This is a genomic window from Sphingomonas paucimobilis NBRC 13935 (assembly GCF_000739895.2).
Classification (GTDB): Bacteria; Pseudomonadota; Alphaproteobacteria; order Sphingomonadales; family Sphingomonadaceae; genus Sphingomonas; species Sphingomonas paucimobilis.
Genome location: NZ_BBJS01000057.1, coordinates 1 through 54,323 on the forward strand (window position 1 = coordinate 1; position 54,323 = coordinate 54,323).

Here is a 54,323-nt window from a genome sequence, read left to right on the forward strand (position 1 = left end):
GTGTCCCCGGTCGTGAGTAAAGGCTGATCTCGCCAACGGGGACACCCCTCCGTCAGGCCGTGGCCTGACACCTCCCCTTGCAGGGGAGGAATGGAATGACTGCCGATCGGACCTCATCATCCCACCAGCGCGTCGATCGCCTCGGCCATGGCGATATCGCGGGCCGACAGGCCGCCCGCGTCATGGGTGGTCAGCACGATATCCACCCGGTTCCACACATTGGACCATTCGGGATGATGGTCGGCCTTCTCGGCGAGCAGCGCGACGCGCGTCATGAAGCCGAATGCCTCGTTGAAGTCGGCGAAGACGAACCGGCGGCTGATCGCGTCGCGCGCTTCGTCCCAATCCCAGTCGGGCAGATCGTCCAGCGCCTCGTTCCGATCCAGCTCGCTCAGCCGCTCCACCATGTGCGTCCCCTTGCTTATCTTGTTCTTTGGTCGGCCACAGCGGTATGACGACGGGCATGAGCGGGCAAGTCGCGATCGGTGAAGCGCCGGATATCGAAGCGATCGAACGGATCGCGCGGGCGGCGATGGCGCGCCTGCCGGCGGCGTTCGCCGCGCATCTGGGCGACATCGTGCTGATCGTCGAGGACTATGCGGATGACGAGACGCTGGCGGCGCTGGGCATCGAGCATCCGCTTGATCTGACCGGCCTGTATCACGGCCGCCCGGTGGGCGAGAAAAGCAGCATGGATTCAGGGACCCTGCCCGATCGCATCCATCTCTATCGCCGCGCGATCCTGGACGAATGGATCGAGACGGGGGTGCGGCTCGACGATCTGGTCGCGCATGTGATGATCCATGAGATCGGCCATCATTTCGGCCTGTCGGACGACGATATGCACGCGCTCGAAGACGCGGTGGACGGCCCGGCGGCGTGATCCTGTCCCTGACCCAGGTCGCCTGCGCGCGGGGCGGCCGGCTGTTGTTCGCGAGGCTTTCGCTGGATCTCGCGCCCGGTGGCGCGGTGATCGTCACCGGGCCCAATGGCATCGGCAAGTCCAGCCTGTTGCGGCTCGCCGCCGGCTTGCTCGCGCCGTTCGAAGGCGCGGTGATGCGGTCCGCGCCGGCGGCATTGATGACCGAAGATCTGGCGCTGGATGCCGAGCGAACGTTGGCCGACGCGCTGATCTTCTGGGCGCGGATCGATGGACGCGGGGCGGTACGGGACCGGGTGGCGGAGGCGCTCGACACGGTCGGGCTGGCGGCGCTGGCAACGATTCCCGTGCGGCTGTTGTCGACCGGGCAACGCCGCCGTGCGGCGCTGGCACGTGTGTTGGCGTCGCAGGCCCCGCTCTGGCTGCTCGACGAGCCGGGCAATGGGCTGGATCGGGCCGGGCTGGTGATGCTGGAGCAGGTGATCGCGCGGCATCGGGCGGGCGGCGGCGCGGTGTTGCTGACCACGCATCAGCCGCTGGATGTAGCGGAGGCCGGCACCCTTGCGCTCGACCAATGGGTGCCGGCATGAGCATGGCTTGGGCGCTGATCGCGCGCGATGTCCGGCGCGGCTATGCGGGCGGCGGTGCGGCCTTGGTCTGCGGCTTTTTCCTGCTGGCGGTGATTCTGTTTCCCTTTGCGATCGGACCCGATCGGGCCTTGCTCGCGCGGATCGGCGCGGGGGCGATCTGGGTCGCGGCGCTGTTGGCGGCGTTGTTGCCGGTCGATCGGCTGGTCGCGCCCGATTGCGAGTCGGGCTGGTTCGATCAGGTCGTGGTGCGCGGGGTGTCGCTGCCGCTCGTCATGCTGTTGCGGATCGTCGCGCATTGGCTGGCCTTTGCGCCGCCGCTGATGCTGGCGGCGATGGTCGCAGGCGGTTTGTTCGGGCTGGATGGCGCCGCGTTGGTGAGGGTCGAGACCGGATTGCTGCTCGGTACGCCGGGGCTCGCCGCGCTGGCGGTGGCGACGGGGGCGCTGACGGCGGGCTTGCGCGGTGCGGGAGCGGTGGCGGGGTTGCTGCTGTTACCGCTCGCCCTGCCGCTGCTGATCTTCGGGGCTAGCGATGACGGCATGGGCGGGGCCAAGCTGCTCGCCGCCGTGTCGCTGTTGCTGGTCGCGGGTGCGCCCTGGCTGGCGGCGGCGGCGATCCGGTCGGTGCGCGACTGAGCCATGGCCGAAGACAGTCCATCGCGCGCGCGGATCGCGCAGGCCTTTGACGCGGCGGCGGCCTATGACGCCTATGCGGTGGTGCAGCGCCAAGTGGCCGCGTGGCTAGCCGAACGAATCGTCGCGGTCGCCCCGCCGAGGCCCCGCGTGCTGGAGGTCGGGTGCGGCACAGGCTTCCTGACACAGGCGGCATGGCCCCGGCTTGATCGCCCCGAATGGTTGATGACCGATATCGCACCCGAGATGCTGGCCCGGGGCAGGGCGCAGATGCCGGATCTGTGTGCGCGGGTGATGGATGGCGAGCGCCCCGATCTGGCGGGCGAGGCGCCGTTCGACCTGATCGTCAGCAGCCTGGCGGTGCAGTGGTTTTCCGATCTGGAGGGCGGCCTGCAGCGGCTGGCGGCGCTGCTCGCCCCTGGCGGGCGGATGCTGGTGACGACTCTGGCGCAAGGGACATTCGCCGGCTGGCATGCCGCGCATCGGGCGGAGGGATATGAGGCGGGGAGTCACGCCTATCCAACGGTCGAGGCGCTCGCGGCCATGGCGTTGCCGGGGCTTGGGGTCGCCACGCGACGCTTCGAGCAGCGGCACGAGACGGCGGCGGACTTCATGCGCGCACTACGGGCGATCGGGGCGGGGACACCGCGTGTTGGGCACCGCCCGATCCCGCCGGGCGCGATGCGGCGGATCGCGAAGCGCTTTGAGGTAGGCGGGGCGGTGGCGACCTATGAGGTCGCGTTGATGGACATTCCCAACCCCGTTCAGCCTGAGCGAAGTCGAAGGCCACGCGCGACGCGAGAGGCGGGGCGTGTGCTTCGATTTCGCTCAGCACGAACGGAGGTTGGAGGTAAGTAGGCTTGGGTTGGCGTTTATCGGCTCCACCGCGCCCAGATGGCCGTGGGCAGGATCAGCCCGCGTGCTTCCTCGCGCACACCGAGTTCGCCGCATTCGACCTTGCCCGGCAGGTCGCCCATCACTTGGCGGAGCATCTCGCCGATCGCCAGCGCCGACATGCGCACCGCATAGACGGTCAGGAACAGGAAGCGCGAATTCGCGTCGAGCAGCTTGCGGCAATCGGCGATCAGGCCGGGCAGATCCTCTTCCAGCCGCCAGACCTCGCCCTCCGGCCCTCGGCCATATTTGGGCGGGTCGAGCAGGATGCCGTCATAGCGCCGTCCGCGCCGCCCCTCGCGCGCGACGAATTTGGCCGCGTCGTCGATGATCCAGCGCACCGGCGCATCGCCCAGCCCCGACAGCATCGCATTGCCGCGCGCCGCTTCGACCGATTTCTTGGAGGCATCGACATGGACCATCTTCGCGCCCGCGCTTGCCATCGCCAGTGTGCCGACGCCGGTATAGCCGAACAGGTTCATGCATTCGGGCGACTCCAGGTCGGCGACCTGCTCGCGCATCCAGCTCCACACCGGCGCCATGTCGGGGAAGAAGCCCAGATGGCGGAAGGGCGTGTTTTGCGCGGTGAAGCGGACCTCGTTCCATTTCAGCGGCCAGCCGTCGCGCGGCACCGGCTCGTTGAAATTCCAGCGGCCGCCGCCATCCTCGTCCGACCCGGGCACGAACTCCGCCGCCGCGCGCCAGTCGGTGGTGGCGGGCGCCCACATCGCCTGCGGCTCGGGGCGGATGAAGCGGAACCGGCCATAGCGTTCCAGCTTGCGGCCATGGCCTGAGTCCACCAGCCCGTAATCCGCCCAGGGCTCCCCAATCATCGTTTCGAGTGTCATGCGCACCCCGTTAGCGCAAAGACCGCCCGTCGATATAGGCCGTAACCGCTTCGAACGTGGCGGGCAGCGTCTCGAACCGCTCCTCGCGCTCGAACAGGTCGCCGACGCGGCGCGGCAGCGGCGGGCGAACCCCGGTCGCGCGCTCGACCGCATCGGTGAACTTGGCCGGATGCGCGGTGGCCAGCGTCACCACCGGCACATCGGTTTCCGCCGCCCGCGCGGCGGACAGGGCGATGGCGGTGTGGGGGTCGAGGATCTGGCCGGTATGGTCCGCCGCCCAGCGCATCGCACGGCTCATGTCATCGGCGTCGACGCGCGCGCTGGCGAAGAGCGGGGCGATCGCCTGGCTCTGCGCATTGGTCAGCCGCATCGCGCCCGTTCCCTCGAACCCCTTCATCTGCGCCGCCAGCGCCGCGCCGTCGCGGCCATTGGCGTCGAACAACAGCCGCTCGAAATTGGAGCTGACCTGAATGTCCATCGACGGCGTCGCGGTCGCCTGCACCTGCCCCTTGGAGTAATCGCCCGAGGACAAAGCGCGGTGGAGGATGTCGTTGACGTTGGTCGCGACGATCAGCCGCTCGACGGGAAGCCCCATGCGCGCGGCGACATAGCCCGCGAAGACGTCCCCGAAATTGCCGGTCGGGACCGAGAAGGCGACGGCCTTCCCCGGCGCGCCCAGCCGGACGGCGGCGTAGAAATAATAGACGACCTGCGCCATCAACCGCGCCCAGTTGATCGAGTTGACCGCCGACAGGGTATGGCGATCGGCAAAGGCGCGGTCGTTGAACATCGCCTTCACCAGCGCTTGTGCGTCGTCGAAATTCCCCTCGATCGCGATGTTATGGACGTTGGGGGCGAGCACCGTGGTCATCTGGCGGCGCTGGATATCGGTCACGCGGCCGGCCGGGTGCAGCATGAAGATGTCGATATTGGCGCGCCCCGCCACCGCGTCGATCGCCGCCGATCCGGTATCGCCGCTGGTCGCACCGACGATGGTCAGGCGCGTCTCGGTACCGCGCAGGAAGCGTTCGAACAGCAACCCCAGCATCTGCAGCGCCACGTCCTTGAAGGCGAGGGTGGGGCCATGAAACAGCTCCAGCAGCCACTGGTCATGGTCGAGCTGGACGAGCGGCGTGACAGCGGCATGCGAGAAGCGGCCATAGGCGGCGTCGCACAGCTCCTGAAGTTCCTCCGGCGTCAGGCTGTCGCCGACGAAGGGCGTCATGATCTTCGCGGCGGTCTGCGCATAGGACAGGCCCGCCAGCGCTTCGATCTCCTCCGGTGTCAGGCTCGGCCAAGCTTCGGGGACATAGAGCCCGCCATCGCTGGCGAGACCGGCCAGGGTCGCGCCCCGGAAATCGAGGACGGGGGCGGAGCCACGGGTACTGATATAGCGCATGATGCGCCGGGGCTTAACGGCGTGTGTGTTTTACCACAACCATTCGATTGCGCCGAACGACCGCCAAAGCATAGATAATTGCGGCAATGGCGGCGAACAGGAACCATTGGACCGCATAAGCAAGGTGGTTGTTGGGCACCGCGTCGATATCGGGGCTGGGGTTCGCCTCCAGCCCGGCGGCGGGCGTGTCGGCGACCAGCATCATGGCTTGCGGCCGATGATCGAAGGCCGACTGGATCAGCGAGCGGCTGTCCGGCGCATGGGCGACATAGCCGGTCACGCGCCCGCCGGGCCAACGGGTTTCGGCGCGCGGGTCATGCGTAGTGCCCAACTGCACCTGCGTCGATCCCTGCGGTACCGAGCAGGTGGCGATCAGCCGGAACCCCGCTGCCCCTGCGCCCGCGCGTCGGATCGTCACGGGCGGGCGGCAATCGGCCTCCGCGCGGCGGAAGAGCAGGCTCTCGTCGGGAAACAGTGGGAAGGCGATCACCGGCCGTGCAGGGTTGGCTGCCAGTTGCGCCAGATATGCCTCCTTTTGCGGCAACCGGTCGAGCAACTGCCACAGCCCCAGCGCGATCATACCCGCGACCGCCAATAGGACGATCAGGGTCGGGAGGATCGGCACCCGCTTCATGCGTCGCCGTCCTGCTCGGGTTCGGGCTGGGTCACGGCGCCCTCGCGCGCTTCGTTGCGATACTCTGCCGCCATCAGCGCGCCCTTGGCGATGCGCAGGGAATAGACGACCGTGACGGCGGTCAGCGGCAGCCAGATCAGCATATGGAGCCAGAGCGGCGGATGCAGCGTCAATTCGACGACGATCGCCGCGATGGTGATGATCGTACCCAGGATCAGCGTCAGAAACGCCGCCGGACCGTCCCCGACATTGAAGCGGGTAAAGTCCAGCCCGCACGCCGTACAGCGATCGGCGAAGGTCACCACCTGTTTCGAAAAGAGCGGCCCGGCAAACAAATGGGGCTGGCCGCAACGCGGACACAGCCCCTGAAATGCGGCCTCGGCGATGGTCGGAGGCGTCGGCTCAGCCACTATGAACCGGCGCGCCCCAGCCACCCCAGACATAGATGGTAACGAACAGGAACAGCCACACCACGTCGACGAAATGCCAGTACCAGGCGGCGGCCTCGAATCCGAAATGCTGGCGGGGCGTGAAATCGCCGCGATAGGCGCGGATCAGGCAGACGATCAGGAAGATGGTGCCGACGATGACGTGGAAGCCGTGGAACCCGGTCGCCATGAAGAAGGAGGCGCCATAGTTGATCCCCTTAAAGGGGAAGGGCGCATGGATATATTCGTACGCCTGGATCGAGCTGAAGATCAGGCCCAGCACGATGGTGAGCCACAGCCCCTTCAGCACCCCGTCGCGGTCGCCGACGCCCAATGCACCCCATAGCCCGCGCTTCTCGCCGCCGCGCTGGTTGTGGATCAGCGCATGGTGCGCCCAGGTGACGGTGGTGCCGCTGGTCAGCAGGATCAGCGTGTTGAGCAGCGGCAGCTTGAAGGCGTCGATCACCTCCAGCCCCTTGGGCGGCCAGGTCGCGGCGATGGCGGCGGCGCCCTCGGTGGCGCGCTCCACCTGCCCGTCGACAAAGCTCATCGCGGTGGGGAACAGCGCGAAGTCGAAAAAGGCCCAGAACCAGCCGACGAAGAACATCACTTCGGAGGCGATGAACAGGATCATGCCATAACGGAAATGAAGCTGCACGACCGGCGTATGGTCGCCATTATGCGCCTCGCGCACCACGTCCGCCCACCAACTGCCCATGCAGAACAGCACCGCGGCGAGCCCCGCCAGGAAAGCCCAGCCCCCGCCGGGCACGCTGTGCATCCACATGATCGCGCCCGAGGCCATCAGCAGCGCCGACATCGAACTGGCCAGCGGCCAGGGGCTCGGCGGCAGGATGTGATAGTCGTGGTTCTTCGCGCCAGCCATGATCCCGTCCCTATGTCCGTATATTTTGGCGGGAGGCTAACCCGCTTTCTTCCCCGAATCCACCGGGTAAAATGTGTAGGACAGGGTGATGGTCTCGATGTCGCGCGCGTCCGGGTCGTTCAGGATTTTGGGATCGACGAAGAAAATCACCGGCATCCGCACCGTCTCACCGGGTTTGAGCGTCTGCTGGGTGAAGCAGAAACACTGGATCTTGGTGAAATAGCGCCCGGCCTGGTCGGGGGTGACGTTGAAGGTCGCGGTGCCGGTGATCGGCACCTTGGCATTGTTGGTCGCGGTGAAGAACACCATGTCGCGCGCGCCGATATCGACGGTTTCGTGCGGGTTCTCGGGCTTGAAGGTCCAGGCGAGGCGGGAAGAGACATTGGCGTCGAAATCGACGCGGATCTGGCGGTGGACGCTGCCCGGGGCTTCCGACCCGCGCTGCGTCGTCCCCTGATAGCCGGTCACCTGGCAGAACATGCGGTAGAGCGGCACGCTGGCCCAGGCGAGCCCGGTCATGAAGACCACGCCGAACAGCGCGAACACCAGGGTCCGGGTCTGGCGGGTCAGGCGCATCAATGCATTCCCGACCGAATCTTCGACAGGGTGATGAAGAAGATCAGCACCACGAGAAAGCCGAGCAGCAGCGCCATCACCGTGGCGCGGGCGCGCTGTTTGGCGCGAATCCGATTCGAATCGTCAGGCGTCATGCCCAACGATCCACCACCAGCGCGCCAAAGAGAAGGAAAAGATAGAGAATCGAATATTTGAACAGCCGCTTCTCGGGCTTCATCGCGTCATCGGGCTGGGTATGCCGGAACGCGACGATGGCGGCGTAGAGACCGAACAGCGCGGTCCCGGCGGTCGCAATGATGCCATAGATCGGCCCCGTCAGCCCCAGCGGCCAAGGCGCGACGGCAGCAATGGCCATCGGAATGGTGTAGAGCCCGATCTGCGCCCGCGTCACCCGCTCACCCGCGACGACGGGCAACATCGGCACGCCCGCATTGGCGTAATCGGTCTTCACGAACAGCGCGAGCGCCCAGAAATGCGGCGGCGTCCACAGAAAGACCAGGCTGAAGAGCAGGAAGGGCAGTAGCGCGATCTCACCGGTCGCCGCCGCCCAACCGATCAGCGGCGGAAACGCGCCGGCCGCGCCGCCAATGACGATATTCTGCGGCGTCCGGCGCTTCAGCCAGACGGTATAGACCAGCACATAGAAGAGGATCGAGACGGTCAGGATGCCCGCAGCGACATAATTGACCGCCAGCCCCATCAACAGGACCGAGAAACAGGCCAGCCCGACCCCGAAATGCAGCGCCGATTCGCGGCTCATCCGGCCAGCGGGCAAGGGCCGCTTGGCGGTACGGCGCATCAGCGCATCGAGATCCGCCTCATACCATTGGTTGAGCGCGCCGGCCGCCCCTGCACCCAATGCGATGCATAGGATGGCGGTGAAGCCGATCACCGGATCGATCCCGACCGGCGCCGCCAGCATTCCGCATAGCCCGGTGAACACGACCAACGTCATCACGCGTGGTTTGGTGAGGGCGAGGAAGTCGCGCCAATCGGCGGGAACGAACACGGAGGAGGGAATGCTGGACATGGGCACCCCGCATATAGGCCGCGCGGGCAGGGCGGGCAAATCGGGCCGATTGTCCTCCCCCGCAACGGAAACGGTAGAGGGGTGTCACCGCCGATGGGGACACCCCTCCGTCAGACCTTCGGTCTGCCACCTCCCCTCATAGGAGAGGAACGGCCTAGGCTCAGCCCTTCAGCGTCGCCATGTCGATGACGAAGCGATACTTCACATCGCTCTTCTGCATCCGGTCATAGGCGGTGTTGACCTCGTCCATCGCGATCATCTCGATATCGGCGGTCAGGCCATGCTGGTGGCAGAAGTCGAGCATCTCCTGAGTCTCGGCGATACCGCCGATGAGCGAGCCGGCCAGCGCGCGGCGGCGGAAGACGAGGTTGCCGACCGAGGGCGACGGATGGGGCGAGTCGGGCACGCCGACCAGCGTCATCGTCCCGTCGCGCTTCAGCAGCATCAGGAACGCGTCGAGATTGTGCGGCGCGGCCACCGTGTTCAGGATGAAGTCGAAGCTGTTCGCATGTTCCGCCATCTGATCGGCGTCCTTCGACACGATCAAATCCTTGGCGCCCAGCCGCTTGGCATCCTCGGCCTTGTTGGGTGAGGTCGAGAAGACATAGACCTCGGCCCCCATCGCGGCGGCGATCTTCACGCCCATATGGCCGAGGCCACCCAGGCCGACGATGCCGACCTTCTGGCCCGGCCCGACCTTCCAATGGCGCAGCGGCGAATAGGTGGTGATGCCCGCGCACAGCAGCGGCGCGACGGCGGCCAGATCGCCCTCGTCATGGTTGATCTTCAGGACGAAGCCTTCCTTGACCACGATATGGTCGGAATAGCCGCCGAAGGTGTGGCCACCCAGCACGGGGTCGGGGCCGTTATAGGTGCCGACGAAACCGGTCTTCTCGCAATATTGCTCCTCGCCGTCATGGCAGGAGGGGCAGTGGCCGCAGCTGTCGACCATGCAGCCGACGCCGACCAGATCACCGACTTGGTATTTGGTCACGGCATCGCCGACCGCAGTCACGCGCCCGACAATCTCATGGCCGGGAACGCACGGATACAGCGTGCCCTGCCACTCGCCGCGCGCGGTGTGGAGGTCGGAGTGGCAGACGCCGCAATAGAGGATGTCGATCGCAACATCGTCGGCCTGCGGGTCGCGGCGCTCGAACGAATAGGGCGCGAGCGGGGTCTCGGCCGACTGGGCGGCATAGCCCTTGGCGGGAGTGGGCATGGAAGCTCCTCTGGGAAATCGATAACACGACCGAACGATCGCGGCGCCCATATGGGTTCCGAAGAGCCTCATGCCAGACAATAGTCAGGCAAAGTTTTTCCGATCGGCAGTGATCGGAGAATTGCTGAAGAATAATATGTTGTATCGTTACTTAATGCTGATTTACGCAACCCGGGCAAAGCCGTTGCGGGTCTTGCAAAGACCCTCAAAGGGCTGCGCTCGCTCTGCGCAGGAGCGCCGATATTATCCCATGAACCCCTGATTCCAGGTCGAGGAGTCATAATTGCCGATATTGGGGAGTACGGTTCGCAGGCCGCCCGAATCGATGCCGAACCAGCTGGCCAGCGTCGCGGCATATTGGTCGACCGACATGGTGGGGATCAGTCGGCCCGAGCCGACATCGTCGCTGGTGTTGACGCCGACGATCGGCGTCTTGCCATAGAAACGCTGCCCGCGCACCGCGCCGCCGACGACGAAGTGCATGCCGCCCCAGCCATGATCGGCGCCACCGTCATTGGACTGCAGCGTCCGGCCGAAATCGGAGGCGGTGAAGCTGGTCACCTGGTTGGCGACGCCCAGCGCGGCGGTGGTATCGTAAAAGGCCTTCATCGCCGCCGACACCTTGGACAACAGGCCCGGATGCTGCGCGACCAGATTGTCATGCAGGTCGAACCCGCCCATCGAGACGAAGAAGACCTGCCGCTTCAACCCCAAGGTCTGGCTGACCGAGATCATCCGCGCGACCATCTTCAACTGATCGGCCAGATTGTTGTTCGCGGGGAAGAGCGGGAAATTGGCGGCCGGTGCGCCGGCCAGCGCGCCGCTGAGCTGGGCCTGGACCTCGAAGGCGCGCTTGGAGATGCGGGCATGTTCGGTCGCCATCGCAAAGCTCGATTCGGCGGTCATCACCGAGCGCAGCGCGTCGAGCGCGGAGGAGGAGCCGTAGAGCGTCTTGCTGTTGTTCAACAGCGCGACCGGTCCACCGGTCCCCACGGCATATTGGATCGCGGTCCGTCCGCTCAGGTAGATGGCGTTGCCGCTGGTGTTGATGCAGGTCAGTGCGGCGGTGCCGTTGCCGTTCTGGAACACGTCGCCGATTCGCCCGCCCCAGCCGCTGGTCGCGCCTTCGGGGTTGGAGGCCTGGAAGAAGCTCTGCTGGTCGTTGTGGCTGAACAGCTTCGGGGGTAGGCGGACGGTGCGGTTGTTATACTGGGTCTTGGTGGTCGGCTCGACCAGCGTGCCGACGTTCAGCGCCACCGCCATCTTGCCGGCCGCGAAGAGCTGGCTCATCTCCGGCATGGCGGGGGACAGGGCATAGGCGCGGCCGCCGGGCAGCGCCACGGCGGGGTTGAGGACGCTCCCTGCCAGAGCCTCGCGCTGATAGGCGATATTGGGGCGCGCGGTGCGATAGGCGGCGAAGCTGGTCTCGTCATAGGGGACCAGCGTGTTGGCGTAATCATTGCCGCCATAGAGGAACACGCAGACCAGCGCCTTATAGTCCGAGGCGGTGGCGGCCGCCGCCTCGCCGATCGCGGCGAGGCTGGAGACGAAGGGGGTGGCGGTGCCGGCCAAGCCGAGCAGCGCACTGCGCTTGAGGAAGGCGCGCCGGGATTGATCGTGCATCATGCTCATCACCGCAGGTTCAGATAATCGGGGGAGGCCATGGTCAGCAGGATTGCGATGCCGACCCGGTTGATCGGGCCGCCGGTCGCGGTCGCCGACACGCTGTCGACCGCGGTGCGGATCGCGGCTTGGGTCGCGCTGGACAATTGTCCGGCGGCGAGGACCAGGTTGATCTCGTCGACCAGCGCCTTGCTGTCGGCGGCGAGCGTCAGGATGTTGGTATAGTCCGCTTTCACATCGGCGACGCCGTTGGCGATCACACCGTACATGAAGTTCACATAGCCGATCACCGTCTGTTCGTTGGTGATCTGAAACTCAGGCGCGACGAGGCCGCTGGTCGCCAGGCTGGTGCCGGCCGGGGTATAGCCGGGGCGGTAGAAGTTGAAGACCGAGGGGCTGCGTCCCTTGGTCTGGCTGAGCCGGGTGGCGGCATTGGTGTCGCCGATCGCCCAGGCGTTGGACGGCGAGGTGGCGCCAAAGGCACGCGCCCAGCCGGTGAAGCGGATGACCGGTTCGCGCAGCTTGCCCACCGCGCCGCTGGCGGGCAGCGTCCGGGCCTCGCTGTCGAGCAGGATGGCGCGGATCACCGCCTTCATATCGCCGCGCACGCCCTGGCCATTGTCAGCGAATTTGGTGGCGACGCGGTTGATATAGGCGGGCGAGGGGTTGCTGGTCACCAGCCGCTGGATCAACTGCTTCGAGACGAAGGGCGGCACATTGGGGTGCGCGAAGATCGCGTCGAGCGCGGCGTTGATCGCAGCCATGCCGCCGCCGGTGACGGTCGTCCCCAGGAAGCTGGAAGCGCCAGTCTCGTTCATGCCGGCATTGACCACCAGCGGCTGGCGATAGCGCGGCGGCAAATCCTCGGTGCCGGTCAGGACCAGGCCGGTAAAGACCCGCGCCAGCCCCGACACATCGGCCTGGCCATAGGTTTCGATCGGCTGGCCGCCGCTCATCTTCAGCGAGCCGTCCATGTTGAGCTGGTACAGGCCGATGGTGAACAGCTGCATCAGCTCGCGCGCGTAATTCTCGTCGGGTTGGGTGCCGGTCGTCGGGTTCGCCTTGCGGTTCTGGAAATAGGTGAGGAAGCTGGCCATCGCGAAGCTGGTCGTCACCGCGCCCATCAGCTCGCGATAATTGCCGAACGCATTGTCGAGCAGGATGTCGACATAGGCCGCGATCGAGAAGGAGCGCCACGAATTGGTGACGCCATCGATCCCGATGACGAAGATGTCGAGCAGCGCCATGCCGATCCGCTGACGCAACTGATCGGGCTCGACGATGATCTGCCGCCACAAAGTCGGGTCCAGCCCGTCGAGCCGGAAGCGGTTGGCCTCCTGGGTATGGCCCTGGGCGACCAGCCAGTCATAATGGCTGGTGGCGCGCGCCATGGCGAACTGGTCGGTCAGCCAGCCGTCATAGCCGCGCGAGACGACCGCATCGATCATGCTGCGGGTCGCGCCCATCGTGGTCTGCGCCAGGAAACGGCTGGCCTCGGTCGCGGTGGGCGGCGGCGTGACGACCACGACGGGAGTCGAGGGGGTGGTGTTGCCCGCCGGCGTCGCCGTCGACGTACCGCCGCCACCCCCGCCACAGGCCGCCAGTGCCAGCAACGGCAGGACCGCACCGCCCGTGGCCAGGCCTTTGCCTGCTCTGTCGATCGTCTGTCCGTCCGTATCGCCGGACGCCGCCGATAGCGGCTCCGCGACTTGTTCGTCCCACCCCGTCATCGCACGTCCGTTCCGTTACGGCCGCAATCTTTGCAAACCGCCGGTAAAATGCCGCGAGCGTGGCTAATGAAAGATGAAAAGGTTCCTCTGTTCGTCGTGCCAGATCATCATTTGGCCGAATCGGCCATATCATTATCGATCCGTAACAAAAAGGGCTCCGGAGCCATGCTCCGAAGCCCGAAAAATAGAGGTCTGGCGGCGCGATCAGTGGATGCGCGGCAGCGTTTCGAACTGGTGATAGGGCGGCGGGCTGGACAGCGTCCATTCCAGCGTCGTTGCGCCATCCCCCCAGGGATTGTCGCCCGCCGGCTTGCCCGCGACCAGCGACCAGACCAGGTTGACGAAAAAGATCACCATGCCGGCCGCCATGATCTCATAACCATGGGTGGCGACCGCGTTCCAGGTCGCATAGGCGTCCGGATAGTCGGGATAGCGACGCGGCATGCCCTGCAGGCCCAGGAAGTGCATCGGGAAGAACAGCAGGTTCACGCCGACGAAGAACACCCAGAAGTGCAGCTGGCCGAGGAACTCGTTGTACATCTTCCCCGACATCTTGGGGAACCAGTAATAGAAGCCGGCGAACAGCGCGAACACCGCGCCCAGCGACAGGACATAGTGGAAGTGCGCCACGACATAATAGGTGTCGTGCATATAGTCGTCGATGCCGCCGTTCGCGAGCACCACGCCCGTCACGCCGCCGACGGTGAACATGAAGATGAAGCCGATCGCCCAGACCATCGGCGTCTTGAAGCTCATCGAGCCGCCCCACATGGTCGCGATCCACGAGAAGATCTTGATGCCGGTGGGCACCGCGATGATCATCGTCGCGGCGGTGAAGTACATCTTGGTGTTCACGCTCAGGCCGGTGGCGAACATGTGGTGCGCCCACACGACGAAGCCGACCACGCCGATCGCGACCATGGCATAGGCCATGCCCAGATAGCCGAAGACGGGCTTGCGGCTGAAGGTCGCGATGATCTGGCTGACGATGCCGAAGCCCGGCAAGATCATGATGTACACTTCGGGATGGCCGAAGAACCAGAAGAGATGCTGGTACAGGATCGGATCGCCGCCCCCGGCGGGATCGAAGAAGGTCGTGCCGAAATTACGATCGGTCAGCAGCATGGTGATCGCGGCGGCCAGAACCGGCAGCGAGAGCAGCAGCAGGAAAGCGGTGACCAGCACCGACCAGACGAACAGCGGCATCTTGTGCAGCGTCATGCCCGGCGCGCGCATATTGAAGATGGTGGTGATGAAGTTGATCGCCCCCAGGATCGACGACGCACCCGCCAGGTGGAGCGACAGGATCGCCATGTCGACGCTCGGCCCCGGCTCGCCAAAGGTCGATAGCGGGGCATAGGCGGTCCAGCCCACGCCCGCGCCCGACCCGAAAAAGGGTGAGGCGAGTAGCAGCGTGAAGGCCGGGATCAGCAGCCAGAAGGACACGTTGTTCATGCGCGGGAAGGCCATGTCGGGTGCGCCGATCATGATCGGCACGAACCAGTTGCCGAACCCACCGATCATCGCGGGCATAACCATGAAGAACACCATGATCAGCCCGTGCGCGGTGATGAGCACGTTCCACAGGTGCAGCGACTGGTCGAGGCTCTGCGCCCCGCCATGCAGCATCCCCGCCCAGATACCCAGATACTGGATGCCGGGCTCGCGCAGCTCGGCGCGCATCAGGCCGGAGATCGCGCCGCCGATGATCCCCGCGACGATCGCGAAGATCAGATAGAGGGTGCCGATGTCCTTGTGGTTGGTCGACAGGAACCAGCGCGCGAAGAAGCCGGGCTTATGATCGGCGTCATGATGCGCGTGGTGGTGATCCTCATGACCGACGAAAGCCGATCCGGGGTGAAGTGCGGTGTCGGTCATGGCTTATTGTCCAGCGTTGCCGGGGCCGGCCGGATTGCCGGTGGCGCCCTGCGCGGAAGTGGGGGACTGGGCGGGGGTGGCCATATTGTCGGCCGGCCCCGTCACCGCCTCGGCGGCGTTGGCCTGCGCAGCCTCAACGGCCGAACCTTCGGCACCCGGCTGCGGAATGACGGAGGAAGAGGGCGCGGCCGAACCCGGCATCTTGCCGCCCTTGGCCGCGACCCAGGCGGCGAATTGCGCCGGGGGCACCGCCTGTACCGCGATCGGCATGAAGGCATGGCGCGCGCCGCACAGTTCCGAACACTGGCCGAAATAGAGACCCGGCTTGTCGATGGTGAAGCTCGTCTCGTTCAACCGGCCGGGCACCGCGTCCAGCTTCATCCAGAAGGCCGGGATCGCCCAGCTATGGATGACGTCGTTGGAGGTGGTGATGAGGCGGATCGGAACGCCGACGGGCAGGACGATGCGATTGTCCACCGCCAGCAGGCGCGGACCGTCGGCATCGGTGCGCGCGCGCTCACCGGGGGACACCTGATCCTTTTCCTTCAGCATGTTGGCGGTGATCTCGATCCCGCCATGATCCGGATATTGATAGGTCCAATACCATTGGTTGCCGATCGCCTTCAGCGTCACCGCCCCGGCGGGCGCGGGCTTGAACTGCGCCTGGAGCAGCCCGATCGAGGGGATGGCGATCAGAACGAGGACGACCACCGGCCCCAGCGTCCACAGCACCTCGATCAGCGTATTGTGGCTGGTCTTGGACGGCACCGGATTGGCGGCGCGGCGATAGCGGAAGGCGACCCAGGCGAGCAGTACCAGCACGAGAATGCAGATCGCGGTGATGACCGGCAGCAGGACGCCATTGTGCATCCAGTGCGCGAATTCACCGTTCTTCGTCACCTGCGGTTGAAGCCCGATGCGGCCGTCGATCGGCAGGCCGACATTGGGATCGATCGTCGTCGCCGGCGCACCGTCCTGCGCCAGCAGCGGGCTGGTCGGGGCCGCCGTGGCAGGTGCGGCGGCGCTGGTCGGTGCGGTGTTGGAGACGCCGGCCCCTTCGGCGGCGGCTTGCGGTGCGGCGGCGGCCGGGGCAGGGGGCGCGGCCGGAGTCGCGAAGGCGACGCCCGACAGCGCGGCGCATCCCAGACCTGCGGCGATCGCCAGCGCCTTCATGCGTTTGGGCATCCTCATCCTCCGGGGTCCGGACATGCGCTTGACCTCGCTCATCCCGCTCTCGTCTCCCATCTCCCTCGCCTGTCCATCGGTCGTCCGACGGTCCTCATGCGGGGCGTCATGTCGTTTTTGTTAGGCGGACTATAGCACGGGACCGCGCCCCCTCAAGCCATAGCTGTCGCAAGCGCGATTGCGCCGCGCCGAGCGCGATCCTATGAGGCCGGGTCATCCCATATGACCTGCCGGAGTTGCCCCGCATGACCGATGACGACGTCCTCGCCGAGTTCCGCGCCGCCGAGGCGCTGCTCGAAGGGCATTTCATCCTGTCCTCGGGCCTGCGCAGCCCACGCTATCTGCAATGTGCGCGCGTCCTGATGGACCCGGCGCGCGCCGCCCGGCTGTGCGAGGCGGTGGCCGCGAAAATCCCGGCGGAGATCAAGGCACAGATCAGCGCGGTCGTCGCCCCCGCCATGGGCGGCGTGATCGTCGGCCATGAAATGGCGCGTGCGCTGGGCGTGCCGGGCATGTTCCTGGAGCGGCCCGAGGGAACCTTCCACCTGCGCCGCGGCTTCCGCCTTGATGCAGGTCAGAAAGTGCTGATGATGGAAGACGTGGTCACGACCGGCCTGTCCAGCCGCGAGGCGATCGCCGCCATCGCGCGCGAAGGGGGCGAGACGATCGCGGCGGCCTCGCTGGTCGACCGGTCTAACGGCGCCGCCGATCTGGGCGTGCCCTTCTTCCCGCTGATCCGCCTCGACGTGCCGAGCTACAGCCCCGACGATCTGCCCCCCGAACTGGCGGCTACGCCTGCGATCAAGCCGGGGAGCCGCGCGGCGGCATGACCCATCACCTGCGGCTGGGGGTCAATATCGACCATGTCGCGACCGTGCGGAACGCGCGCGGGGCGGGCTATCCCGATCCGGTCAAGGCGGCGCTGGTGGCGGCGGAAGCTGGTGCGGACGGCATCACCGCCCATCTGCGCGAGGATCGGCGGCACATCACCGATGACGACATCGCGCGGCTGTCGGCGGAGCTGACCGTGCCGCTCAACCTGGAGATGGCGGCGACGCAGGAGATGCTGGCCATCGCGCTGAAGCATCGTCCCCATGCCGCCTGCATCGTTCCCGAAAAGCGTGAGGAGCGGACAACCGAAGGCGGCCTCGACGCCGCCGGGCAGCGCCAATGGCTCAGCCCCATGGTGGCCAAACTGGGCGAGGCGGGTATCCGCGTCTCGCTGTTCATCGAACCCGATCCGCGCCAGATCGAGGCGGCGCTGCACCTGGGCGTGCCGGTGGTTGAGCTGCATACCGGCCGTTATGCCGAACTGGATGGCGAAGCACGTACCGAGGAACTGCGCCGCCTGTCCGACGCGGCCGCACTCGCCGCCAAGAACGGGATCGAGGTCCATGCCGGCCACGGCCTGACCTATGACAATGTCGCGCCCATCGCCGCGATCCCGCAGGTGCGAGAGTTGAACATCGGGCATTTCCTGATCGCGGATGCGGTGTTTGTCGGCTTGCCCGAAGTGGTGCGTCGGATGCGCGCTGCGATGGACCTGGCGCGGTGATTCCTCCCGGGCACGGGGGGGGGGTGTGGGAGCTTTGGCTTGCCCCCGGCAAGCCAAGATTGCGCCAGGGGCACAATCTTGCTCCCGCACCGCAGGCTGGTGGAGGGGGAGCACCCCAAATGGCTCGCGTGGTGGAGAGCCCCCTCCACCACCGCTCTGCGGTGCGCAAGCCAAAGCTCACGCCCCCCCTCCCCGTGCCGGGGAGGACCGCATGATCATCGGCCTCGGCTCCGACCTCTGCAATATCGAGCGGATTCAGGCGGCGCTCGACCGGCATGGCGGCCGGTTTGAGGCGCGCTGCTTCACCGATATCGAACGGGCCAAGGCCGCCAAGCGCCCCTTCACCCGCGCCGGCACCTATGCCAAGCGCTTCGCCGCCAAGGAGGCCTTTTCCAAGGCGGTCGGCACCGGCTTCGCGCAGGGCGTGTTCATGCGTGACATCGGCGTCGTCAACAAACCGGGCGGCGCGCCGACCCTGGCGCTGACCGGTGGCGCGCGCGAACGACTTGACGCGATCACCCCGGCGGGCCACGTCGCCCATATCCACTTGACCATGACCGACGATCACCCCTGGGCGCAGGCCTTTGTCGTGATCGAGGCATTACCGGAAGTTTCCGCATGAAGGACGCGGTGTTGGACACGAACCAGGGCTCGCCCGCCAATCCATCGGGAGGCGATCAGCCGGTCAACGCCGCGCCACCGCCCCGGAATCCGACGGCCAAGAAAAAGGGCACCGACTGGTGGGCCGAGGTCAAGGGGCTGTTCTGGCTGTTGCTGATCGTGCTGGGCTTCCATAGCTTCATCGCCAAGCCCTTCTACATCCCGTCGGAATCGATGCTGCCGGGTCTGCGTGTCGGCGACCGGCTGGTCGTGTCCAAATTCGCCTATGGCTGGTCGTTCGTATCGCCGACCATCCCCAATCCGGTGGCGATCTTCAAATCGGTGGTGCTGCGCCAGCCCGAGGATAGCTGGAGCCTGCAACTGCCCTTCATCCATGGCCGGCTGTTCGGCTCGCTGCCCACGCGCGGCGATGTGGTGATCGTCACGCCGCCGGGCACGCATAACGACTATATCAAGCGGGTGATCGGCCTGCCTGGCGACCGGCTGGAAGTGCGCGACGGCACCGTCATCCTGAACGGCAAGCCCGTCCAGCGCGGGCCGCTCCATTATGTCGATATCCCGATCGACACCAACAGCCCCTGCAAGGCGTCCGATTATGGCGAGCAGGCGCGGGTGCGCACGGCCAGCGGGCAATGGGTCTGCCACTTGCCGATCGTGACCGAGACGCTTCCCAACCATCGCCGTTACGACACGGTGGAGCTGGGCTGGAGCCCGGGCGACAATTATGGTCCGATCACCATTCCGGCGAACCATGTCTTCCTGATGGGCGACAATCGCGACCGCTCGGCGGACAGCCGCTTCTCGCTGGCCGAACTGGGGCTGGGTGGCCCGGTGCCCTATGAGAATATCGGCGGGCGGGCCGAGTTCGTGACGTTCAGCCTGGACGGCGATGCCACGCTCAACCCGCTGACCTGGTGGGGATCGCTGCGCTCGGGGCGCGCGGGCACGTCGCTTCACCCTGCGACCGTGAACTGATCCGATGGCCGACCCCGCGCCGCTGACGGACCGTCCCGCCCCCCTGGAGATGCGCGACGGTTTCGCCCGGCGCGAGCTGACCCGTGCGGCGATCTGGCTGGGGCTTGCCGCCGCGATGGCGGTGGCGGTGCTGCTGGTTCAACCCTTGCTGGTCATCTTTGCCGGACTGGTCTTCGCCACCTTGCTCGATGGCGGGGTGCGGCTGCTTGGCCGGGTGCTGCCGATCGGGCGGGGTTGGCGGTTGCTGATCGTGGTGCTGGCGGTGACGGTCTTTCTGCTCGGCACCTTCTACCTGACCGGGGTCGAGGTTACGCAACAGGTGACGCAGCTCCGCTCGACGCTGGAGACCCAGGCGAGTCGGGTGGCCGACTGGCTGGCCGAGCAGGGGCTGATGCCCAAGACCTCGGATATCAACGGGCTGTTGAAACAGTCGATGGGCTCGATCGGCCGGTTGACCTCCTGGGTCGGCACCGCTGTCGGCGCGGTGACCTCTCTATTCATGATCCTGATCATCGGCCTGTTCCTGGCGATGGACCCGGACGGCTATGCGCGCGGGCTGCAATGGATGGTGCCGCGTTCGGCGCGCGACGAATTCGCCGTCACCCAGGAACGGGTCATGACTACCCTGCGCAAGCTGCTCGCCGGGCGTTTGCTGGGCATGGCGTTCGAAGGGGTGCTGACCGGTATTGCACTGATGATCGGCGGCGTGCCGATGGCGCTGCTGCTCGGCATCATCGCCGGTATCCTGGCCTTCATCCCCAATATCGGGGCGATTATCACCGGCGTGCTGATGGTCGCGGTGGGCTTTTCGGCGGGCACCGATGCGGGCTTCTGGGCGATCGGCACCTATCTGGTTGTGCAGACCTTTGACGGTTATGTCGTGGTGCCGATGGTCGCCAAGCGCACCGTCGATCTGCCGCCCGCGCTGACCCTGTCGACTCAGATCATGGCGAGCGCGCTGTTCGGCATCATGGGGCTGGCGCTGGCCGACCCGATGACCGCGATGATCAAATCGGCGTTACAGCGCCGGTCGGAGCGCCAGGCGGCGGAAGAGGGCATGGCCGACGCCGAGTGACTGCGGCGCCGTGCGACGGCGTGCCGCGACGACCGAGTCGAACAGCGCCAGATAGCGTTCGGCCGAATCGACGCCCGGCTGTGGCACCGGCGCCGGGCGCGGCGTCGCCGGATCGAGCCAGTGGCTCAGCGCCGCAACCAGCGCCTCGCCATCGTCGCGCGCGACGATGCTGCCCAGTGCCGGATCGGTGACGATCTCCGAGACCGCCGGGCTCGAATCGGTGGTGACGACGGGCGTTCCCACCGCCAGCGCCTCGCGCAGCACGCCGGGCACGCCTTCATAATCGGAGGGCAGCGCCAGGACATGCGCGGCGGCCATGGCGGCGGGCGCATTGGCGCTATGGCCCGGCATCGACACCCGGTGGCTGAGCCCCAAGGCCGCGATCTGCGCGGACAACGCCGGGCGCAGGCTGCCCTCACCCAGCAAGGTCAGTCCGACATCCTCGGGTAGATGGGCCATCGCCGCGATCAGCCGGTCCCAGCGCTTCTGCGGCTCCAACCGGCCGACGCCCAGGATCCGGCGCTCGGCCAGCAAGGGCTGGTCGGGGACGCCGCCGGGCAGCGCGGCCGGCGGGTTGGGAATGACCGCGACCGACATCCCCGTCGCCTCCTGCGCCGCCCGCGCGGTGGCGGGCGTCATCGCGACCAGCGTATCCAGGAACAGGCCGTGCAGCGCCAGCCATTGCCGCTGGCCCCAGGCCAGCCAGGCGGAATGATCGCCGCGATCGACCGCGTTGGACATTTTGGCGACGATCGGGGGACAGCGATCCGCGAGCCGCAGCCGGGCATAGGCCGCCATGCTGGTATAATGATTGCCGGGGCAGAACAGGATATCGGGCCGAGTCTGTTCGATCAGCAGCGGCAACGCGGCCGCCAGGCCGACGTAATGATCATGGCCCAGCGTCACGATCTCCACCCCGCGCGGCACCATGTCGCGAAACTGCCCGGCATCGCGGCCCAGCACCAGCGTCACCCGCCGTCCCCGGTCCAGCCAGCCCTGCAGCAACCGGCCGAGCGCGGCTTCCACGCCGCCGGACATGGTCTGGGCATAGGTCAGGATGTGACTGGCTGGCATTGGCTCCGCCTTGCTCGGATGGGGTCGGGATGGGAGGGTGACCGGGAAAATAATCACACCTTGTCGCGCAATTATGTCAGGCTCAGCCCTATCGAGGACACAATCACCGGACACAGCGACGACGTATTCAGGTGTGAGAAAGCTGGTTTGAGGTTTGCGGATGCCCCCGGCATTCGTCGCCGAGGATTGCCTATAACGTGCAGAATGAACGGAATGATCCCATGACCCCTGAGCAGGCGATGCCCGCCGCGTCGGCTGCGCCGGTCGCGACCGACATGGCCGCGCTCGAGCCGTTGAAGACGGTCAAGCGCCGCTGGCCCGCCATTATCGGCGGGTTGCTGACGCTGGCCATGGTCGTCGGACTGGGCCGCGAACTGCTGGGGCGCGGGCTGGTGGGGCTCAGCCATTCGGTGCCGTCCAACCCGCTTTTCTATGTCGTGTTCGTCGCGCTCTACATGTCGCTGCCGATCGGCGACTATATCATCTTCCGCCGGCTATGGGGCATTCCCATCAGCGGTCTGGCCGCGCTGATCCGCAAGCGGATCGCCAATGAGGTGGCGTTCAGCTATTCGGGCGAGGCCTATTTCTATGCCTGGGCGCGCGCGCATGCGAAGATGGTCGCGGCGCCCTTTGGCGCGATCAAGGATGTCGGCATCCTGTCCGCGATCGCCGGCAACGCCATCACCCTCCTCATGATCGCGCTGGCGCTGCCCTTCGGCCGCGAGCTGTTGACTGCCGACCAATTGCGGCTGGTCTGGGGGTCGATCGCGATCGTCATGGCGACCTCGCTGCCCTTCCTGGTCTTTTCGCGGCGGGTCTTCTCGCTGGACCGGGGCACCTTGTGGTGGGTGTTCATCGTCCACTGCCTGCGGCTGGCGGCCGGTTCGGTGCTGATCGCGCTGGCCTGGCATTTCGGCATGCCCGAGGTGTCGCTGGGCATGTGGTTGTTCCTGTCGGCGGCGCGGCTGCTCGTCTCACGTTTGCCATTGGTGCCCAACAAGGACCTTCTTTTCGCCAATTTCGCGATCCTGTTGATCGGGCAGGATCAGGAATTGAGCGAATTGATCGCCTTCACTGCGGCGCTGACCCTGTTGGTCCATGTCGTGTTGATCGCGCTGTTCGGTTTGATGGAATTGGTGCGGAGGATAAGAGCGTGAGCCGCGCAATCGCGAAATGGATGACCGCCACCGGGCTGGCGGCGGTGACGTTGACCGCCATGGCCGTGCCGCAGGCGGTGGGCGCGCAGGTGCTGGGCAGCGATGCCGCCGCCTGCACCGGTGGCGGCGGCCCCGCCATCCTGGCCCGGATCGAAGGACTGAAGGATCGCAAGGGCAATCTGAAGCTGGAACTCTATCCCGCCAATCAGGAGGATTTCCTGCAGGACGACGGCATCCTGATCCGTGCGGGCAAGACGTTCCGCCGCGTGCAGGTACCGACCCCGGCGGGCGGCGGGCCGATCGCGATGTGTATCCGCGTGCCGCATCCCGGCCGCTATGCGCTGCTGTTCACGCATGACCGCGACGGCAAGAACAAGTTCAATTTCTGGAGCGACGGTGCGGGCTTCCCGGCCAACACCAAGCTGGGCCGGCGCAAGCCGCCGCTCGAATCGGCGCTGATCGACGTGCCGAACGGTGTGGCGAATGTCACAATTCGCGCGCAATATCTGCGCGGGCTGGGCGGCTTCGGCCCGGTGGATTGAGGAAGCCGATGCGCATCGTCGACGTCAACGAATTCTACTCGCCCACTGGCGGGGGTGTGCGGACCTATATCGACCGCAAGATGGCGATCCTGGCCGAGATGGGCCATGAGCTGATCGTCCTCGCCCCCGGCACCGAGGATCGGGTAGAGGAGCGGCCGGGCGGCGGCAAGATCATCTATATCAAGGCGCCGCGCCTGATCCTGGACACCAATTACGGCATGTTCTGGGACAGCGCACCGGTGTGCCGCCTGCTCGACGAGCTCGATCCAGACATCGTCGAAGTGTCTTCACCCGCCAAGCCCGCCTGGTTCGTCGCCGGCTGGCAGGGGCGGGCGAAGAAGGTCTTCTTCATGCACAACGACAATGTCGGCACTTATCCGGTCCGCTGGCTGGACGGCATCGTCGCGCAGGAACGGGTGGAGGACTGGTTCAGCTGGTACAGCCGCTACATGAACCGCTTCCTCGACCATTATGATCTGGTGCTGTCGAACGGCCCGGCGCTGGTCAAGCGTCTGGGCAAGCGCGGCGTGCGGGTGGACGAGGGGATTCCGCTGGGTATCGAGCGGCATTTCTTCTCACCCGACCACCGCGACGAACGGTTGCGCGCGGCACTGCTCGCCCAGTGCGCTCTGCCGGAGGACGCGCATCTGCTGCTGGGCCTGGGCCGCCACCATCCCGAAAAGCGCTGGCCGATGGTCATCGACGCGGTCGAGCGCGTGGCCTCGACCCGGCCGATCGGCCTGATCCTGATCGGCGGCGGGGTCGCCAGCCGCACGCTGGAGAAGCGGATCGCGGGGAGTCCCCATATTCGCCTGTTCCGCCCGGTCTATGACCGCCCCCGTCTGGCGCGGATCATGGCGAGTTGCGACGCGCTGGTCCATGGCTGCGAGACCGAGACCTTCGGGCTGGTGGCGTCGGAGGCGCTGGCCTCGGGCCTGCCGCTGGTGGTGCCCGATTATGGCGGGTGCGCCGAGGTGGCCAATCCCCTGTTCGCCGAGACCTTCCGCGCGCGCGACGGTGCGGCCTGTGCCGAGGCGATCGAGCGGTTGCTGTCGCGCGACCAGCGCGTCCTGCGCAACGCCGCGCGGGTGGCGGCGGGCAAGGTCTTCAGCGACCGCGACCATGCCGAGGCGCTGATAGCGCGCTATCAGCTGTTGCTGGATGGCCAGGCGGGCGAGCGGGTGGCGGCCTGATTCCCTACCGTTCGCGCTGAGCGACGTCGAAGCGCACGCCCTGCGCTCGCGGATGGAGATCCTCTTGGCCTTTGACGTCGCTCAGGCTGAACGGGGCTTGGGACTCGGTTACGCCGCCAGTAAATCCGCATAGCGCGACGGCCGGTGCGTCTTGGCCAGCCGCGCATAGGTCTTGTCGATGCTGTCGAGCAGCGCGGGCACGCCATTGTCGCCCGGATGCACCGCGACGCGGGCGACCGGGGTCGGGCGCAGGCCGTGGCGTAGCACGGCGGCGGCGGCCAGCGAACTGAGCTGGCGTCCCCGCGACCGGCTGGCCCAGGTGATGACGGGGCCGCGCGCGATGACCTTGCCGTCGGCGGGGGTCCAGACGCGGAAATGATCCTCGGCCAGGCCGAACCCCGCATCGCCCAGCGCGGCGCGCGCATCGTCCGAATAGAGCCAGGCCGGCGCGATGAAGCCGGTCGCGCGGCGGCCGATGATATCCTCGATCAGCGCGGTGCCGCGCGTCATCCGGCGCAGCGCCTCGGCACGATCCAGACCGACGAACTCGCCTTCGCCCGCCGTCATATGCTTGGCCTTCAGCGCGATGCGCGGATCGCTATGGGCCATGTCGTCCTTGTGCGACCAGCCATGGACGAACATCTCGATCCCCATATCGGCCCAGTCGCGCAACCGCGTGGCGAAGGGGGTGCCCGCGGCGATGGGGGCGCTGTTCCAATGGTCGGGGATGACCAGCATGGCGAGGCGCGGACCGCCCAGATGCCCGGACAGCCGATCGAACAGCGCGTCGACCGCGCCCTCGAACCGGGGGGACACGTCATGGATCGAGGCGAGAAGGCGTTTCATGGCGTCTTCCTTACACTTTGCCGGTGATGCTGCCCAATGGAAGATGTCCGGGGCCGTGATCGACCCGCCGGATCAGTGGGGCACGCGGATCAGGCGAAAGCGGGTTCCGGGCACCCGCCAGCCCGGATTCCTCGCCGCCCGCGCCAGCGCCGCGTCCAGCCGCGCATCGCCGGCCGACCAGGGCCCTTCGCCCCCGACCAGCACCCAGTCGGCGGCGATTCGCGGCCGGGTCTGCGCGACGAGATGGAGCCGCTGCTCCGCCTGCGCATCGAGCAGCGCGCGGCTGCGGAAATAAAAGGGGCCGGTGGCGAAATCGGGATGCGGCATCCGCCCCGTTACCGCCAGCATCTGTGGTGCGAGCGTGGCGACCGGGCCGGTGACGCCCATCCGGTCCATCATCGCGGCGGCGCGGCGCCCCTCGGCCAGCGCGGTGGGCAGGCTCATGCCTTCGTCACGGCCGATCAGGGTGATGAGCGTCGGTGCCAATCCGACGATCGCGAGCAGCGCCAGGGCGATTCGCCAGCGCGGCGAGGGCGGTTCCCGGTGCCAGAGCAGCGCCAGCGCGACGAACAGCGGCGGCAGGAAGGGCAGCCAATATTGCCGCCATGTCGGAAAGGGCAGCATCGCGCCGATCGCCCCGCCGATCATCAACAGGACCAGCAACCTGGGTGGCCGCGCCCGCGCCACCACGAGGAGCCCGACCAGCGCGGGGCCGAGCGCCAGGAATTTGAGCGAATCGAGCGCCTTCGCCGCCCAGCTCAGCTTCCACGGGCGGGCGGCATAATATTCGGCCGGGGCTTGCGAGGGGAAACGCAGGACCCCGAACAGGAAGCCTTCGGGCGCGGCGGCGAACAGCGCGGCCATGAGCGCGAGCACGGGCAGGGTGCCGATCATCACCCAGATGGGGCGGTGACGGCGATGGAACAGCGCCCATAATCCATAAGCGATGGCGGGCAGGGCATAGGAGATTTTGGCGGCGGCGGCGGCGGCGAGCAGCAATCCGGTCAGCGCGGCGCTTCCCCGACTGGCGCCCTGGCCTTCGCCCCGCGCCACCCCGATCAGCGCCGCCGCCAGCAGCGCGGCGGGGAGCGCGTCGTTGCGGGCCGTGCCGACCGCGAACAACAGGATGTCGCAGGTGGAAAAGAGCCATGCCGCCAGCGTCGCCGCGCGCCGATCAGCGCCCCATAACCGCGCGGCCCGGTACACGCCCGCAATGGCGACGAGCCCCAGCAGCGCATTGACCAGCCGCAAGGCCGGCCAGGCCCAGCGCCCCGCGACCCAGGCAATGGGTGCGAACAGCAGCGGCTGGAGCGGCGTCTGCAGATAGGCATAGTCGCGATAGGGGATCAGCCCCGCCCCGCTGAGCGTCGCGGCGGCGACATATTGGCTTTCGTCATGGTCGACCGGCCGGGCGATCGCCAACAGGCATAGCAGGACCGCGAGTAGCCCCGCCATCACCCATGCGCGCCGCCGATCCGACCGCGCAGTCGCGCTCACGCCCGCGTCGCGGTGACGAAATAATCGAGCGCGGTCGAATCGCTGACCATGAAGCCCTTGGTCGGAGAGAAGCTGAGCCCCCGCACGTCGCGCACCGTCAATCCGACATCGGTCAGCAGCGCGGTCAGCTCGTCGGGCGTCAGGAATTTGGACCAGTCATGCGTCCCCTTGGGGATCGTACCCGTCCCCTCGGCCAGCGTGATCAGCGCCAGCCTGGACAAGGGCGTGCGGTTGGGCGTCGACAGGATCATCAGCCCGCCGGGCGCCAGCGCATCGGCCAGTCCGCGTACGAATCGCGCCGGATCGGCGACATGCTCGATCACCTCCAGCGAGGTGACGAGGTCGAACGTCTCGCCCGCCAATCCCTCGACGCTCCCTGCGCGGTAATGAATTTCCAGCCCCGATTGCGCCGCATGGGCGGCGGCGACCGCGACATTTTCCGGCGCGGCGTCGAGCCCCGTCACCTCGGCGCCCAGTCGGGCGAGCGGCTCGCACAGCAACCCCGCGCCGCAGCCGACGTCGAGCGCGCGCTTGCCTTTCAGCGGGGTGAAACCCTGTCCATCGGCATCCCAATGCAGGTCGATCTGCTCGCGGATATAGCGCAGCCGGGGTGGATTAAGTCGGTGCAGCATCGCGCTCGACCCCTTGGGGTCCCACCAATCGGAGGCCATCTTTCCGAAATGTGCGGCTTCGGCCCCGATAATGGTAGAATCGTTCAAATGGCTTGCGTTCGTCATGGGGGCTACCTATCAGGACCGCCGTTTTACCCCAAGGAGATTGGCAAAAACCGCATGGCCCGTATCGTGATGAAGTTCGGCGGCACCTCGATGGCCGGAATCGAGCGCATCCGCAACGTGGCGGCGCGGGTCAAACGCGAGGTTGAGGCGGGCCATCAGGTCGCGGTCGTCGTCTCCGCGATGGCGGGGGAGACCGACCGGCTGGTCGGTTTCTGCCGCGAGGCCTCGTCGCTTTACGATCCCCAGGAATATGACGTCGTCGTCTCGGCGGGCGAACAGATCACCAGCGGCTTGCTGGCGATCACGCTCCAGGCGATGGGCGTCCCCGCCCGGTCTTGGCTGGGCTGGCAGCTGCCGATCCATACCGACACCGCGTTCGCGAAAGCGCGGATCGGCGAGATCGACACGACCGCGCTCGACGAAAGCCTGGCCAGCGGCGTGGTCGCGGTGATCCCCGGATTCCAGGGCGTGGCCGAGGGCAACCGGGTCACCACGCTGGGGCGCGGCGGTTCGGACACCAGCGCGGTCGCGGTCGCGGCGGCGATGAAGGCGGAGCGGTGCGACATCTATACTGATGTCGACGGCGTCTACACCACCGACCCGCGCATCGTGCCCCGTGCGCGCAAGCTGTCGAAGGTCACCTATGAAGAGATGCTGGAACTCGCCAGCGTCGGCGCCAAGGTGCTCCAGACCCGCTCGGTGGGTCTGGCGATGAAGGAACAGGTGCGCGTGCGGGTGCTCAGCTCGTTCGACGACGCACGGGACGAAGACGGACATCGCGGCACGTTGATCGTGGGCGAAGAGGAAATCGACGATATGGAACGCCAGCTCATCACCGGCATCGCGCATGACAAGAACGAAGCCAAGATCACCCTGACCGCCGTGCCGGATCGCCCGGGCGCGGTCGGCTCGATCTTCGCGCCGCTGGCCGATGCGGGGATCAATGTGGACATGATCGTCCAGAACATCGCGCATTCGACCGGCTCGACCGACGTGACCTTCACGGTGCCGTCGGCGGACCTCGCCCGCAGCCTCGACGTGCTGGAAAAGGCGAGCGGCGAGATCGGGTATGGCAACCTCGTCCATGACACGCGGGTCGCCAAGATCTCGGTCGTGGGTGTGGGCATGCGCAGCCATGCGGGCGTGGCGTCGACCATGTTCCAGACGCTGGGCGCGCGCGGGATTAATATCCTCGCCATCACCACCTCGGAGATCAAGGTCAGCGTGCTAATCGAAGAGGATTATACCGAGCTGGCGGTGCGTGTCCTGCACACCGCTTACGGGCTGGACGCCGAAGCGGCGTAATCCCTCAATTCCTCCCCAAGCGTGCTTGGGGAGGAATGCGCTCCCATCTTGCCGTCCGCGCGCCGCCACGGCATGGAGCGGCGATGACCGACACCCTTACCACCACCACCGGCGAACAGCGTCTCGCCACCCGCATGGCGCGCGGCGCGGAATTTCTGGGCGCCGACATGGCGATCATGGCGGGTGCCATGTCCTGGGTGTCGGAGCGCAACCTTGTCTCCGCCATGTCCAATGCAGGCGGCTTCGGCGTGATCGCGTGCGGCGCGATGACGCCCGAACTGCTCGACACCGAGATCGCCGCAACCAAGGCGATGACGAGCCGCCCGTTCGGCGTGAACCTCATCACCATGCACCCGCAGCTGTTCGACCTGATCGCGGTATGCGGCCGCCATCAGGTCGGCCATGTCGTGCTCGCCGGGGGCCTGCCCCCCAAGGGCGCGCTGGAGGCGATCAAGGAAACCGGGGCCAAGGTCATATGCTTTGCGCCTGCGCTGTCCCTCGCCAAGAAGCTGATCCGCTCGGGCGTCGACGCGCTGGTGATCGAGGGGATGGAAGCGGGCGGCCATATCGGCCCGGTCTCGACGAGCGTGCTGGCGCAGGAAATGCTGCCCGAGATCGCCGACCAGGTGCCGGTCTTTGTCGCGGGCGGTATCGGCCGGGGCGAGGCGATCGCCGGCTATCTCGACATGGGGGCGGCGGGCGTCCAGCTCGGCACGCGCTTCGTCTGCGCGACCGAATCGATCGCGCACGCCAATTTCAAGAAGGCGTTCATCCGCGCTTCGGCCCGTGATGCGGTGGCGAGCGTGCAGATCGACCCGCGCCTGCCGGTCATCCCGGTCCGCGCGCTTAAGAATGCCGGCGGCGAGCTGTTCACCGCCAAGCAGCGCGAAGTGGCCCAGTCGCTGGACGAGGGCAAGGTCGCGATGGCCGAGGCACAGCTCCAGATCGAGCATTATTGGGCCGGCGCGCTGCGCCGTGCGGTGATCGAGGGCGATGTCGAGCATGGCTCGGTCATGGCGGGCCAGTCGGTCGGCATGGTGACCAAGGAAGAGCCGATCGCCGACATCCTGGCGCAGTTGATGGCCGAAGCCGCCGCCGCGCTGACCGCGCGCCACGCCGGATAAGCCCGGCCGGGCCTCAACTTACCCCCAACTCGGCCAACGTCCTGACTTTCCTCGGACGAAGCCCACGCTTCGTCGCATGGCTTACCCGCTATTAACCTCGAATCGGCATGACGAGCGTCGAAGGGCGGGGGACAGGATTTGCCGAGGATCGGGGTTATGGGAAACAAGCGTATCTGGGCCGGTGTTGCGGTCGGCCTTTCACTGGCGGGCTGTGCCGCGCGCGAAACCGCCAAGGTCGCGCCGCCGCCGGTGATGGTGCCCGCCGCGCCGCAGGTGGTGCGCGCGCCGCTGCCGCCCGGTGCCACCCCGGGGATGATGATCCCCGCCAAGCTGCCCGACGGCAATTACGCCACCCCCAACCGCGCGCTGACCAGCGCAGCGACCGTCTGGCATTTGCGCTCGGCGCTCAACGTCGCGGCGCTGGCCTGTCGCGGTGCCGATGAGGGGCTGATCGTCACCCGCTACAACACGATGCTGACCACGCAGAAGATCGCGCTGGCGGCGGCGGAAAAGCGCTATTCGGCGGAATATCAGTCGCAGGGCGGCGATTGGCGCGATCGTTATGACGACGCCATGACCCGGCTCTACAATTTCTTCTCGATCACGCCCGTCCGCAAGACCTTCTGCGCCGCCGCCGACCAGGTTTTGGCCGATATTAGCAGTGCGTCGTCGAGCGATTTTGATACGGCGGCGCCCAAGCGGCTGGACCAGTTGAACGAGCCGTTCCTTGCTTTTTTCCGTGCCTATGATGCGTGGCGGTCGGGGACGATGGTGCCGGTTCAGTCGCTTTCCGCACCGCTGGCCGTGGCGACCACCGCGCAGCCCGGCGTCGCGCCAGCGACCCCGCCACGTGTGCTGTCGAGCCAGCCGGTTCCCGCCGCCAAACCCTATGCGCCGCCGGTCATCAATCCACCCAGCCTGTCGGTGAACCCGTCCGCGCTGCAATAGGCAGCCCGGTCAGTCGACGATCCAGAACAGCGATTCGACCGGTCGGCCCAGGGCTCGCGCCAGCTTGAGCGCGAGCAGGGTCGATGGCTGGAAGACGCCGTTTTCCACCGTGTTGATCGTCTTGCGGCTGACCCCGATCGCTTCGGCGAGGCCGCCCTGGGTCAGCCCCGCCGCCTCGCGCGCGGCCTTCAGATCGTTGCCCAGCGTCTCGTTCATCGGCTAGCGCGCAGTTCCAGGGTCGAAAATGCGATCAGTGCCGCCATCAGCCCGGCAGTGATGACGATCCGGCCCGCCGCTATGGTGTCGAGGGGCAAGAGTGATCCGACGATGATGGTCGCGGCCGCCGCAGCGAGCATGGCCCAGAAACCCGCCGCCAGACTTGACCGGCGATGGTCGCATGTCGTTTCGTCGTTCATCAGCTGGGATACGGGCCCGCATCGGTTCCAGCGGAACGGCAGAGCGGTGAGATTGAGCGCGGTCAGTGCGATCATGACGAACCACGGCGCCAATCGCGCAGCGCCGTCGCTGTGTCCTCGAATCGCGAGGATGGCTGATGCCAGAAGCGTCGCCGCCAGCAGGTACCCGATGATGGCCCGCGCTCGGCTCTTGCGTTCGGCCTTCTCGACAAGACCCATGATGTGCCTCCTGTAACCTATAGGTATCATGTAACCCGTAGGTAACAGCGCCGCAAGTGCCTTTCTTCCCCTGGGCGGATGGGTTAACGGGCACTCACCATGACGGTGACGGACGACGACCAGCCAAAGGGCGGCCGCTTCGAGGGGCACGAGCATCGCTTCGCGGTGCGCGTCTATTTCGAGGATACCGACCTGTCGGGCGTGGTCTATCACGCCAATTATCTGCGTTATATGGAGCGCGCCCGCTCCGACATGCTGCGCGTCGCCGGGATCGACCAGCGCGCCGCGCATGAGGCGGGCGAGGGCGCCTATGCCGTCACCGATATCGCCATCCGCTATGCGGCCTCGGCGCGGCTCGACGACGACCTGATCGTGACTTCGAAGCTGATCGAGGTCAGTGCGGTTCGCGTCGTCATTCATCAGACAGTCAGGTGCGGCACGGTCAAGCTGACCGATGCCAGGGTTACCGTCGCCTGGGTCGGCCCGAACGGCCGCCCGCGTCGGCAACCCGCCGACTGGATCGCCATCTACCAACGCCTTGTCTGGCAGGGGGACACCGAACACCCATGAATCCCGTCTTCAACATGGATGCCGCCACATTGTCGCCCGTCGCGCTGTTCCTTCAGGCCGATTGGGTGGTGAAGTTCGTGATGATCGGGCTGTTGCTCGCCAGCATCTGGACCTGGACGATCATCGTCGCCTTCTCGCGCAAGCTGGCGCGCACGAAGAAGGGCATGACCCGGTTCGAGCGCGATTTCTGGAAGGCGGAGGATATCGACGCCTTTCACCGGATGGAGCAGGACAATGAACTGCCCAGCGCGCGGGTCTTCTCGGCCGGGGTACAGGAATGGCGGCGGTCGACCGCGGGCGGGCATATCGATCGTGACGGCACGCGTGAGCGTCTCGCCACCGCGATGGGCTCGGCCGTGGCGGGCGAGATCGACAAATTGTCGGACCGTTTGAACGTGCTGGCGACCGTCGGCTCGGTCGCGCCGTTCGTCGGCCTGTTCGGCACCGTCTGGGGCATCATGCGCAGCTTCACGGGCATCGCGCAGGCGCAGAATTCGTCGCTAGCTGTCGTCGCGCCGGGGATCGCCGAGGCGCTGTTCGCCACTGCCATCGGCCTGTTCGCCGCCATCCCGGCGGTCATCGCCTATAACCGGTTCAGCCACGGGGTGAACAAGGTGGAGGCGTCGCTCAACCGGTTCGCCGACGGTTTCCACACCACGCTCAGCCGCCAGCTCGATCAGGCGCGTTGAGAGGGGACGGGCGATGGCCATGAACCTTCCCTCCCGCTCCGGCCGGGGCCGCCGTGCGCCGATGGCGGAGATCAACGTCACGCCGCTGGTCGACGTGATGCTGGTGCTGCTGATCATCTTCATGGTGACGGCGCCATTGCTGACCACGGGCGTGCCGGTTAACCTGCCCGATAGCCGCGCCAAGGCGCTGGAGCAGGAGCAGAAGCCCGAGCAGATCTCGATCGATGAGCAGGGGCGGCTGTTCCTGAACGAGGATGAGATCAGCGACGCCGATCTGCCCGCCAAGCTGGATGCGATCGCCGCGCGCAAGGACCCGGACGGGCAGGTGCCGCAAATCTATCTACGCGCCGACCGGGCGCTCGATTACGGCCGGGTGATGCGGGTGATGGGCGAGCTGAACCGCGCCGGGCTGAACCGCGTGTCGCTGGTTACCGTCGAGGGCGGCGCGGCTGAGGGAGCGGGCGCGCGCTGATGGAGCGTGGGGAACGGACCGGGCTGGCGATCGCGGTCGCAGGACATATCGTCCTGTTCGGCCTGTTGTCGGTCGGCTTTCTGGCGACGCCGAACCCGGAAAAGCTGAAGGTCACGCCGATCGACATCTCGCTGGTCAAGGATGTCGGGCTGGAGGCCGAATCGCCCACCCCCAACCAGCAACCCGCCCAGTCGATCGCTCCGGAAGAAGGCGCGCCCGAGGATGCGGCCCCGCCCGAGCCGGTGGAGGCCGAACCCGAGCCGCAGCCGGCCCCTCCGCCGCCCGCGCCGGAACCGCGCCCCCAGCCCAAGCCGCAACCGCAACCCAAGCCTCAGCCGGCGCCCAAACCCGAACCGCGCCCCGAGCCGAAGCCACAGCCGCGACCCAAGCCGGCGGAGCGGCCGCAACCCAAACCGAAGCCGCAACCGGCCAAGCCCGCCCCCGCCAGACCGGCCCCGGCCAAGCCAGCGCCGGCGAAACCCGCGCCGGCGGCGAAGCCGGCTCCGGCCGCGTCCAAGCCCAGCCAATCGGCCGCCAAGCCTTCCGCATCCCGGCCGACCACGCCCGCGCGTGGACAGGGCAACAGCGCGACCGCCACCGCTGCCAAGCCGCGCGGATCGCGGCTCGGCAATGATTTCCTCAAGGGCCTGTCGCCCGATCCGTCGCCGTCCAAGTCGGAAGCGGCGCCCGCGACGAAGATCGGTGCGCAGCAACTGGCCAACATCGCCTCGGCGATCCTGCGCCAGGTGCAGCCCTGCGCCAATCGCCAGGTGACGCCGGGCCCCGGTGCTGAGCGGATCCGCGTGACGATGAACCTGAAGCTCAATCGCGACGGCAGCCTGGCGGCCGCCCCGCGCGTCGTCGGCCATAGCGGCGTCGATGGCGAGAATGATCGCTATGTCGACCGGGTCGACGATCTGGCGATCGCCACTTTCAAGGGCTGCTCGCCGCTGCGCGGGTTACCGGCGGAACTCTATGACGTGCCCGGCGGCTGGAGCAACTTCACGCTGCGCTATAAGCTGCCGGGATGAGGGTGATGCGCCGATCCCTTGCCGCGTCCATCGGTTTGATCCTGGGACTGATGCCGACCGCGCCTGTGGCGGCGCAGGACGGGACCATGCCACCGGCACGGCCGGCGGATGCCGCGCAGCAAATACAAATCGCCCGTTCGATCCTGCACCAGGTCCAGCCCTGCGCGAACCGACAGGTCAATCCCGGCCCCGGTGCCAATCGCATCTGGGTCCAGATGAAGCTGCACCTGGCCCGCGACGGCAGCCTGGCCGAAATCCCGCAGATCGTGGGGCATGGCGGTGTCGATGGTGACAATGAACGCTATGTGGGTCAGATCGATGCCGCCGCGATGGCGTCGTTCGAACACTGCACGCCGCTGCACGGGCTGCCGGCGGAACTTTATGATGGGCCCGGCGGCTGGAGCCACATCATGATGCGCTACAAACTACCGGGTTGAGGATGATGCTAATGCCCCGTTCCCTGCTGACTCTTCCGCTCACGCTGATGCTGGCGGCCAGTGCGCTGTCCGCGCAGGACGTGCCGGCGCCCGCGCCCCAGGCCGAGCCTGGGCAGGCCCCGGCCCCGGCCGGGCAGCAACCGGCTGTCGCCCCTGCCAATGGCCAGGAAGGGCTGGTCGTCGATGTCGAGGGCGGCATTTCTGCGCCGATGCCGATCGCCATTCCCGCCATGCCGACCAATGCCGTCGTGCAGACGGCGGCGGGGACCACCGATGTGGTGGGGCAGCAGCTGTCGCAGATCATCGCCAATGACCTGCGCAATTCAGGGCTGTTCACGCCGATCCCGCCGGCGCAGCTGCGCACCGTGTCCTTTCCCGAAGTGACCGCGCCCGCCTTCGACTATTGGAACGGCACCGGCGCGCAGGCGCTGGTCCAGGGCTATGTCCGCGCCAATGGCGACGGCACGCTGACCGTCGGTTGCTATCTCTATGACGTGCTGGCCAAGAGCGAACTGGCGCGGCAAGGCTTTGTGGTGCAGCCCGCCGAATGGCGCCGCGCCGCGCACAAATGCGCCGACAGCATCTATACCAAGCTGACCGGTGAAGGGCCCTATTTCGATAGCCGGATCGTCTATGTCTCGGAAACCGGCCCCAAGGCGCGGCGGATCAAGCGGCTGGCGATCATGGACCAGGACGGTGCCAATCACCGCTTCCTGACCAACGGTCAGTCGATCGTGCTGACCCCGCGTTTCGCGCCGAACCAGCAGTCGATCGTCTATATGTCCTATGTCGACAAGCGGCCGGCCATCTATGTCTATGACATCGGCAGCGGCCGCCAGCGGCTGGTGGTGCAGAATGCCGCGACGACCTTCGCGCCGCGCTTTTCGCCCGATGGCCGCTGGATCCTCTTCTCGATGGCGCAGGGCGGCAACACCGATATCTACCGCGTCTCGGCGCAAGGGGGCACGCCGCAGCGGCTGACCAACTCGCCCGGCATCGATACCGGCGGCAGCTATTCGCCCGACGGCTCCAAGATCGTGTTCGAAAGCGACCGCTCGGGCGGACAGCAGATTTACGTGATGAACGCCGATGGCTCGAACCAGCAGCGGATCAGCTTTGGCGGCGGGCGCTATGCGACCCCGGTGTGGAGCCCGCGCGGCGACCTGATCGCCTTCACCAAGCTGGGCGGGGCGTTTCGCATCGGCATCATGAACCCGTCGGGTGGGGCTGAGAAGCTGTTGACCAATAGCTGGCAGGACGAAGGGCCGAGCTGGTCGCCCAATGGCCGCGTCATCACCTTCCAGCGCACGACGCAAGGATCGTCGGGCAAGGCCGATGTGTGGATGGTCGACCTGACCGGCGTCAACGAACGGCGTATTCCGACCCCGCTCGACGGGTCGGATCCCGCCTGGGGGCCGCTGCGGCCCTGACGACGTTGGGAGCGGGTTTCGGGGGCGAAACGAATCCAGAGGGAGTGATAGTCCAGTGACCAAGATCAAGACCACGCTTGTCGTCGCCACCATGGCGCTCGCGATCGCCGGCTGTGCCAAGAAGCGCCCCGCCGTCCTGCCGCCGGCCCCGGTCGACCAGAATGCGGGCGTCGACCCCAATGCGGGTCAGGCGACGCCGACCGATGGCGCGATCGTCCCGGGTTCGGACGCCGATTTCAAGCGCTCGGTGACCTCGAACACGATCCATTTCGGGCTCGACCAATATGATATCGATCCCGAATCGCGCGCGATCCTGGACAGCCAGGCGGGGTGGCTGATGCGCTATCCCAATGTCCGCATCACGATCGAGGGGCATTGCGACGAACGCGGCACGCGCGAATATAACCTCGCGCTGGGCGATCGCCGCGCCAACGCCGCCAAGAATTATCTCGCCGCGCGCGGCGTGTCGGCGGACCGGATGACGGTCATCAGCTATGGCAAGGAACGCCCGATCGCACTGGGTTCGGACGAAGCCAGCTATGCGCAGAATCGTCGCGCGGTGACGGTCGTTCTGGGGTGATGAAAGGCCCGGCCCATTTGGGGCCGGGCGTTTTGGCAGGCGCTGGGCGAGGGGGAAGCGTGCGCTTCGGCTTCGCTCAGCGTGAACGGCGTGTGGGGGGCGTGGCTTCCGGCCATGCGGGCGACTGACCGCGTTTCAACCTAACCCCGTTCAGCCTGAGCGAAGTCGAAGGCCACGCGACTCCGCCCTGCCTTCACCCCCCTAAACGCGCTGTTTAACAGTTTGGCCAAGCGCAACCCACCACGTTTGATCTGTTCGCGTTCGACCGGCGCCATCGCCTCGATCGCCGCTTCGTCCATATGCATGTGTGCCGGCGTCGGCCGGCACGCATCGCCGCCCATCGCGGCGGCATAGGCCCGCTTGGCGATCGCCCAATTCTCGCGGCTCCAGGCCATCACGCCGCCCGCCGCCTCGCGCCGCTGCTCGGCAACCGGATAGCGCCGGACGATCGCCGGCGGCGTCGAGATGGCGCGCTCGGCCAGCAGCCCGTCCCATACCGAATGCAGGTTGAGACGCGGCGTCGCATAGATGCCGTAATCGACATGGGTGTCGTTGCCGCCCTTGTCGCCCTTGTCCCCGGCGTGAAGCGGCTGGTGCAGGTCGCCGACGAAATGGACGAGGAAGGCCAGGGCCATCACCCGGTCCTTCTGGCTGGCGCGCTTGTCCTTCAGGATCGCGAGCTGGCGCGGAATCTGCGCCGACACGCAATCGCCCGTGTCGCAGGCCGGCGGCAGGCGGAAGGGCTGGCAGATGTCCACATTCTGATAATGCCAGCTATAGGCATAGCCGAAGCGCGACTTGCCGGCCTCGTCCTTCAGCGGCTTGACGCAATCCGGCCAGACGCTGGCTTCCTCGATGGTGCGGACGGGGCAGGTGGGGGTGTCGAGCTTCGCTTGCGCGCGCAGGATCTGGCGAATCTCCGCACGCGCATGCGGGGTGATATTGGCCCAGGCGATCGCCGCGACGGTCTCATGACCATATTCCCAATAGGCGGCGGCGGGCGAGGCGAAGAGGGACGCCGCGATCATCGCGACGAACAGGCGCAAGTGCTTCATGACGCGCGTTTTATCCCTCGTCGGCGTAGATCGCTACCCTGTGTTCGCCACCGCTCGTCGCACGGCCGCGATACATGCCCGCCGTGGTCATGCTCCAGGCGATGCTGCCATCCGGCGCGGCGACGATGGTGCCACCGGTGCCGCCCAGGTCGCGTACCTCGGCCAGCACTGCGTCGGCGGCCTGCTGGATGCTGTCGCCGGTGAAGCGACGGCGCGCGGCGATCTCATGCCCGACGCCGACGCGGATGAAGACCTCGCCCGAGCCGGTGCAGGACACCGCACAGGCGCGATCGTCGGCATAGGTGCCGGCGCCGATCAGCGGCGAATCGCCGATCCGGCCCCAGCGCTTGCCCGTGACGCCCCCGGTCGAGGTGGCGGCGGCGACATGGCCCTGCATGTCGCAGGCGACGGCACCGACCGTGCCATATTTCATATCGCTGTCGAAGGCGTCGGCACCCCGCGACAGGAGCTCGTCGAGCTGGCGACGGCGTTCGTCGGTGTGGAACCAGGCAGGGTCGACCTGCTCCAGCCCCTGTTCAATCGCGAAGCGATCCGCGCCCGCGCCGGCGAGCAGGACATGTGGACTGGCGGTCATCACCGCGCGCGCCAGCGACACCGGATGGCGGGTGCGCGTTACACCCGCGACCGAACCGGCGCGGCGGTCGCGACCGTCCATGATCGCGGCATCGAGTTCGTTGGTTCCTTCCCGCGTGAAGCAGGCGCCGCGCCCGGCATTGAAATGCGGATCGTCCTCCAGCACGCGGACCGCGGCCTCGACCGCGTCGAGCGCCTCGCCGCCACCGGCCAGCACCGCCGCCCCGGCCTTTAGCGCCGCGTCCAGCCCGGCGCGTGCGCCGGCGTCCTGCTCAGTGGTCAGGACGTCGCGCGTAATCCGGCCCGCGCCGCCATGGATGACCAGCGACCAGGATGCGGACATGGGTGTACTCCAGGAAAGACAAGGAAAGTCCCGCGCCCCCTATCAGATCGCCCGCTTGCTGCCATCCCCCGGCCGCAACCCGATCAGGGGGCGCAGCCAACGCACCCGGCGGCCGACCAGATAGAAGAGCCAGCATCCCGCCACCGTCGCGATTATCAGGATCAGCGCATCGAACGCCAGCGGCCATCCCGCGCCCTGCAAGGCGAGCGCGACCAGGATGATGATGGTCTGGTGGATCAGATAGAAGGGGAACACCGCCTCCGTCAGCGTCCGGCGCCAGACATGGTCGCGGTTCCAGAAACGCTCGGCGATCCCGATCAGTGCGACGACCGCCATCCATCCCTGCACCGCGCGCGCGCCGGCGAAGATGTTACCCAATCCCGCTGGCGCACCCGCCAGCCCGGGCCAGCGCAGCTCCAGCCCCGCCGCGACGCCATAGCTGAGGAGTGCAATAATCCCGGCGACGATCCAGCCCCGGCGGAAACTGTCCAGCACCCGCTCCGACCCCGCCATGCCGAAGCCGAACAGCAGCGCCGGGAAATAGAGGAGATGCGCCAGCCCGTCGTCGATCAGGCCATGGGTTTCGCTCTCGCCGGGAAACCAATGGATATCGACCAGCATCAGCCAGCCGACGGGCAGGATCACGCCCCCCCAACCGCCGAAGATCCGGTCGAACAGCCTTTGCGCCGCGCGCGCCCAGGGGTGGCCGACCGCCAGCATCAGCGCGATCGCCATGGTATAGGCCCAGAGGTAACCGACGAACCACAGGTGATTCCAGGCCGGCGTCGGCACCACGCCGCCGATTCGCCGGAAGCTCAGCCAATCGCGCGTCCAGAAGGTCCAATAGGACCCCGGATAGCCATATTTGCTGACCAGCTCGGCCCAGATCTGTGGCGGCACCAGCACGGCGATCCCGAACGCCAGCGGCACGAGCAGTCGGATGCTGCGCCCGCGCACGAAACTGAGGATCGACGGGTGCCGCACCGCCAGCGCGCGGGTGGCATAGCCCGACACGACGAACAGCAGCATCAGCCGCCACGGATTGCTCGCCAGCATCGGGATCGCGACCCAGGGCAGGCTGGCCAACTGCACGTGGAAGCCCCAGGGCACGAACACCATGCCGATATGGTACAGGATCAGGATGGCGAAGGCGCCGATGCGCAGCCAGTCGAGACCATAATGGCGGGGGATGGGGGCGGCGGCGGTCATTCTGGGGGTCTGGTACAGCACTGACTTTGAACCGCAACGCCGCGCGCGTATATAGGGGTCCATGTCCATTCGTCCCTGGCGAGATATCGTCCGCCGCCAAAGCCGTCAGATCATGGTGGGCAACGTGCCCGTGGGCGGCGACGCCCCCGTCACCGTGCAGACCATGACCAACACGCCGACCAGCGATCCGGTCGCTACGATCGACCAGATTCGCCGGTGCGAAGAGGCGGGCGCGGACATCATCCGCGTCTCCTGCCCCGACACCGATTCGACGGCGGCGCTGGCCAAGATCACCAAGGCGGCACGCGTGCCGATCGTCGCGGACATCCATTTCCACTATAAGCGTGCGCTGGAGGCGGCCGATGCGGGCGCGGCCTGTCTGCGCATCAATCCGGGCAATATCGGTTCGTCCGAGCGCGTCGCCGAAGTGGTCCGCGCCGCCAAGGCCAATGGTTGCGCCATCCGCATCGGCGTGAATGCCGGTAGCCTCGAGAAGGACCTGCTCGAAAAATATGGCGAGCCCTGTCCCGAGGCGCTGGTGGAAAGCGCGCTCGACCATATCAAGCTGCTCCAGGACCATGACTTCCACGAGTATAAGGTCGCGGTGAAGGCGTCCGACGTGTTCCTGGCGGTCGCTGCCTATCAGGGGCTGGCCGAGGCGACCGATTGCCCGCTGCATCTGGGCATTACCGAGGCGGGTGGGCTGATCGGCGGGACGGTCAAGTCCTCGATCGGCATCGGCTCGCTGCTATGGTTCGGGATCGGTGACACGATCCGCGTTTCCCTGTCGGCCGAGCCTGAAGAGGAGGTGCGCGTCGGCTTCGAGATCCTGAAGGCGCTGGGCATCCGCAATCGCGGCGTGCGCGTCGTGTCCTGCCCGTCCTGCGCGCGGCAGGGTTTCGACGTGATCCGCACCGTCCAGGTACTGGAGGAGCGGCTCCAGCACATCCGCACGCCCATGTCGTTGTCGGTGCTGGGCTGCGTCGTCAACGGCCCCGGCGAGGCGCGCGAGACCGATATCGGCGTGACCGGCGGCGGCAATGGCAAGCACATGGTCTATCTGTCGGGCCTGACCGACCACACGGTCGAGGATGCCGACATGGTCGACCATATCGTCAAGCTGGTCGAGGCCAAGGCCGCCGAGCTGGAAGCCGCCGACGTGGCGAAGGCGGCGATCGCGGCGGAGTAACCCGTCCTCCCTGGCCACCCCCGCTTGCGGGGGCGGAATGGGTCGTTACGATGATGGTATGACCGTCATCCCTATTGCCGCTGCGCTGATCGAAGACGGGGCGGGCCATGTGCTGCTCGTCCGCAAGGCGGACACCCGGTTCTTCATGCAAGCGGGCGGCAAGATCGAGCCCGGCGAGGAGCCCGCCGCCGCGCTGGTTCGCGAACTGCACGAAGAGATCGGGCTGATCGTCGCCGAGGCGGATTTGCAACCGCTGGGACGATTCGCCGCGCCCGCCGCGAACGAAGCGGGTGCCCGCGTCGATGCGCATGTCTTTCACCTTCGCACCGACCACCAGCTCGCGCCCGCCGCCGAAATCGCCGAGGCGTTGTGGGTCGATCCGGCGCAGGCCCATGCGCTCCCGCTTGCTCCCCTGACCCGCGACTATATCCTTCCCCTATGGCTGGATGGGATGGGAGAGCGGGCGTGATGTCCATACGGGCTGTCCTTCTGAGCATCGCGCTGACGGCTTCTGGTTGCACGACGCCCTCGACAGGCAAGCCCTTACTGACCAAGCGGACTTTCCGGCAGATCGCCAGGACATGCGGCGTCACCATGACGGAATTCAAGGTCGCGCATAGCGGCCTGCCCTATGTCCGGTTCCTTTACCGGGATGTAGCACAGGAAAGCGATGTCAGGGCCGCACCCAGCGTCGAATGCGTCGGCGCGGCGCTCACATCCTATCGCTACGAATATTTCGGCCCGGACGCCGACCCGCCAAGTCCCGAATGATCACAGTCGCAAGCCGAGCCGGACGCCCGCTCCCGCATCGGGGGCGCCGCGGCTGACCCCGGCACTGCCCTGCACCCCCAGTGACAGACGCTGGGACAGTGCGGTGTCGAGGCCGGCACCGATTTCCTGCCGATCGGCGGCTTGGTCGCTGGCGCGGGAGGCGTAGTTGTACGAGACGTTGACCTCGCTCGCCTTGCCGACACGCAGCGCCACGCCGCCCCGTGCGCTGGTGACGTCGCGCAGACGATAGGCATCGGGCTGCCCGACAAAACTGTGGCCGACCGACACGAAGGGCGTGACCTTGCCCGGGACGGCGGCTTCGCCCAGGACCGTATAGTCCGTCTTGCCCGTCCCAAGGCCCCGCGCGGCCGAGGCGGTGGGCAGCTTGGCGCTGCCCGTCACCGCCAGCGCCAGATGGTGCGGACGCGGTTCGGTCAGCTGGACCGAGGCGCCGACCACCGCGTCGCCCAGCCCGCTGCGCCGCACCCGCGTCGCGGGGCGGGTGGGATCGACGAAGATCGGCAGGCCCAGCGGACCGCCGGGGGGCGCGACGACATTGCCCGGCGCATCGACCTGTACCACCGGCAGCGCGGCGAAGACGCTGACCCGCTTGTGCTTGGCGCGCAGCGAGGCGGTGGAACTGGCGGTGCTGATCTTCTGTCCGGTGCCATAGCGACCGCTGCTATAGTCCGCGCCGACCGAGGCGGTGACTTGCGCGTGGGCGGGATGCGCCGCCATCAGCGCCATCGTCAAACCCGTCGCGACCAGGACCGTCTTCATACCCTTTGCCCCTTGATAGTGTCTGGATGGCAAACGGATGCGGGTTCGGCTTTCATCCCTGCCGGCCTGCGGGGAAGTCCGGGACGCTGGGCAAGATGTTGTTCGGGCGAAGTTCTTTTTGTCGCCTGTCGCCACCGGCCGTGGGGCAAGGCGGGCGTGCTATCCACCGCGCCCCTCGCCTTTGGCGCGTGGCCCCGGTAACGGCGGGGGCATGAGCGCGCGCACCTCTCCCGTCATCGCCTTTGCCGTCGCGGCGGCGGGGATCGCCATCTACTCGGTGATGGATACGCTGATGAAGCGGCTGTCGATCGACAGCGGCGCCTATAGCGCGGTGCTGTGGCGGTCCTGGGTCGGAGTGGCGATCATGGCACTGCTCTTCCTGGCCAAGGGCGGTCGTTGGCCGGGGCGGCATGCGCTGACGCTCCACATCGCGCGCGGGGCGACCGGCGGGATTTCGGTCGTGCTGTTCTTCTGGGGACTGGCGCGGGTGCCGATGGCGCAGAGCGTGGCGCTGACCTTCCTGTCGCCGCTGATGGCGCTGTTCCTCGCCGCGCTGACGCTGGGCGAGCGCATCCGGCGCGCGGCGATCCTCGGCTCGCTGATCGCGGGCGGTGGCGTGCTGGTGATCGCGGCGGGCGAGGTGCAGGCGCAGGCTTCGACCCAGGTCGTGCTGGGGTCGCTGGCGATCATCGTGGCCTCGGTCCTCTATGCGGTCAGCCTCGTCCTGCTGCGGCGGCAGGCGCAGGCGGCGGGGCCGACCGAGGTCGCGCTGTTCACCATGTTGGTCATTGCCGTGCTGATGACGCCCGCGGCCCCCTTTGTCGCGAACTGGCCGGCGGCGGGGCAATGGCCCGCGATCGTGATCGCCGCTGCTTTGGGGAGCGTGTCCGCGCTGCTGCTCGCCTGGGCCTATGCGCGGGCGGAGGCACAGGTGCTGGCGCCGGTCGAATATACCGCGTTCGTGTGGGCGGCCTGTCTGGGCTATGTGGTGTTCGGCGAGCATGTCTCGCTGTTCACCCTGGTCGGGGCCGCGCTGATCATCGCCGGCTGTATCGTCGCGGTGCGGCGGCCGGGGCCGGGTCCCCAGAGTGAGGCAGGATTATGACGACCGCCATCCGACCCGCTACACCCGGCGATGTCGCGACCATTTTGGGCTTCGTCCGCGAGTTAGCCGCCTTCGAGCGCGAGCCCGATGCGGTCGCGGCGACCGAGCCGATGCTGGCCGAGGCGCTGTTCGGCGCCCATCGGGCGGCCGAGGCGGTGATCGCCGAGCGGGACGGCGTGGCGGTTGGCTTTGCGCTGTTCTTCCGCAACTTCTCGACCTGGACGGGGCGGCCGGGCCTGTATCTGGAGGATCTGTACGTCACGCCGGCGGCGCGCGGCGGCGGGGTGGGCAAGGCGCTGCTGATCCATCTGGCGGGCATCGCGCGGGACCGGGGTTGGGCGCGGTTCGAATGGTCGGTGCTCGACTGGAACACGCCCGCCGTCGAATTCTACCGTGCGATGGGGGCGCAGGCGATGGACGAGTGGACCGTGCAGCGGGTGTCCGGTGCGGCATTGGAGAAGCTAGCGGGGCGGTAGGTTTCCCTTCGCTCCGTTCAAACGGAGCGAAGTCGAAAGCCACGGAGAGACCGTTCCTCACGTGCCGGGATTGCCGTCCCCCTTCCGCTTTCAGAATCCTTCCCGCCATAGAAAAACGCCCCGGTGCATGGGGGCACCGGGGCGTTTTCCTGAAATCGAAAGCTAAAAGCTTATTCGCGGCCGGGCACGTCGTGGTCGTGCGGCTCTTCACCCTTGGCCTTGGCGTCCTCGTAGCGCTCGATCGCCTCGACGACGATGCGACGCGCTTCGTCCCGGTCGCCCCAGGTGCCGATGCGCACCCACTTCTTCTTCTCCAGGTCCTTATAATGGGTGAAGAAGTGCTCGATCTGCTGGAACACGATCTCGGGCAGATCGTCGCGGCCGCCGACGTTCGAGTAGTACGGGAAGGTCGAGTCGACCGGCACGCAGACCAGCTTCTCGTCGCCGCCGGCTTCGTCTTCCAGGTTCAGCACGGCGATCGGACGCGCGCGCACGACGCAGCCCGGGATGAACGGCGTGCGCGACACGACCAGCGCGTCGAGCGGATCGCCATCGGGGCTCAGCGTGTGCGGCACGAAGCCGTAATTCGCGGGGTAACGCATCGGCGTGTGGAGAATGCGGTCGACGAACAAGGCGCCCGACGCCTTGTCGAACTCATACTTCACCGGCTCGCCACCGGTCGGCACCTCGATCACGACGTTGATGTCGTCGGGCGGGCTCTTGCCGACGGGAATGAGATCGATACGCATCGGTCAGTCTTTCTTTGCCAATGACCGGAAGATTCCTTCCGGTGGAAAAACAATGGCGGGCGCGATAGCGCAACCCGCCATGGCCTGTCGATAGATGTCGGTGAAGACGCGCTCAGCGCGCCTTCAGCAGACGATCCAGCCCGGTTTCGCCGGTGCCGACCTTTTCCAGACGTGGATAACGCGGCCCGCCGGTATAGGCCAGGGTCACGTCGCGGAAGCGATCCTGGTTCTTTATCACCAACTTGACCGGATGCGCCGAATCCTTGGCGGCGATGATCGCCGCCTTCAGCCGGTCGCCCGAATAGGCCTCGCCATTGACCGCCTGGATCTGGGTGCCGACATCGATGCCTGCCTTGAACGCCGGACTGTCCCAAATCGAGCTGGTCACCTCGCCGCTGTTCGACACGATCATGCCCAGCGAATAGCTGACATTCGTGCTGTTCTTTTCGCCCTGCTTGAAGGTCGGGGTCGGCTGGTCGGTATAGACCAGCTTGTAGCCGTTCATAGCGAAGCCCTGGATCGGGGCGGGCTGGCCCGTCTCGGTGATGCGGCGGTGCAGGAAATCGGCCCAGTCATAGGGGACGATCTTGTTCAGCGTGGCGGCGACATCGTCGAACGTATAGGTCACCTCACCCCAGTCGCCGTTGCGGATGCCGAAAAACGCCTTGGCGAAATCGTCGATCGACTTGGTCCCGCCCGACTTCTGGCGGAGCATCGCGTCGACCTCCATCCAGACCATCAGGCCTTCGTTGTAATAGTCCTCCGACCGCTGCCAGCTCGTCCAGCCCTTGGGCTTGCGCGACGAGATGATGGGATCGTTGGTCGTGTCGACCAGGTTGCGCCACTGGCGCGCGGGCGCGGTGTCGTAGATCGCCAGGATCGAGGCATACTGGTCCAGCGTGTCCTGCTTGGACACCATGCCCGAACGCGCCTGGAGCACATAGCCCCAGAACTGCGTCTGGCCTTCATAGACCCACAGCAGCGAGTCGCGCATCGGCGAGCGGAAATCGGGAGTCCACAGGTCGGCCCCGCGCCGGAACTTGCCGTCCCAGCTATGGGTGAATTCGTGCGGCAGCAGGTTGCGGCGACCCGGCCCCGAATCCCATTCGGTGAAATAGCCCGGCGTCACGCCATTTTCGGACGAGCGATGATGCTCCAGCCCGATACCGCCCAGTTGGTCGGTGATCGACAGCAGGAACTCATAATGGTCGAAATGATGCGAGCCGAAGGCCTTTTCGGCCTGTTCGACCAGACGGGTATGCGCCGCGATCTGTTCCGGCTTGGCCGCCAGTTCGCCGGGATTGTCGGCGAAGACGTTCAGCTTCACATTGGGGGTCAGGGGGAAGACCTTGCCGTACTTGCCCGCCAGGATCGGCGAGTCGACCAGGATCTCGTAATTGGTCGTGTCATAGGTGTAGGTCGAACCCGACACCTGCGCCGGCACCGCCCCCGCCGCGGTCCAGCCGGTGGGGAAGGTCGCGGTCATCTGGATCGGGATCTGGCGGGTATAATAGCCCGCCGGATACAGGCTGACCGAATTGGGCTGCAGCGAGATCATGGTCGGGGTGACGGCGATGCGGCCCTGATCGGGCTTGGTCGCCGACAGGAACTGGAACTCGACGTCCAGCGCCTGTGCGCCGGCCGGCACGTCGATATGGAAGGCGAAGACATCGACTGGATCGCGCGTCCAGGGCAGGACCTGGCCGTTCGCCTTGATGACGAGGCCGGCGAGCTTCTCGATCTCGCCGCGGGGGCTATGCGCGCCAGGCAGCCATTTCGGGAATAGCAGCGCCATCGGTCCCGCCTTGGCGACGGGGATCGTCTCCTTCACGCGGAAGATGCCGCGATCGGTGTCGGTCGCGTCGACCACCAGCTTGATCGTACCCGGATAGGGGGTGTCGACCGCATCGGGGATGGTGTTGACGAACGGCGCCTGCGCCACCGGTGCCGAATTGCCGGCGGGAACCTGGGCCATGGCGGGGAAGGCGGTGGTGGCGAGCAGCGACGCGACGAGCAGGGAACGATAGGGCAGGCGGATCATGAAAAGCCTTTTGCGGCGGGAGGAGATGGCGGCAGGTTAGGCACCCGATAGGCCAGTCGTCCAGACCCTTTTGCCCGGCCGGCCGCGCAGGCTTCAGCTATTGCCCAACACATTGACCGTAAAGGCGATGACGCCCAGGTTGAACAGAAAGGCCGCCAGGCACTGCCCCGTCACCACCCGCCGCATCCGGCGCGCGGCGATGGCGACATCGGACGTTTGGAAGGTCATGCCCAGCGTCACCGAGAAATAGAGGAAATCCCAGTAATCGGGCTCGGCGGTGTCGGGGAATTGCAGGCCGCCGGCGTCGCCCTTCTCGCCGGCACTGTAGAAGAGATGCGCATAGTGCAGCGCATAGACGATATTGGAGAACAGCCAGGCGAGGATCAGCGTGGTGACGACCAGCGCGATGGTGACGGTGCTGCTCCGCCCGCGCAACTCGCCGCCGACCGCGACGAGGATGACGAACAGCACCACCCCGCAAAAGACGAGCAGCACGGCGCGATTGGCATCGTTGCGCGCGGCGCGAGCGCGCATCCGCGCGGCCTGTCCCTGACGCAGCAGGGGCACCAGCGAGATGAGGAAGAGAAAGGCGGCCAGATCGAACCCTGCCAATATCCCGCGTGTCAATCCCAGCGGCGGGACGAGCACGACGCCCGCGCCGACCAGGATCAGGGCGAAGGCTATGAATCGCGGCGGTGCGATTCGTTCGCCGATACGGGTCTGCAGGCGTTGCCAGCGGGATAGGGTCATATCGGGAGGATTATGCCGTAACAGGTGGATCTGACCATCCTGCCGATGGGATCAAGGCATGCGGCTGCAGGACGTGGTCTTCGTCATGGGGTGGGACCCCGCCCGACCTACCCAAAAGCGGGCGACACGAAATCCGAAGCCGTTGCAGCGTTCCCAGATCATGGTCGCCGCTGTGGCTTTGGGGTTCGCCTCGGGCGTGGCGCCACGCACCCAGATCACGCCCTCCATCCGCACCCGGTCGGCGGTTTCACCGAAGACGCGCTGCGGCGAGAAGAAATTTTCCCCCGCATGGATGCTCCACAACCGCGCAGCCGCCGCGCCTTGCGTAGCCGGTGTTTCCCCTGGCCAGGAAAAGTCGAGTTTTTCGAGGAAGAGATAAGTGAGCGAGCGGGCGAAATCCTCGCCGCGCGGATTGGCGAACCAAGGCGTGTCATAAGCGTTATAGGCCTCCGCCGCTGCGGCGCGATCGCCCGCCAGCACCGTGCATTTGCCGAGCTGCATGATGTCGTTCCCGGCACGTTCTGCGTTCAGCAACGCGCATGTGGGCATCGTGGCTAGCGCCGTGGCCGCCATCCGCTTGGCAAAGGGCCATGCCAGGGAATCATCGCCGCATCCGTCCGCCGTCGCGTGCCGGATCTTACCGTTATCGTCCACCATTTCGACCCGCGTGCCCCAGCCGTGCAGGCATATCACATGTTGTTTGGTGGGGCGTTGCACCAGCGCCCGGTCGAAATAGCCGCTCGCGCCTTGCAGGTCACGCCATAGCGAAAGCGGCACGATCGCGTTCATCACCGACACGGCACCCTCGCCTTCGCGTGGCTTGGGTGCGCGCCATTCGATACGAGGCTCTTGGGCGGGGGCTCGCGTCACGGTGACGAGACCGACATCATGGCCATAGCCGTCGATGAAGAAGGCGCGCATCATTTCCGTCTTCTGCCGGGCATAGTCCTCGACCGGCGGCGCATCATATCTTGCGCGTTGATCCCGTTCGACCTGAACCGCGCGGCGTTGCTGTTCCACATCGGCATGATCCGGCGGCACCACCGCCGCCGGGGCGTCTTGCGCCGGGCTGGGCAGGACAGGAGCGGCCATCAGGACGAGCGACAGCATGAACATGACCGAATGCTAGGCGCTTAGCCCCGACCGTCCAATGGAGTCTTCATGCTCTATCACGAATGTTGTTGGGCTATATCAAGGCCCGGCTGTACCGGACATGGCAGGATGACCGCCATGACATGGAAGACCTTCGGCTATGGTCGGGAGCAGGTGGCATGAGCGACGCCCCCCATTCCGCCGCACTGATCATCATCGACATGATCAACGACCTCGATTTCGAAGGCGGCGAGCAGCTCCGCGCGCCGGCCGAGGCGGCGGCGCGGCGGATCGTCGCTCTGCGGGACCGCGCCGATGCGGCCGAAGTGCCCGTCATCTACGTCAACGACAATTTCGGCCATTGGCATTCCGAACGCGCCTCGATCGTGGAGCATTGCGATCGCGAGGACAGCCCCGGTCGCGCGTTGATCGCCGCGCTGCGACCGCGCGACCGCGACTATTTCGTGGTGAAGCCGCAATTTTCGGGCTTCTACGCGACCAATCTGCCGGTGCTGCTGCCGCAACTGGGTGTCAGCCGGGTGATCCTGACTGGGGTGGCCGCCGATATCTGCGTGCTGTTTACGGCCGCCGATGCGCATATGCGCGAGTACGACCTGTGGGTGCCGGGCGATACGGTGGCGAGCGAGAGCGACGACCACCGGCAATGGGCATTGGAGATCATGCGGCACAGCATGTGCGCGGAAACCCGTCCCACCCCGGAACTGGCACTGGAGGATTGGCTGTCGGCCGAGCATTGATCGCACTCTAGCGCGCAGGGCTTCGCTTCCCTAGATACCGCCACCTCTATGGCACGGATCGAAACCCCCAAGCGCGTGCGCGGCACGCAGGACATCTTCGGCGACGAGCAGCGCCGCTTTGCGGAGGTGCTGCGGACGTTCGAGCAGGTCCACGAACTTTACGCCTTCCAGCGGCTCGACCTGCCGGTATTCGAGGATACGCAGGTCTTCGCCCGCTCGATCGGCGAGACGACCGATGTCGTGTCGAAGGAGATGTACACCTTCCCCGATCGCGGCGGCGACATGCTGACCCTGCGGCCGGAGTTCACGGCGGGGATCGCCCGCGCGTACCTGACCGAAGGGTGGCAGCAATATGCGCCGCTTAAGCTCGTCACCTCGGGCCCGGTGTTCCGCTACGAGCGCCCGCAAAAGGGCCGCTATCGCCAGTTCCACCAGATCGACGCCGAAATCCTGGGCGCGGCCGAACCGGCGGCGGATGTCGAGCTGCTGGTCATGGCCGACCAGCTGCTGCACGAACTGGGCATCGCCGAGGGCGTGACGCTGCAGCTCAACACGTTGGGCGATGCCGAGACCCGCGATGCCTGGCGCGACGCGCTGGTCGCGCATTTCGAGGCGCACCGCGACCAGCTGTCCGAGGACAGCCTGGTGCGGCTGGAGAAGAATCCGCTGCGCATCCTCGATTCCAAGGACCCGCGCGACCGGCCGATCGCCGATGCCGCGCCCGATATCGACGCCTATCTGACGCCCGAGGCGCGCGCCTTCTTCGAGGCGGTGACGGCGGGGCTGGACGCGGCGGGCGTGGCCTGGACGCGCAATGCGCGGCTGGTGCGCGGGCTCGATTATTATCGCCACACCGCCTTCGAGTTCGTGACCGACCGGCTGGGTGCGCAAGGGACCGTGCTGGCCGGCGGCCGCTATGACGGGCTGATCGAGTCGCTGGGCGGTCCCGCCACGCCGGGCGTGGGCTGGGCGGCGGGGGTCGAGCGGCTGGCAATGCTGCTGGACGAGCCGGCCAAGCCGGTCATCGACGCGGTCGTCGTGCCGATGGGCGCGGCGGCGGAACTGCGCGCGACCGGCCTCGTCGCCGAGCTGCGCCGGGCGGGCGTCGCCACGGACATGGCGTTCCGGGGCAATATGAAGCGCCGCATGGCCAAGGCGAACGACCAGGGGGCAAGCTACGCGCTGATCCTCGGCGACGATGAACTTGCGAACGGCCAGGTGCAGGTGAAGGCGCTGGCGACCGGCGAGCAGGCCACGGTGCCGCTGGAATCGGTATCGCAGAGCATCTTCGACCTCCTTTTCGGGGATGCGGTCGCGACTGAGCATGGCGCCCAGCTTCCCTCGTTGGCGCAGCGCCTGACCACCGCATGAAGACCATCTCCGCCGAACGCATCGCGCAGATCGAGGCGCGACGCGACGAATTGCAGGCGATGATGGCGACTGGCGACCTGCCGTCGGACCGCTTCGTCGCGGTGTCGAAGGAATATGCCGAGCTGGAGCCGGTCGCCAACGCCGCCGCCGAAGTGCGCCGGTTGCGGCAGGAGGCCGATAGCCTGACCTTCATGACGCAGGACGGCGATGATGAGCTGCGCGAATTGGCGGCGGAGGAACTCCACGCCAACCGCACCGCGCTGGCGGCGGCGGACCGGCATCTGGCGCTGGCGCTGCTTCCCCGCGACGCTGCCGACGAGCGTGCCGCCATGCTCGAAATCCGCGCCGGCACCGGCGGCGACGAGGCCGCCTTGTTCGCGGGCGACCTGTTCCGCATGTATCAGCGCTATGCCGAACGGCAGGGCTGGCGGGTCGAGGTGATCTCGGCCTCCATCCCCGACACCGGCGGCTACAAGGAAGTCGTCGCCTCGGTCGCGGGCGCGGGCGTGTTCGCCAAACTGAAGTTCGAATCCGGCGTCCACCGGGTGCAGCGCGTACCCGTCACCGAATCGGGCGGGCGCATCCACACCTCGGCGGCGACTGTCGCGGTACTGCCCGAAGCGGAGGAGGTCGACCTCCAGATCGACGACAAGGATCTGCGCATCGACATCTATCGCTCGTCGGGCGCGGGCGGGCAGCACGTCAACACGACCGACTCGGCGATCCGCATCACGCACATCCCGACTGGCCTCGTCGTGATCCAGCAGGACGAGCGCTCGCAGCACAAGAACCGCGCCAAGGCGATGAAGGTGCTCCGGACCCGGTTGTACGAGGCCGAACGCGAGCGACTGGCGGCGGAGCGGGCGGGGACGCGCCGCTCGATGGTCGGCTCGGGTGACCGGTCGGAGCGGATTCGGACGTACAACTTCCCGCAAGGCCGGGTGACCGACCACCGGATCAACCTGACCCTCCACCGCCTGCCCGAAATCCTGGAAGGCGAGCTGGATGAACTGATCGGCGCGCTGCTGGCGGAGGATGAGGCCGAACGGCTCGCCGCGCTCGATGGGTGAGGGGGGCTCCCCCTCAACTCTGACACGCGCCACCCCGGCCTTCGCCGGGGCGGTAGGAATGACATAGTGGATGCCCGCACCGCACTGGCGCAAGCCGCTTCGCGTTTCGCCTTCTCGCCCACCGCGCGGCTCGATGCCGAGCTGCTGTTCGCCCACGCCTTGGGGATCGAGCGTAATGCGCTGCTGCTCGACCTCACCCGCACCGTGCCCGATGGCTTCTGGCCGCTGGTCGAACGCCGCGAGGCACAGGAGCCCGTCGCCTATATCACCGGCACACGCGGTTTCTGGACGTTGGACCTGATGGTCGGCCCCGGCGCGCTGGTGCCACGCGTGGATAGTGAAACGCTGATTGCCGCCGCGCTTCAGCATTTCGGTGGCCGCCGGCCCGCCACCTTGCTCGACCTCGGCACGGGGCCCGGCACGTTGCTGCTCGCCCTGCTCGACGAGTGGCGGGAAACGAAAGGGCTCGGCGTCGATCGCTCGGCCGAGGCACTGGGCTATGCGCGCGCCAATGCGGCGGCGTGCGGCCTGGCCGACCGGGCACGGTTCGTACTCGGCGACTGGGCGGCGGCGCTGACCGGCCCGTTCGACTGCATCGTCACCAATCCGCCCTATATCGGCACCGGCGAAAGCCTGTCGCACGAGGTGCACGGGTTCGAGCCGGCCTCTGCGCTGTTCGCCGGCGAAGACGGCCTCGACGATTATCGCAAGCTCGCCCCCGAACTGCGGCGCTTGGTAGCGCCCGGCGGCGCCTGCGTCGTCGAGATCGGGCATGAACAGGCCCCCGCCGTCACCGGCCTGCTGGAAGCGCAGGGTCTTCGTGTCGCGCTTCACCGCGATCTCGGCGGGCGGCCGCGTGCCCTGCTGGCGCATTGAACAATTGCGGTGACCCCCCATATTTCGCTTGTAGGACCCGGCCCCGACCCGCTACAGCGCGTACAGGGGCTCGCGAACATCGACACCTTACACCTGGGTTTCAGGGGTGGTTGATGTCGGGCCGATGCCCGTACCCTTCGTCATGCAGTCGCTGCTGTCCGGCGGCCGTGGCAAGCGCCTCACGGGGCGCGAGAGCTTCGCATCGCGCGACACGCGCGCGGTGCCGGGAAAAGTGGACCTTGTTGGTTTGACGACTAAGGACGAACAGCTTGATCAATAATCGGCAGGCCGGCCGCCGTCGCGGTCGTGGTGGCGGCAATAATGGTGGGCAGCGTCCGGGTGGGAACCCTGGTCGCCCCGACAATGGCAATCGCATCGACAACCGCGCGCGCGGCAACGCCAACCAGCTGTACGAAAAGTACAAGAATCTGGCGGCCGAGGCGCAGCGCCAGGGCGACCGCGTCAACACCGAATATTATTGGCAGTTCGCCGATCACTATTTCCGAGTGTTGAGCGAAAGCCGCTCGCGCTTCGAGGAACAGAATCAGCGTCGCCAGCGCGAGGAATCGCGCGACGATCAATATGACGACGGCTTCGACAACGACGCCGAGGATTATGGCGACGAGGGCGATCCCATCCGCCCCGGCGAACAGCAGGGCGAGGCGGAACCGCGTCGCGAGCGCCAGCCGCGTGAGACGTATCAGCGCGACAATCAGCCGCGCGACGAGCGCCCGCGTCGCGACCGCGACGATCGTCCGCGTCGGGAACCCCGCGAGGATCGCCGCCCCGTCCGTGCCGAACAGCCGGTCGTGGCCGAAGCGGCCGAAGAGGTGCAGGCTCCGGTGACCGCCGAGGCCGCTCCCGCCCCCCAGGCCGAGCAGGAAGCGCCCCGCCGTCGCGGTCGTCCGCGCCGCGAGCGCCCCGCCGAGGCGCAGGATGCGGGCGAGACGACCGGCTTCGACGCCGACCGCCTGCCGCCCTCGCTCGGCGTCGCGCCCGAGGCGGATGCGGCTCCGGAGGAAAAGCCCCGCCGTCGTCGTGTTCGCGCGGCCGCCCCGGTGGAGCCGGAGGCGGCGGCGGGCTGATCGCCCCCGACGCTTCGGATCGATAAGGGACCGGCCTCCGCCATGATGCGGGGGCCGGTTTTTTAGGGACGCCGGTCGACA

At 66.9% G+C, this 54,323-nt stretch carries 62 protein-coding genes (1 of these 62 running past the window's edge); 33 read left to right on the forward strand and 29 right to left on the reverse strand.

Features of this window, described 5'->3' with window-relative positions; all coding sequences use genetic code 11:
* Positions 1–116: 116 nt before the first annotated feature.
* Positions 117–425, reverse strand: coding sequence for a 4a-hydroxytetrahydrobiopterin dehydratase (locus tag SP6_RS17275; RefSeq protein WP_227876689.1), 309 nt, complete (start codon positions 423–425; stop codon positions 117–119).
* Between the two features lie 38 nt (positions 426–463).
* On the opposite strand from SP6_RS17275, the gene SP6_RS17280 reads away from it, so the two are divergent.
* Genes SP6_RS17280 through SP6_RS17295 form a run of 4 tightly spaced genes read left to right on the forward strand, consistent with a single transcriptional unit; the run spans position 464 to position 2,960 of the window.
* Positions 464–883 carry a metallopeptidase family protein gene (locus tag SP6_RS17280; RefSeq protein ID WP_037569699.1) on the forward strand — a complete coding sequence of 140 codons (420 nt, stop codon included), beginning with the start codon at positions 464–466 and terminating at the stop codon, positions 881–883.
* Positions 880–1,470 carry a heme ABC exporter ATP-binding protein CcmA gene (gene ccmA / locus SP6_RS17285; RefSeq protein WP_007406512.1) on the forward strand — a complete coding sequence of 197 codons (591 nt, stop codon included), beginning with the start codon at positions 880–882 and terminating at the stop codon, positions 1,468–1,470. The genes SP6_RS17280 and ccmA overlap by 4 nt, the downstream gene beginning before the upstream one ends.
* Positions 1,467–2,105 (forward strand): heme exporter protein CcmB, encoded by a 639-nt coding sequence (locus SP6_RS17290; RefSeq protein WP_042469407.1) that lies wholly within the window; start codon positions 1,467–1,469, stop codon positions 2,103–2,105. The genes ccmA and SP6_RS17290 overlap by 4 nt, the downstream gene beginning before the upstream one ends.
* Positions 2,106–2,108: 3 nt before the next feature.
* Positions 2,109–2,960, forward strand: a complete 852-nt coding sequence (locus SP6_RS17295) for a methyltransferase (RefSeq protein WP_007406477.1) — start codon at positions 2,109–2,111, stop codon at positions 2,958–2,960.
* 14 nt (positions 2,961–2,974) lie between these two features.
* Here the strand turns inward: SP6_RS17295 and SP6_RS17300 are convergent, their stop codons facing one another.
* The 13 genes from SP6_RS17300 to coxB form a co-directional block, all read right to left on the reverse strand.
* The gene (locus tag SP6_RS17300) at positions 2,975–3,844 is read right to left on the reverse strand and encodes a class I SAM-dependent methyltransferase (protein WP_037569684.1); all 870 of its coding nucleotides are present in this window, start codon (positions 3,842–3,844) and stop codon (positions 2,975–2,977) included.
* Between the two features lie 10 nt (positions 3,845–3,854).
* A complete protein-coding gene (gene thrC, locus SP6_RS17305; protein WP_007406503.1) occupies positions 3,855–5,243 on the reverse strand; it encodes a threonine synthase in 1,389 nt (462 codons plus the stop codon).
* A 13-nt stretch (positions 5,244–5,256) separates the two neighbouring features.
* On the reverse strand, positions 5,257–5,877 hold the full coding sequence (locus SP6_RS17310; protein ID WP_007406502.1) for an SURF1 family cytochrome oxidase biogenesis protein: 621 nt from the start codon (positions 5,875–5,877) through the stop codon (positions 5,257–5,259).
* The gene (locus tag SP6_RS17315; protein ID WP_042469405.1) at positions 5,874–6,320 is read right to left on the reverse strand and encodes a DUF983 domain-containing protein; all 447 of its coding nucleotides are present in this window, start codon (positions 6,318–6,320) and stop codon (positions 5,874–5,876) included. The genes SP6_RS17310 and SP6_RS17315 overlap by 4 nt, the downstream gene beginning before the upstream one ends.
* The gene (locus tag SP6_RS17320; protein WP_007406476.1) at positions 6,280–7,191 is read right to left on the reverse strand and encodes a cytochrome c oxidase subunit 3; all 912 of its coding nucleotides are present in this window, start codon (positions 7,189–7,191) and stop codon (positions 6,280–6,282) included. The genes SP6_RS17315 and SP6_RS17320 overlap by 41 nt, the downstream gene beginning before the upstream one ends.
* A 36-nt stretch (positions 7,192–7,227) precedes the next feature.
* Complete coding sequence (locus tag SP6_RS17325; RefSeq protein WP_007406534.1) at positions 7,228–7,767, reverse strand: cytochrome c oxidase assembly protein; 540 nt, start codon at positions 7,765–7,767, stop codon at positions 7,228–7,230.
* The gene (locus tag SP6_RS21630) at positions 7,767–7,901 is read right to left on the reverse strand and encodes a cytochrome c oxidase system small membrane protein (protein ID WP_007406524.1); all 135 of its coding nucleotides are present in this window, start codon (positions 7,899–7,901) and stop codon (positions 7,767–7,769) included. Before SP6_RS21630 ends, SP6_RS17325 begins: the two co-directional genes overlap by 1 nt.
* Entirely contained in the window at positions 7,898–8,797 is a 900-nt protein-coding gene (locus SP6_RS17330) for a heme o synthase (RefSeq protein WP_042469408.1), read from the reverse strand. Before SP6_RS17330 ends, SP6_RS21630 begins: the two co-directional genes overlap by 4 nt.
* Positions 8,798–8,957: 160 nt before the next feature.
* Positions 8,958–10,019, reverse strand: coding sequence for an NAD(P)-dependent alcohol dehydrogenase (locus SP6_RS17335; protein ID WP_007406492.1), 1,062 nt, complete (start codon positions 10,017–10,019; stop codon positions 8,958–8,960).
* A gap of 243 nt (positions 10,020–10,262) precedes the next feature.
* The gene (locus tag SP6_RS17340) at positions 10,263–11,642 is read right to left on the reverse strand and encodes a DUF1501 domain-containing protein (protein ID WP_232252417.1); all 1,380 of its coding nucleotides are present in this window, start codon (positions 11,640–11,642) and stop codon (positions 10,263–10,265) included.
* 8 nt (positions 11,643–11,650) lie between these two features.
* A complete protein-coding gene (locus SP6_RS17345; protein ID WP_007406496.1) occupies positions 11,651–13,372 on the reverse strand; it encodes a DUF1800 domain-containing protein in 1,722 nt (573 codons plus the stop codon).
* Positions 13,373–13,576: 204 nt separating this feature from the next.
* A complete protein-coding gene (gene ctaD, locus SP6_RS17350) occupies positions 13,577–15,250 on the reverse strand; it encodes a cytochrome c oxidase subunit I (protein ID WP_007406499.1) in 1,674 nt (557 codons plus the stop codon).
* 3 nt (positions 15,251–15,253) lie between these two features.
* Positions 15,254–16,435, reverse strand: a complete 1,182-nt coding sequence (coxB, locus tag SP6_RS17355; RefSeq protein WP_397567813.1) for a cytochrome c oxidase subunit II — start codon at positions 16,433–16,435, stop codon at positions 15,254–15,256.
* 245 nt (positions 16,436–16,680) lie between these two features.
* Between coxB and pyrE the strand changes: the two genes are divergently transcribed.
* From pyrE to SP6_RS17380, 5 genes are all read left to right on the forward strand, one after another.
* Positions 16,681–17,265 (forward strand): orotate phosphoribosyltransferase, encoded by a 585-nt coding sequence (gene pyrE, locus SP6_RS17360; RefSeq protein ID WP_007406500.1) that lies wholly within the window; start codon positions 16,681–16,683, stop codon positions 17,263–17,265.
* Positions 17,262–17,990 carry a pyridoxine 5'-phosphate synthase gene (locus tag SP6_RS17365; RefSeq protein WP_007406511.1) on the forward strand — a complete coding sequence of 243 codons (729 nt, stop codon included), beginning with the start codon at positions 17,262–17,264 and terminating at the stop codon, positions 17,988–17,990. The genes pyrE and SP6_RS17365 overlap by 4 nt, the downstream gene beginning before the upstream one ends.
* A 211-nt stretch (positions 17,991–18,201) precedes the next feature.
* Positions 18,202–18,612 carry a holo-ACP synthase gene (gene acpS, locus SP6_RS17370; RefSeq protein ID WP_007406507.1) on the forward strand — a complete coding sequence of 137 codons (411 nt, stop codon included), beginning with the start codon at positions 18,202–18,204 and terminating at the stop codon, positions 18,610–18,612.
* Positions 18,609–19,586: a signal peptidase I gene (gene lepB, locus SP6_RS17375; RefSeq protein WP_007406525.1), complete on the forward strand. Its 978-nt coding sequence runs from the start codon at positions 18,609–18,611 to the stop codon at positions 19,584–19,586. Before acpS ends, lepB begins: the two co-directional genes overlap by 4 nt.
* A 4-nt stretch (positions 19,587–19,590) precedes the next feature.
* Positions 19,591–20,661 carry an AI-2E family transporter gene (locus SP6_RS17380; RefSeq protein ID WP_007406486.1) on the forward strand — a complete coding sequence of 357 codons (1,071 nt, stop codon included), beginning with the start codon at positions 19,591–19,593 and terminating at the stop codon, positions 20,659–20,661.
* Here the strand turns inward: SP6_RS17380 and SP6_RS17385 are convergent.
* Complete coding sequence (locus SP6_RS17385) at positions 20,605–21,735, reverse strand: glycosyltransferase (RefSeq protein ID WP_082052555.1); 1,131 nt, start codon at positions 21,733–21,735, stop codon at positions 20,605–20,607. The two genes, SP6_RS17380 and SP6_RS17385, sit on opposite strands and share 57 nt — an antisense overlap.
* Positions 21,736–21,956: 221 nt before the next feature.
* On the opposite strand from SP6_RS17385, the gene SP6_RS17390 reads away from it, so the two are divergent.
* From SP6_RS17390 to SP6_RS17400, 3 genes are read left to right on the forward strand one after another with little or no spacing between them, the layout of a single operon-like run.
* Positions 21,957–22,892, forward strand: a complete 936-nt coding sequence (locus tag SP6_RS17390) for a hypothetical protein (RefSeq protein ID WP_037569689.1) — start codon at positions 21,957–21,959, stop codon at positions 22,890–22,892.
* Positions 22,893–22,912: 20 nt separating this feature from the next.
* Positions 22,913–23,434 carry a DUF2141 domain-containing protein gene (locus tag SP6_RS17395; protein ID WP_007406481.1) on the forward strand — a complete coding sequence of 174 codons (522 nt, stop codon included), beginning with the start codon at positions 22,913–22,915 and terminating at the stop codon, positions 23,432–23,434.
* Positions 23,435–23,442: 8 nt separating this feature from the next.
* Positions 23,443–24,627 (forward strand): glycosyltransferase, encoded by a 1,185-nt coding sequence (locus tag SP6_RS17400; RefSeq protein ID WP_007406495.1) that lies wholly within the window; start codon positions 23,443–23,445, stop codon positions 24,625–24,627.
* 108 nt (positions 24,628–24,735) lie between these two features.
* Here SP6_RS17400 and SP6_RS17405 read toward each other — a convergent pair whose 3' ends face one another.
* The 3 genes from SP6_RS17405 to ubiG all read right to left on the reverse strand — a co-directional run bounded on the left by SP6_RS17405 (position 24,736) and on the right by ubiG (position 27,707).
* Entirely contained in the window at positions 24,736–25,473 is a 738-nt protein-coding gene (locus SP6_RS17405) for a polysaccharide deacetylase family protein (RefSeq protein WP_007406529.1), read from the reverse strand.
* Between the two features lie 72 nt (positions 25,474–25,545).
* On the reverse strand, positions 25,546–26,970 hold the full coding sequence (locus SP6_RS17410) for a glycosyltransferase family protein (RefSeq protein ID WP_158005334.1): 1,425 nt from the start codon (positions 26,968–26,970) through the stop codon (positions 25,546–25,548).
* The gene (ubiG, locus tag SP6_RS17415) at positions 26,967–27,707 is read right to left on the reverse strand and encodes a bifunctional 2-polyprenyl-6-hydroxyphenol methylase/3-demethylubiquinol 3-O-methyltransferase UbiG (protein ID WP_082052556.1); all 741 of its coding nucleotides are present in this window, start codon (positions 27,705–27,707) and stop codon (positions 26,967–26,969) included. The genes SP6_RS17410 and ubiG overlap by 4 nt, the downstream gene beginning before the upstream one ends.
* 54 nt (positions 27,708–27,761) lie before the next feature.
* On the opposite strand from ubiG, the gene SP6_RS17420 reads away from it, so the two are divergent.
* From SP6_RS17420 to SP6_RS17430, 3 genes are all read left to right on the forward strand, one after another.
* Positions 27,762–29,012, forward strand: coding sequence for an aspartate kinase (locus SP6_RS17420; protein ID WP_007406479.1), 1,251 nt, complete (start codon positions 27,762–27,764; stop codon positions 29,010–29,012).
* A gap of 134 nt (positions 29,013–29,146) precedes the next feature.
* Complete coding sequence (locus SP6_RS17425; RefSeq protein ID WP_007406483.1) at positions 29,147–30,136, forward strand: NAD(P)H-dependent flavin oxidoreductase; 990 nt, start codon at positions 29,147–29,149, stop codon at positions 30,134–30,136.
* Between the two features lie 156 nt (positions 30,137–30,292).
* Entirely contained in the window at positions 30,293–31,084 is a 792-nt protein-coding gene (locus SP6_RS17430) for a hypothetical protein (protein WP_007406505.1), read from the forward strand.
* A gap of 9 nt (positions 31,085–31,093) precedes the next feature.
* On the opposite strand, the gene SP6_RS17435 is transcribed toward SP6_RS17430, so the two are convergent.
* The gene (locus SP6_RS17435) at positions 31,094–31,300 is read right to left on the reverse strand and encodes a helix-turn-helix transcriptional regulator (RefSeq protein WP_007406509.1); all 207 of its coding nucleotides are present in this window, start codon (positions 31,298–31,300) and stop codon (positions 31,094–31,096) included.
* Positions 31,297–31,719 carry a hypothetical protein gene (locus SP6_RS17440; RefSeq protein ID WP_007406514.1) on the reverse strand — a complete coding sequence of 141 codons (423 nt, stop codon included), beginning with the start codon at positions 31,717–31,719 and terminating at the stop codon, positions 31,297–31,299. Before SP6_RS17440 ends, SP6_RS17435 begins: the two co-directional genes overlap by 4 nt.
* A 99-nt stretch (positions 31,720–31,818) precedes the next feature.
* Between SP6_RS17440 and SP6_RS17445 the strand changes: the two genes are divergently transcribed.
* From SP6_RS17445 to pal, 7 genes are read left to right on the forward strand one after another with little or no spacing between them, the layout of a single operon-like run.
* On the forward strand, positions 31,819–32,289 hold the full coding sequence (locus tag SP6_RS17445; protein ID WP_007406530.1) for a YbgC/FadM family acyl-CoA thioesterase: 471 nt from the start codon (positions 31,819–31,821) through the stop codon (positions 32,287–32,289).
* Complete coding sequence (gene tolQ, locus SP6_RS17450; RefSeq protein ID WP_037569691.1) at positions 32,286–32,978, forward strand: protein TolQ; 693 nt, start codon at positions 32,286–32,288, stop codon at positions 32,976–32,978. Before SP6_RS17445 ends, tolQ begins: the two co-directional genes overlap by 4 nt.
* A 13-nt stretch (positions 32,979–32,991) precedes the next feature.
* Positions 32,992–33,450: a protein TolR gene (gene tolR / locus SP6_RS17455; RefSeq protein ID WP_007406527.1), complete on the forward strand. Its 459-nt coding sequence runs from the start codon at positions 32,992–32,994 to the stop codon at positions 33,448–33,450.
* Positions 33,450–34,481: a cell envelope integrity protein TolA gene (gene tolA, locus SP6_RS17460; protein ID WP_007406535.1), complete on the forward strand. Its 1,032-nt coding sequence runs from the start codon at positions 33,450–33,452 to the stop codon at positions 34,479–34,481. Before tolR ends, tolA (SP6_RS17460) begins: the two co-directional genes overlap by 1 nt.
* A 5-nt stretch (positions 34,482–34,486) precedes the next feature.
* Positions 34,487–34,918 carry a cell envelope integrity protein TolA gene (gene tolA, locus SP6_RS17465; RefSeq protein ID WP_050794221.1) on the forward strand — a complete coding sequence of 144 codons (432 nt, stop codon included), beginning with the start codon at positions 34,487–34,489 and terminating at the stop codon, positions 34,916–34,918.
* An 11-nt stretch (positions 34,919–34,929) separates the two neighbouring features.
* Positions 34,930–36,348: a Tol-Pal system beta propeller repeat protein TolB gene (tolB, locus tag SP6_RS17470; protein WP_007406501.1), complete on the forward strand. Its 1,419-nt coding sequence runs from the start codon at positions 34,930–34,932 to the stop codon at positions 36,346–36,348.
* 55 nt (positions 36,349–36,403) lie between these two features.
* Positions 36,404–36,928 carry a peptidoglycan-associated lipoprotein Pal gene (gene pal, locus SP6_RS17475; protein ID WP_007406493.1) on the forward strand — a complete coding sequence of 175 codons (525 nt, stop codon included), beginning with the start codon at positions 36,404–36,406 and terminating at the stop codon, positions 36,926–36,928.
* Positions 36,929–37,068: 140 nt separating this feature from the next.
* Here the strand turns inward: pal and SP6_RS17480 are convergent, their stop codons facing one another.
* From SP6_RS17480 to SP6_RS17490, 3 genes are read right to left on the reverse strand one after another with little or no spacing between them, the layout of a single operon-like run.
* Positions 37,069–37,983: a S1/P1 nuclease gene (locus SP6_RS17480; RefSeq protein ID WP_042469406.1), complete on the reverse strand. Its 915-nt coding sequence runs from the start codon at positions 37,981–37,983 to the stop codon at positions 37,069–37,071.
* A gap of 10 nt (positions 37,984–37,993) precedes the next feature.
* Entirely contained in the window at positions 37,994–38,920 is a 927-nt protein-coding gene (locus SP6_RS17485; RefSeq protein WP_007406475.1) for an isoaspartyl peptidase/L-asparaginase family protein, read from the reverse strand.
* Positions 38,921–38,962: 42 nt separating this feature from the next.
* On the reverse strand, positions 38,963–40,129 hold the full coding sequence (locus SP6_RS17490; RefSeq protein ID WP_007406489.1) for an acyltransferase family protein: 1,167 nt from the start codon (positions 40,127–40,129) through the stop codon (positions 38,963–38,965).
* A gap of 61 nt (positions 40,130–40,190) precedes the next feature.
* Between SP6_RS17490 and ispG the strand changes: the two genes are divergently transcribed.
* The 3 genes from ispG to SP6_RS21075 all read left to right on the forward strand — a co-directional run bounded on the left by ispG (position 40,191) and on the right by SP6_RS21075 (position 42,089).
* The gene (ispG, locus tag SP6_RS17495; RefSeq protein WP_037569694.1) at positions 40,191–41,318 is read left to right on the forward strand and encodes a flavodoxin-dependent (E)-4-hydroxy-3-methylbut-2-enyl-diphosphate synthase; all 1,128 of its coding nucleotides are present in this window, start codon (positions 40,191–40,193) and stop codon (positions 41,316–41,318) included.
* 58 nt (positions 41,319–41,376) lie between these two features.
* Positions 41,377–41,787 (forward strand): NUDIX hydrolase, encoded by a 411-nt coding sequence (locus SP6_RS17500; protein WP_007406532.1) that lies wholly within the window; start codon positions 41,377–41,379, stop codon positions 41,785–41,787.
* A 125-nt stretch (positions 41,788–41,912) separates the two neighbouring features.
* Positions 41,913–42,089: a hypothetical protein gene (locus SP6_RS21075; protein ID WP_007406528.1), complete on the forward strand. Its 177-nt coding sequence runs from the start codon at positions 41,913–41,915 to the stop codon at positions 42,087–42,089.
* On the opposite strand, the gene SP6_RS17505 is transcribed toward SP6_RS21075, so the two are convergent.
* Positions 42,090–42,869 (reverse strand): transporter, encoded by a 780-nt coding sequence (locus SP6_RS17505; protein ID WP_007406506.1) that lies wholly within the window; start codon positions 42,867–42,869, stop codon positions 42,090–42,092.
* A 211-nt stretch (positions 42,870–43,080) separates the two neighbouring features.
* Between SP6_RS17505 and SP6_RS17510 the strand changes: the two genes are divergently transcribed.
* Together SP6_RS17510 and SP6_RS17515 are read left to right on the forward strand one after the other, a co-directional pair.
* A complete protein-coding gene (locus SP6_RS17510; protein ID WP_007406522.1) occupies positions 43,081–43,974 on the forward strand; it encodes a DMT family transporter in 894 nt (297 codons plus the stop codon).
* The gene (locus SP6_RS17515; protein ID WP_007406508.1) at positions 43,971–44,450 is read left to right on the forward strand and encodes a GNAT family N-acetyltransferase; all 480 of its coding nucleotides are present in this window, start codon (positions 43,971–43,973) and stop codon (positions 44,448–44,450) included. The genes SP6_RS17510 and SP6_RS17515 overlap by 4 nt, the downstream gene beginning before the upstream one ends.
* A 170-nt stretch (positions 44,451–44,620) precedes the next feature.
* On the opposite strand, the gene ppa is transcribed toward SP6_RS17515, so the two are convergent.
* The 4 genes from ppa to SP6_RS17535 all read right to left on the reverse strand — a co-directional run bounded on the left by ppa (position 44,621) and on the right by SP6_RS17535 (position 49,106).
* Positions 44,621–45,199: an inorganic diphosphatase gene (ppa, locus tag SP6_RS17520; RefSeq protein WP_007406515.1), complete on the reverse strand. Its 579-nt coding sequence runs from the start codon at positions 45,197–45,199 to the stop codon at positions 44,621–44,623.
* Positions 45,200–45,311: 112 nt separating this feature from the next.
* Positions 45,312–47,240, reverse strand: a complete 1,929-nt coding sequence (locus SP6_RS17525) for a M61 family metallopeptidase (protein WP_007406478.1) — start codon at positions 47,238–47,240, stop codon at positions 45,312–45,314.
* 93 nt (positions 47,241–47,333) lie between these two features.
* Entirely contained in the window at positions 47,334–47,990 is a 657-nt protein-coding gene (locus tag SP6_RS17530) for a DUF1345 domain-containing protein (protein ID WP_007406484.1), read from the reverse strand.
* Positions 47,991–48,041: 51 nt separating this feature from the next.
* Complete coding sequence (locus SP6_RS17535) at positions 48,042–49,106, reverse strand: hypothetical protein (RefSeq protein ID WP_007406519.1); 1,065 nt, start codon at positions 49,104–49,106, stop codon at positions 48,042–48,044.
* A gap of 155 nt (positions 49,107–49,261) precedes the next feature.
* Between SP6_RS17535 and SP6_RS17540 the strand changes: the two genes are divergently transcribed.
* The 6 genes from SP6_RS17540 to SP6_RS17560 all read left to right on the forward strand — a co-directional run bounded on the left by SP6_RS17540 (position 49,262) and on the right by SP6_RS17560 (position 54,242).
* On the forward strand, positions 49,262–49,840 hold the full coding sequence (locus SP6_RS17540) for a cysteine hydrolase family protein (RefSeq protein ID WP_037569725.1): 579 nt from the start codon (positions 49,262–49,264) through the stop codon (positions 49,838–49,840).
* Between the two features lie 48 nt (positions 49,841–49,888).
* Positions 49,889–51,211, forward strand: coding sequence for a histidine--tRNA ligase (gene hisS / locus SP6_RS17545; RefSeq protein ID WP_007406526.1), 1,323 nt, complete (start codon positions 49,889–49,891; stop codon positions 51,209–51,211).
* Positions 51,208–52,281 (forward strand): peptide chain release factor 1, encoded by a 1,074-nt coding sequence (prfA, locus tag SP6_RS17550; protein WP_007406516.1) that lies wholly within the window; start codon positions 51,208–51,210, stop codon positions 52,279–52,281. Before hisS ends, prfA begins: the two co-directional genes overlap by 4 nt.
* A 66-nt stretch (positions 52,282–52,347) precedes the next feature.
* A complete protein-coding gene (gene prmC, locus SP6_RS17555) occupies positions 52,348–53,157 on the forward strand; it encodes a peptide chain release factor N(5)-glutamine methyltransferase (protein ID WP_007406533.1) in 810 nt (269 codons plus the stop codon).
* Between the two features lie 106 nt (positions 53,158–53,263).
* Positions 53,264–53,437, forward strand: a complete 174-nt coding sequence (locus tag SP6_RS21080; RefSeq protein WP_156146127.1) for a hypothetical protein — start codon at positions 53,264–53,266, stop codon at positions 53,435–53,437.
* Positions 53,427–54,242 (forward strand): DUF4167 domain-containing protein, encoded by an 816-nt coding sequence (locus tag SP6_RS17560; protein WP_007406498.1) that lies wholly within the window; start codon positions 53,427–53,429, stop codon positions 54,240–54,242. Before SP6_RS21080 ends, SP6_RS17560 begins: the two co-directional genes overlap by 11 nt.
* A gap of 62 nt (positions 54,243–54,304) precedes the next feature.
* On the opposite strand, the gene SP6_RS17565 is transcribed toward SP6_RS17560, so the two are convergent.
* Positions 54,305–54,323 carry the final stretch of a hypothetical protein gene (locus tag SP6_RS17565; RefSeq protein ID WP_007406510.1) on the reverse strand. The gene runs 260 nt beyond the window's last position, so only the last 19 of its 279 coding nucleotides appear in the window; its start codon lies off the right edge, out of view — the gene reads right to left on this strand; it ends in the stop codon at positions 54,305–54,307.

Bases quoted from the DNA above. Each gene is read 5' to 3' on its own strand.
- SP6_RS17530 (WP_007406484.1), bottom strand. From the start codon at position 47,990: ATGACCCTATCCCGCTGGCAACGCCTGCAGACCCGTATCGGCGAACGA.
- tolA (WP_007406535.1), top strand. From the start codon at position 33,450: ATGGAGCGTGGGGAACGGACCGGGCTGGCGATCGCGGTCGCAGGACAT.
- SP6_RS17300 (WP_037569684.1), bottom strand. From the start codon at position 3,844: ATGACACTCGAAACGATGATTGGGGAGCCCTGGGCGGATTACGGGCTG.
- SP6_RS17320 (WP_007406476.1), bottom strand. From the start codon at position 7,191: ATGGCTGGCGCGAAGAACCACGACTATCACATCCTGCCGCCGAGCCCC.
- tolB (WP_007406501.1), top strand. From the start codon at position 34,930: ATGCCCCGTTCCCTGCTGACTCTTCCGCTCACGCTGATGCTGGCGGCC.
- coxB (WP_397567813.1), bottom strand. From the start codon at position 16,435: ATGCCCAAACGCATGAAGGCGCTGGCGATCGCCGCAGGTCTGGGATGC.
- ispG (WP_037569694.1), top strand. From the start codon at position 40,191: ATGTCCATTCGTCCCTGGCGAGATATCGTCCGCCGCCAAAGCCGTCAG.
- SP6_RS17335 (WP_007406492.1), bottom strand. From the start codon at position 10,019: ATGCCCACTCCCGCCAAGGGCTATGCCGCCCAGTCGGCCGAGACCCCG.
- SP6_RS21630 (WP_007406524.1), bottom strand. From the start codon at position 7,901: ATGACGCCTGACGATTCGAATCGGATTCGCGCCAAACAGCGCGCCCGC.
- ppa (WP_007406515.1), bottom strand. From the start codon at position 45,199: ATGCGTATCGATCTCATTCCCGTCGGCAAGAGCCCGCCCGACGACATC.
- tolR (WP_007406527.1), top strand. From the start codon at position 32,992: ATGGCCATGAACCTTCCCTCCCGCTCCGGCCGGGGCCGCCGTGCGCCG.
- SP6_RS17510 (WP_007406522.1), top strand. From the start codon at position 43,081: ATGAGCGCGCGCACCTCTCCCGTCATCGCCTTTGCCGTCGCGGCGGCG.
- SP6_RS17525 (WP_007406478.1), bottom strand. From the start codon at position 47,240: ATGATCCGCCTGCCCTATCGTTCCCTGCTCGTCGCGTCGCTGCTCGCC.
- hisS (WP_007406526.1), top strand. From the start codon at position 49,889: ATGGCACGGATCGAAACCCCCAAGCGCGTGCGCGGCACGCAGGACATC.
- SP6_RS17280 (WP_037569699.1), top strand. From the start codon at position 464: ATGAGCGGGCAAGTCGCGATCGGTGAAGCGCCGGATATCGAAGCGATC.
- SP6_RS17430 (WP_007406505.1), top strand. From the start codon at position 30,293: ATGGGAAACAAGCGTATCTGGGCCGGTGTTGCGGTCGGCCTTTCACTG.
- SP6_RS17295 (WP_007406477.1), top strand. From the start codon at position 2,109: ATGGCCGAAGACAGTCCATCGCGCGCGCGGATCGCGCAGGCCTTTGAC.
- SP6_RS17440 (WP_007406514.1), bottom strand. From the start codon at position 31,719: ATGGGTCTTGTCGAGAAGGCCGAACGCAAGAGCCGAGCGCGGGCCATC.
- SP6_RS17500 (WP_007406532.1), top strand. From the start codon at position 41,377: ATGACCGTCATCCCTATTGCCGCTGCGCTGATCGAAGACGGGGCGGGC.
- SP6_RS21075 (WP_007406528.1), top strand. From the start codon at position 41,913: ATGACGGAATTCAAGGTCGCGCATAGCGGCCTGCCCTATGTCCGGTTC.
- SP6_RS17480 (WP_042469406.1), bottom strand. From the start codon at position 37,983: ATGAAGCACTTGCGCCTGTTCGTCGCGATGATCGCGGCGTCCCTCTTC.
- SP6_RS17330 (WP_042469408.1), bottom strand. From the start codon at position 8,797: ATGTCCAGCATTCCCTCCTCCGTGTTCGTTCCCGCCGATTGGCGCGAC.
- acpS (WP_007406507.1), top strand. From the start codon at position 18,202: ATGATCATCGGCCTCGGCTCCGACCTCTGCAATATCGAGCGGATTCAG.
- SP6_RS17345 (WP_007406496.1), bottom strand. From the start codon at position 13,372: ATGACGGGGTGGGACGAACAAGTCGCGGAGCCGCTATCGGCGGCGTCC.
- pyrE (WP_007406500.1), top strand. From the start codon at position 16,681: ATGACCGATGACGACGTCCTCGCCGAGTTCCGCGCCGCCGAGGCGCTG.
- SP6_RS17540 (WP_037569725.1), top strand. From the start codon at position 49,262: ATGAGCGACGCCCCCCATTCCGCCGCACTGATCATCATCGACATGATC.
- SP6_RS17485 (WP_007406475.1), bottom strand. From the start codon at position 38,920: ATGTCCGCATCCTGGTCGCTGGTCATCCATGGCGGCGCGGGCCGGATT.
- SP6_RS17315 (WP_042469405.1), bottom strand. From the start codon at position 6,320: ATGTCTGGGGTGGCTGGGGCGCGCCGGTTCATAGTGGCTGAGCCGACG.
- SP6_RS17365 (WP_007406511.1), top strand. From the start codon at position 17,262: ATGACCCATCACCTGCGGCTGGGGGTCAATATCGACCATGTCGCGACC.
- SP6_RS17405 (WP_007406529.1), bottom strand. From the start codon at position 25,473: ATGAAACGCCTTCTCGCCTCGATCCATGACGTGTCCCCCCGGTTCGAG.
- SP6_RS17400 (WP_007406495.1), top strand. From the start codon at position 23,443: ATGCGCATCGTCGACGTCAACGAATTCTACTCGCCCACTGGCGGGGGT.
- SP6_RS17395 (WP_007406481.1), top strand. From the start codon at position 22,913: ATGACCGCCACCGGGCTGGCGGCGGTGACGTTGACCGCCATGGCCGTG.
- ctaD (WP_007406499.1), bottom strand. From the start codon at position 15,250: ATGACCGACACCGCACTTCACCCCGGATCGGCTTTCGTCGGTCATGAG.
- SP6_RS17310 (WP_007406502.1), bottom strand. From the start codon at position 5,877: ATGAAGCGGGTGCCGATCCTCCCGACCCTGATCGTCCTATTGGCGGTC.
- SP6_RS17505 (WP_007406506.1), bottom strand. From the start codon at position 42,869: ATGAAGACGGTCCTGGTCGCGACGGGTTTGACGATGGCGCTGATGGCG.
- tolA (WP_050794221.1), top strand. From the start codon at position 34,487: ATGCGCCGATCCCTTGCCGCGTCCATCGGTTTGATCCTGGGACTGATG.
- SP6_RS17515 (WP_007406508.1), top strand. From the start codon at position 43,971: ATGACGACCGCCATCCGACCCGCTACACCCGGCGATGTCGCGACCATT.
- SP6_RS17385 (WP_082052555.1), bottom strand. From the start codon at position 21,735: ATGCCAGCCAGTCACATCCTGACCTATGCCCAGACCATGTCCGGCGGC.
- lepB (WP_007406525.1), top strand. From the start codon at position 18,609: ATGAAGGACGCGGTGTTGGACACGAACCAGGGCTCGCCCGCCAATCCA.
- SP6_RS17340 (WP_232252417.1), bottom strand. From the start codon at position 11,642: ATGCACGATCAATCCCGGCGCGCCTTCCTCAAGCGCAGTGCGCTGCTC.
- SP6_RS17425 (WP_007406483.1), top strand. From the start codon at position 29,147: ATGGCGCGCGGCGCGGAATTTCTGGGCGCCGACATGGCGATCATGGCG.
- tolQ (WP_037569691.1), top strand. From the start codon at position 32,286: ATGAATCCCGTCTTCAACATGGATGCCGCCACATTGTCGCCCGTCGCG.
- SP6_RS17445 (WP_007406530.1), top strand. From the start codon at position 31,819: ATGACGGTGACGGACGACGACCAGCCAAAGGGCGGCCGCTTCGAGGGG.
- SP6_RS17325 (WP_007406534.1), bottom strand. From the start codon at position 7,767: ATGCGCCTGACCCGCCAGACCCGGACCCTGGTGTTCGCGCTGTTCGGC.
- thrC (WP_007406503.1), bottom strand. From the start codon at position 5,243: ATGCGCTATATCAGTACCCGTGGCTCCGCCCCCGTCCTCGATTTCCGG.
- SP6_RS17390 (WP_037569689.1), top strand. From the start codon at position 21,957: ATGACCCCTGAGCAGGCGATGCCCGCCGCGTCGGCTGCGCCGGTCGCG.
- SP6_RS17535 (WP_007406519.1), bottom strand. From the start codon at position 49,106: ATGTTCATGCTGTCGCTCGTCCTGATGGCCGCTCCTGTCCTGCCCAGC.
- SP6_RS17420 (WP_007406479.1), top strand. From the start codon at position 27,762: ATGGCCCGTATCGTGATGAAGTTCGGCGGCACCTCGATGGCCGGAATC.
- SP6_RS17380 (WP_007406486.1), top strand. From the start codon at position 19,591: ATGGCCGACCCCGCGCCGCTGACGGACCGTCCCGCCCCCCTGGAGATG.
- SP6_RS17490 (WP_007406489.1), bottom strand. From the start codon at position 40,129: ATGACCGCCGCCGCCCCCATCCCCCGCCATTATGGTCTCGACTGGCTG.
- prfA (WP_007406516.1), top strand. From the start codon at position 51,208: ATGAAGACCATCTCCGCCGAACGCATCGCGCAGATCGAGGCGCGACGC.
- SP6_RS17435 (WP_007406509.1), bottom strand. From the start codon at position 31,300: ATGAACGAGACGCTGGGCAACGATCTGAAGGCCGCGCGCGAGGCGGCG.
- ubiG (WP_082052556.1), bottom strand. From the start codon at position 27,707: ATGACGAACGCAAGCCATTTGAACGATTCTACCATTATCGGGGCCGAA.
- SP6_RS17290 (WP_042469407.1), top strand. From the start codon at position 1,467: ATGAGCATGGCTTGGGCGCTGATCGCGCGCGATGTCCGGCGCGGCTAT.